Consider the following 50066-nt stretch of genomic DNA (forward strand, 5'->3'; position numbering starts at 1 on the left):
TTAGCGGTAACAGTATGTCCTTTAGAGTCAGAAACAGTATAAGTTAACTCGTACGTACCCGGTTTAGAAGCATCAACGCTGCCGTCAACCGTTACTTTATCAGTAATGTCGCCATCTTCATTATCAATAGCTTTAACACCAGCAAGTGGGTTGAATTTATCCTCTACATTGATAGTAGATTCAGCAGGTACCGTTAAAACTGGCACTTCATCTGTAGGCTCTACTTTTTGTTTTACAGTTACAGTTTGTTTAGCGGTAACAGTATGTCCTTTAGAGTCAGAAACAGTATAAGTTAACTCGTACGTACCCGGTTTAGAAGCATCAACACTGCCGTCAACGGTTACTTTATCAGTAATGTCGCCATCTTCATTATCGATAGCTTTAACTCCGGCCATTGAATCAAACTTATCCCCTACATTAATCGTTGCTCCGGTAGGTACAGTTAATTTCGGTTCCATATCTGGAGTTTCTTCATTTTCTTTCACGATTACGGATTGTGTAGCTGTTGCATTAACTCCCTTAGAATCAACAACCCAATATTCTACAATATATTTACCTGGTTTAGATGTATCCACATTACCTTTATATTTAACTTTATTAGTTAAATTACCATCTTCCTTATCAGTTGCAGATACACCAGCCATTGGATCAAATTTTTCACCAACACGAAGTGTACTAGTAAATGGCACAGTTAATTCGGGTGCTTCATTTTTTATTTCTACTTTCTGCTTCACAGTTACAGTTTGTTTAGCGGTAACAGTATGTCCTTTGGAATCTGAAATAGTATAAGTTAATTCGTACGTACCCGGTTTAGAAGCATCAACGCTGCCATCAACTGTTACTTTAGAAGTAATGTCACCGTCTTCTTTATCAGTAGCAGATACTCCCGTCATAGGGTTGAATTTATCACCTTCAGTAATTGTGGTTACAGTAGGTACTTTTAGTTCGGGCGCTTCATCTATCGGTTTAAGTTTCTCTCTTACAATTAACTTAGCCACTGTATTTGCTGTGTTTCCGAAAGAGTCTTTCACTTTATAATACACTTTATATGTACCAGGTTTATTTACAGAGCCAGTATAATACTCATATTCTACTTTAGAAGTAATATCACCATCCTCAGGGTCAGTAGCCTTAACACCAGCCATTGGATCAAATTGTTCACCTTCAGTAATTACAAATTCATCTGGAGTTGTAATTACTGGGGACTGGTCTATTACTGTTATAGTTCTAGTTTTTAGATCCATTTTTCCCTGAGAATCCATTAGGTAATACGTTATATAGTAAGTACCAGGCTTACTTGTATCTAGCCCATTATCATAAGTAATTTTATGAGTCAGATTTCCTTCTTCAGAATCTGATCCAGTTACACCTTCCATTGGATCAAATGTATCACCTATATTAAGTGTAATTTTATCGCGCAGTATTAATATTGTTGGAGCAGTATTAGTAACGTGCTTATATCTAACTGCTACACGTTGTTTTTGAACAACAGTATTACCCTCATCATCTGAAACAGTAAAAGTTAATTCATAATCTCCCATTTTAGTTAAGTCTACTTTATCATCACCTGTATAAGTTACTCTTGAAGTAATATCCTTCCCGTTTTTATCTTTAGCCCATACATCTTTCATAGGATCAAATGTATCACCTACAAAAACAACATTTTGAGGAGGAACAAACAGTGTAAGTTTCTTATCTTCTGCTCTTTCCTGTACTGGTTCACTAACTTTTAATGAATCTGTCGTTTGTGCACTTGCGTTACTTGTTCCTGCTATCATTGATGTAGCTAATGTTGCTGTTGCCACAATTCCTACTAGTTTCTTTGATTTTGCTGTTGCTGTTGCCTTCCCCATTTTAATAAGCCCTCCGTTATTGGAAAAATTAATATTTTTATAATATTCAATGATATCTTACCATAATTTATCCAATATATGTATAAAAAGATTGGCTTATATATAGATATTTACAAAGTTAAATTTATAATTGTGATTGTCCCATTTTGATTCTATTAAGATAAGTTTATATTGATGACTAGAGCCTTTATGAAGATGGTTTGAAAATTATATTTAAATAGGATATCAATATAAACTGATTTATTGAATTATATTTAAACCCTTGGAGAGAAGATAAAATTATTTCTACGGAGTTTAATATAATGAGAGTATTTAATTTAACAGAATTGAAGAAAAAATCGGAAAATATTAGGCTTGTAATGAAGACATACTCAGATGGAGGTGGCATATGGTACGGCATTGTGTAGACCGTGTTTTTGTTAAAGATTTAAGATGTGAAATAGGATCACCGGAATCACATGAACTATCCATACATAAAAGAAACTTTGAAAATTGGGAGTTAGAGTTAAGTGCCGACGAAGAAGAATTATATTATATTGAAGAAGCAAAACAAAAAAAGGAACCTATAGAATTTGCAATTTATATTCAATATAGGAATCGTTTAACAGGATAAGCGATAGTGAAAAGTATTGAAAAAAATACAGTTGTAGTAAAGGGGATTACTGTTTTATATGGTTATAGATATGTATCACTACGTTGAAAATATTTCTATACTTAACAGAATATATATAAATGTAGTGGAATAAGGGGTAACTATTACAGATTAGTTATTTAAGAGGTTTCAACAATACATAAAATGAAACAGCTCAGTAAGCTTTTGAAATGTTAGTTGAAGTAGAATTGAAAACAAATAAACAAAAACAGCAAATGAAAGAGATTAACTGTGATGCACTACAAATTGTAGGGCAGTTTATGAGTTCACAACAAATAGAACGCAATAATAACATTTTAAAATAAGAGAGGGGATAAAAATATGCCATTTTTCATAGGTAGTGCAAAAGCAGGTTTTACGAAAGTAAGCGGTACTGGAGAAGATATAGGAGTAGATGCGTGGTATAAGTATATGGGGTACAGAGAAAACAATAGAGACGTCATGCAACGTCACGAAGCATTTGTAAACATGACTCATGTAGAAGTGATAGAGAAACGCGGGAAGGTGTATTGGAACACGATTGACAACAGATTAACATCTGCAGAGAAGGAAGCGGCTAGAGATGCATTATTGAGAGCAGATAGATGTCTGAGAGGCTACGGTTACGGTTTAAAATAAACAACAAGGGGTAGATAAAATGGGGAAATATGTGAAAGACCAAAAGGTAGTTGCCTATACATTACTAGGATTAGAGCCTTGTACAGTTGTAAGAGTTGGTTGGATTTTTATTACGGTAAGGGAAGAAGAAACGGGTCATCTATATTCTGTTAGAAAAAGTAAAATGACACCAATAGAGGAAAAGGAACACTACCTTGTAGAAGAAAGTATTGATGATGAAGGGTTATTCGGTATAGGTAGATTGTTTGCTAAAATAGAAGCAGAAGACATGGAGGTTGCAAAGAAATCATTTGAAGAGAATGAAGACTTCCCTAAATACGAAGATTTCCATAAACCATCAGAAGGGAAACTGTATGGTGGAGAGTACTATACTACAATCAAAACAGGTAAAGAGTTACTAGAACAATACTTTAATCGAGAAGAACTAGAGCGTAAGGGTACTAATTAAATTTGATGTGAAAACAGTTAAAGGCCAAATCTTATTGATGTTAGGTTTTTAGACTAAAACATTTATATTTGGTTATCGGGAGGACAAAATAATGGATTTGGTAAACAAATTTTTAAGCAATTTGAAAGCAGCATTATCAACAGGTGATCTCGAAGCACTAAATAAAGCATACGGTGCCGCAAAAGAGGATATTGATATATTAAGGACGAAATATCCAAATTGTCCAGAATCTTTAATCTCTTTACTTGAAAATATCGATGGTACATATTGGCGGAAATATGGAGAAAACGAAGTCACGGTATGTATTTTGGGCTCAGATGTTGAAGAGTATCCATATTATTTGCTTTCTACACAGGAAATGATCGAAAGTTCAAAAGAAGGAGAAGACGTCTCCTATCTTTTAGAATACCAAGATGACGAGGATGCTGTTGACTCTAAAATAAATCCAGAAGGACTTCTCCCTGGCACGTATATTCACTTTTCAGATTGTATGAACAACGGTGGAACATCCAAGCTGTATATTGATTTTAATCCTTCTGATGAAGGGGTATGTGGTCAAATAATTCGTTTTTTACACGACCCTGATGAATATAAAGTGATTGCAAACAGCTTTGATGAGTATTTACAGTATCTAATTGATGGTAATTTTAATTTTATAGACGAAGAAGAATCCGCTAAGGACCTCGTAAACTTTGCTATTTTTGATGAAAAACATCAGTTAGGTAAAAAGTAATGAGATATAAAATTACTTTAGGTATTATACTTGGACTGATATTAGTATGGGCTGTAACTACAAATAGTAATGTTGATAAGATAGAAGAGGGGTATACACATCAATTAGACTTTGAAAACAAGCTAAAAGAATACTCAAACGGTATGATTGAGATTGAAGATTCAAGGATAGAACACCGTGATAAAGAAAACGATAATATTTATAGTGCAAACTGGAAGGGTTTTGAACTATACGCTAAAATGGGTAAAAGTGATTGGGTATCGAACTCCGTATCAGTTGCAACAAACAAGAAAGTATTTGAGGATAAAATTTCATATGAGCAATACCGTAAACTAATGGAATGTGTGATTCGTATTGCAGACCCTAAACTAACAATAGAAGAGATTGATAAGTTAATAGCTAAAGGGGTAGACGAGAACGAGTCACCAAACACATATGATTTCGGATATGATAGATATGTAGGGAAAGATAAGACAAATAACATTAGTTTTACTATAACGGATAGAAAATGATTCAAAGTTGTTATTGATCTTCTTCGAATAATCTTTCAAGCAACCAATTTATTTTAATAAATTGGTTGCTTAGTGCAACATTGATGTCGTGCAACTTTAATCTGAACGTGGATTTGAAATAAGGTTTAATCGTTTATAACAAAGTACAACCGCTTTGAAACAAGATTAACTGTTTATAGAAAAATAATTTGTTAAAATATTTTAAGAGCAAGTTTTGATTAAACTTTATTTCAAATTAACGACTAATTCGCATTATACCCGAATTCACGTGTACCCAACTTTTCCTTATAAATATTTTCAATATCTAGTATTTCATCATTAGTAATTGTTTTGGGTAAGGTACGTAATATCGAAAAGAGAAAATCTTCTTTACGTTCTGGATTACTTTCTAGTAGTTCCATTAATCGTTTATTACCTCCATGTCCAGTTTTAGCGTAAGATTCCCATCTTCCCCATATACCCCCTTTTCCAATTCCACCATATGCATTTCCTTTACCTATATATAATTTTCCTGTTGCTCTATCTAAAATTGTATAGATTCCTGCTACTGAGGAAAGCATTTTACACCAAGTGGAGTTAACATCAGGGTTATCATATAATTTTTTTAAATCGTTGAATGTAAGTGTAAAATCCAGAAATCCTGGAAACTTACGAATGGCTCCTTTTTGGATTATTTCTATGATATCAAATTGTTTTCTCTTTCTGGTTGCCTTTACCTTTTTTAGTGGTGCAAACCACATATGAAATGTTCGCTCGGACCAATTAATGATTATCCGACCCTCTAGTTCCCCAAAGCCTTGGACTTTTTCCATTTCGTAATAGTATTCATTACCCTTTTTGTACTCAGGTTTCATCCAATCATAAAGTTTATCAGTAATGAATTTTTTGGGGTTGGATTTGCTTAACACTTTGTAAACACCTATAAATACAGCTTTTTTACCTTCCTCAAAGTCTAGGAAACTAACCACATATTCACATTCTCCGAAAACATCATCTTTTTGATGTTTTTGGTATAACTCTAATTGTCCTTTTTCATATAAATTAACAACATCAATTCTATCCTCATCTTTATGCCGAACGATTTTTATGTTTTTAGTCAAATCTAACCCGTAATTCTCTAACATTTTCTCTACTGTAAGCATAATTCCCCTCCTTCTTATATGATAGTGTTTTTTGGGAAAAGAAACATCAAAATTTTATGGATAGAAGTCTTTTTATACAGGCGCAGTATGCGGTTATGATAGAACAACGATGGCTGCTTTATCTAAGGCAGGAATTTCTGCTAGTAGAAGTTCGTAATTTGAAAAATTACACTTGATTCATGAGTTAATTTATACTTAATCAAATTGAATTTTTTTAGGTTTATAGTTAAAATAAAAGTATCCTTTTTAATTTTATTTTTATATCGACAAATATTAGCGGTCTTTCGGACTGAGAATTAAGCTTAATGTGCTTAATGTCTTTATCCGAAGACCGCTTTTTTGTGGTATTAAAAAGTAAAAAATATTAAAGGGAGATGTAATTATGAGTAATTTGATGGACTCACAGTAAATATAAAAGCACAGCCGCGCAAACAACAAATTTAAGCCCTATAATAGTATTGTAGGGCTTGTTAGTGTCTTAGAATATAAATGGAATGGTTATTTTCCTTTGAGTTTAAAAAATATGTAGCAAATCACTCCCATATGAATTAGGATTTGGTACTTGAAAAACTTTAATTATGCTGAACGATTTATTCTTCATTAAGCGTTTTGATAGTTCTGGTGCAATAACAATGTTACTCACCATTCTTTTTATCCAGAATCATAAATTTTTTATGAGTTTAGGCAGCTTCTTAAGTGTGATAACATAAGAGCCTGTTTGCATGTGCTACCTTTTTTTATGTACAATAGTAATAAGATATGATACAGACAGGGAGAGGAAATCCATGTCCACTAAATTAGTGAATTTACGCATTGATTTTGCTTTTAAACAGTTATTTGGAACAAAAGGAAATGAAGAAATTTTAACGGGTTTCCTAAATGCAATTTTAGAGGAATCTTTAGATGCACCTATTACTTCGCTACAATTAGATGATCCACATCTCCATAAATCTTATGAAGATGATAAGTTATCGATTTTAGACCTATTAGCAACGCTAGATAATGGAACGCAAGTAAATATTGAAATTCAGCTTCGAAATACACATGATATGGTAAAGAGATCATTATATTACTGGAGTAAACTTTATACATCTCAAATGCAAGAAGGAATGCCATATCGTTCACTTCGGAAAACTATTACCATTAACTTACTAGATTTTATTTTATTTTCTCAGGATGATGCATTTCATACCATCGGACAATTATGGAATACTAAAATGCAGCAACTATTAAGTGACGACATTGAAATCCATTTTGTAGAGATACCGAAATTGGTAAAACAATGGCGTGAAGAAAAAGTCAACCCGTGGGAAAATACATTTGTTCGTTGGATGTTATTATTACCAGCACATGAAGATGAACATTTAACTCAAACATTGGAGGAGATTGCGATGAATCAAGATCCAATTTTACAAAAGGCAATAAATAAATGGGAAAATATGAGCCATGATTCTTCTTTTAGAACAGCGTACGAAGCTCGAGAGAAATTGCTTTTAGATGAACAAGCTAAGTTAGCGCATGCAGAACAAGAGGGCATGGAAAAAGGGATTGAGCAAGGTAAGATGCAGATGATCCGAGGAATGCATGAAATTGGTGTACCACTTGAAACTATTGCAAAAGCAAGTAAGTTGAGTGTGAAGGAAATAGAACGTATCTTAAATCTAAAATAAATATATGTGAGTATACAGAACTCATGAGTAGAAAAATTAGACGTTCATTATCACATAGTACGTTTAATGGGAAAGCATTGCTGAAGATTTTAGCAGTGCTTTTTCTATATTATTTAAGGCAATTGACCTTTTGTAAAAAAAATCAATTGCCTTTTTACGATTTAAAAATATTTTAACTTTATAATAAAGGAACCTAAATCATAACCTGTTTTTATTATAGCTATAGCTGAAATCACAGTTAGTGGATATTTAATAAATGGATTGTTGAGGCGTTCCATTATGTTTTTCATGTTATAAACCTCCATGGCATTATTTATATCATTATATTTATTATACTAAATATAATGATTAATAGTAAAGATAATGTAAAGAAAGATACTTAATTGAAGGAGAACTAAACAAAATAATGGATAACAAAACCTTCATTTTTATCATTCCTTCTATAAGTAATTAGGAGTCAGTATAGCATATAGAAACAGTTCTTAGGAAGAAACTATTAGGTAATTGAAATAAACCTCTACTTTCACCATATTTATTTTAAAAATTAGATTGTCCGATTCTTTTGAAACATAATTATAATAATTCAATTTTAATATCATAAGCAACCCAATTATTATATAGAAATACAAATTCAATGACTTGAATTCAATGTTTTGTTACGCTATAAATAGCTTGATTTGTTTTTTACTTAAACATATTAAGAGTACTTAATAATTTTTAGGAGGCTTTTTTGAATGAAGTTATGTAAGGCGAAAACCTGGTTACCATTATCTGCTGCAATGATTACAGTAGTATCAAGTCCAGTAGGGACTGCGGCTTCAACGGTTTATACGGTTCAAAAGAATGATACCCTAGAAGCAATAAGTAAACAATATGAGGTGTCCGTACAATTACTTAAACAAGAAAACAATAAAGAAAATGATCAAATTAATATTGGAGAACGTTTAACAATTCCGGTACCGTCAACTGCAAACAAATATGTTCAAAAAAATAATTCAACAGTTTCAACTAATACATATCAAGCAATTTACCAAGTGAAAAGTGGGGATACATTAAGTTCTATATCACAACAATATAAGGTTTCAATACAGTCAATAAAACAAAACAATAACGTAGATGAAAACCATATTTTTGTCGGTCAGCACTTAAAGGTTGATACTGGTATTTCATTACAAGAAGTGGACTTAATGGCTCGATTAGTAAATGCAGAAGCAGGGGGAGAACCGCATGCAGGAAAGGTTGCAGTTGCAAAGGTAGTATTAAATCGTGCTAACGCAAATGGTTTTCCAAATACAATTACAGACGTAATTTATGAACCCATTAAAAATGGTTATGCATTTACTCCTGTTACAGACGGTAGAATTAATCAGCCTGCTACACAGGAAGCAAAAATAGCAGTAGAAGAGGCTCTCACTTCAAAAGGAACAAATTCTGATTGGCTTTATTTCTACAATCCCAAAACCTCGACTGATAAATGGATTACAACACGTCAAACCGTTGCCCAAATTGGAAACCATCTGTTTGCTAAATAAAATAATATTACATTAATAGGTTTCCAATGAGATAAGGAGAGGTTAGTTTTTCGTTTGGTGAAATATTTTTTATCAAAAATTAAACAACTTTATTTTCATTCTAAAGTAGATACTTCCATATGAGTATACTAGCAAAAGAGACTCTATAATGGAGTCTCTTTTGCTATAAGATATTTTTGACTCAAGTTTCATTTATTATATCTTTAAAATATAGTTTCATATCCTTAGCTTCGAATTCATTTATTTCAAGGGGGGAGCGCAATCATCACATTTAACATTTATACTTAGCATGGAATTCCTTTATTTTACATCAATAATATCCATGAATTTAAGATTAATTCTGTTATAAAAAGCATCTGTACATAGTATAGAACAATTCAATGGATCAATATCAGTTACGGTCATATAGTTAGTAAGCAAATAGCCATCTTCGTAATATGTAATCAACACCTCTTCTTCAGATAGTAATGAGCATAATAACATGTTCTCGATAAGTTCTTTTTCTTCAGAAGTTAAGATTGGACGTGCTACTTTATTCTTTTCCTTAATAATCTCACGTATACCATCAAATTGTTCTGTCATTGCAGCAAATGGCGTCCATTTCACCATTCCTCTTCCCTTTGGCATATTAGCGTTGTTCATGATTTGTGTCCTCCTAACAATGTGTTTCTGTATCTTGCTGTAGCACTATTTGTATAAGAAATTCCTCTTAATATGCTGTTCTTACCAAACTTAGTGCGTATTTCATCCATTACCTTCGTTAATTTCATTTCTTTTTCTCGTTGTATTACATTGTCAAAAAGAGATATTTGTTCTTCACCTTCATTGATTAAGTTGATTAAAGAAACATTGATAGATCTAATTGGTTCCCCGGTATAAAACTTATGTAAAAAATATGTACAAATATGATAGATATCCATTGTTAAATTAGTTGGTCGGTTCATAGTGTGAGTTTTTCTGAAACCACCAGCGGAATTTTTACTGTAACCAATGGAAAAATGGATTGTTTGAGCTAGTTTGTTTTGTCTTCTCATCCGATAACAAACTTCCTCGATGTGTTCCAGAAGGATAATCGGAAATTCTTCTATTGTGTAATCACGCATGAGTATTTGGCTTTTACCAATTGAAGTTGTTGCTGGTATGTATTTTTCTGCAATGCGGCTAAAATCAATGCCGTTGCTATGTAAGTGTAATTCCTCACCAATAACCCCAAAACTTTGTTTTAAGTATTTGAGCGGGTATTGCGCTAAATCTTCGATTGAATATATTCCTTTTCGATTTAACTTTACTTCTGTTTTACTCGAAATCCCCCAAAACTTACTAAGTGGTCGTATCGGCCATAATTTTATGGGTACATCTTCGTACTTCCAATATGCGATGCAGTCTTTTGTCTTCTTCGCTTCCACATCTAAAGCAATCTTACTCATTAAAGGATTAGGCCCAATCCCAATTGTGCATTCAATTCTTGTTTTCTCATATATTTCACGTTTGAATTTCAACGCAAATTCATATGGCTCATTCGCAAACAGATGGATACTATTTGTAATATCCATAAAGAATTCATCGATGCTGTATTGGTGGAAATCCTCAATCGGAACGTATTGTAAAGCTAATTTTGTTATGTAATTTGAGCATTTTATATAAGTGCCCATGATTGGGTTTACCACAAGAATGTCTTTGCGTCGTGGTATTTCGTACAACCTTGCCATTTTATTAACACCTAATGCCTTTAGTGGTGGTGTTGCAGCTAAAACAATGGAACCACTCCTGTTTACGTCTCCTACTACAGCTAATTTGGTATGTAGTGGGTCTAATCCCATCTTGATGCAACTAACTGAAGCATAAAAGCTTCGAAGATCTACACATAAAACAATTCGATTCGGCAAAATTGAGTAGTCATACACCTTTACGCCTCCTTAATAATAAGAACGTTTGTTCTTATTATACACGAATATACGTTCTCTTATGAAGGGGTTTTTATAAAAAAAATGAATCCGTTTTGATCAAACTTTATTATAAAGCTACAATTAGGAGTGTTGGTTATGGCTCATGCAAAAGATGTTTTATCGGATCAGTTGTTGGCAAATGCTAATCACCCAAGTTGGTACCTACCATTTTCAGATTCAGTAGAAAGATTGTCTGAGGAACATGCATTTTGGACGCCAAACGAAGAAAGTAATAGTATTGATGAAATTGTGCAGCATCTACTATATTGGAATCAAACATGGCAAACAAGGTACCAAAAATCTCACGTTAATGCTGTGCCTTCAATAGGAAATAATAACAGCTTTATTATTCCTGAAAATCATACTTTTTCTGCCTTAAAAAACAACTATTAGAGGTGCTTTTACGTTGGCAAGAGTTATTATCTGAAGAAAAAGTTGAGAGAGAAGTTAATGGTTATCCTGGATACGTGAAATGGTGGGCAATACATTGGAAATGTGTCGACTCATAACGCATATCATATTGGCCAGATCATTTATATCCGGAAGTTGCAAAATAGCTGGAAAATAGATGCAGGAGTAGATGAATAAATAAAAGTTGGACTAGTACTACTTGAACTAAAGGTTGCAATAGTTTAAGATCTAGCTGTCATTATGGCAGCTTTTCTTATTGTACAACGTGAAGGATAGTGAAAATTACAAAGTTATAAGGACAGATTTAAACTTCACATAAATCGGTCCTTATAGGACAAAATATGTAAGGTATTGTGCTGGAAAGCACTTGCCTATTCTAAATAAGGAGTGAGATGAGTGGCTGATAAAAACGAACGTAACCGTGTCGATAATGATGCTGGAGAAGCGGTAGGAACTGGTGTCGGTGCTGTCGCAGGAGCTGCTTTGGGTTCTGTTCTTGGTCCACTTGGTACCGTTGCAGGAGCTGTTGCAGGAGGAGCGATGGGTAATAAAGTCGGCGAAGGTGCCGATGAGGCTAATGACAGTGTTGCGAACCGAGAAGATTAGGCTTTAACCAAAGTGACACTGAATGAATTGGATTCCCAAAAAGGGAGTCCTTTTTTTATTAAGTTAATTCAGCTTTTTTAAGTAAATTCCCAGTAAGATTGTGAATCAATTCACTTAAAGTAGCGGGTGCGTTAGTTCAACAAGCTATAAGCAGCAATCATAATCATTTTCTTAATCTTCCACAATCGGGCGCTTTAATGGAGGAAAGATCATAAAAATGATCAAACTTTTTTATGAAAGATAAATAGTCAATCTCAAAAGTGGAGCATATCACCTTTTTTCAAAATGGATTCTTTTTCTTTATCGTAAAATATGGGTTTGTGAGGTATTTTTAATCAAACTTTATTTCAAAGCTACAATTATCCTCGAGACAATCTTCATAAATTTCTATAAGTAAGATAGACCTTAAAAATTAAACTTTATTGTAAATCAGCAGTTGGAACTGCTAACTATCTACTGTTAGGAAGTTTAAAGGTGGCCGAGGACAAAGGAGGGGGGCTTGTGCCAAATAATTTGTACATTGTCAAATTATTTATACATTGTTGAATTAGTTGTGTATATTTTATACTACAGTATGGATAAAGAACGTTTCTTTATTCACTAAAATAACATTGGCATAGTTTTTGCTTGTATAAATTTAAGGAAGGAGGATTGAATGTAAGAAATGTGTATGATTAATCGTAGTAAAAAGCTACTAATTCATCACTATTCTTACTTGTATTTATAGGGAACTAGTAATAAATACAAATAGAATGTTCACTTGTAAAAATTCAGAATTTTCTTACTTGTTAAGGAGGTAACGGTATGGTTAAGTATTCGAGATTTTCTAAACTGATTATTGGTGTTGGACTCGTGACAATATCATGTAGTGGTTTACAAATTCAAGCAGAGACAAAAGAAAAAAATGTGAAGAACGTATTACAAATGGAGCCGGTAGGATTAAGGAAATCCGTTGATGAGTTAGCGCACCCTTCGAATGTACAAGAAAATGGATCATTTACTAAACGTCTAAAGTTAGCAGATTTATCGCAGCGTCCACCGATGCCAAATGAGAATGCTAAACAGCTTGTTGAAGAAAAGAAATATTCAATGGCTGAATTAAATCAATTAAGCAACAAGCAATTGACCGATCTTCTGGTTACGATTCAATGGTATCAAATTCCGGAGTTATTTCAGTTTAATAATGATAGTCTCAAATTCTATCAAGATGATAGCCGTATGCAGGCAATCATTGCTAAGCTAGCAGAACAAGGACAAGCCTATACGAAAGATGACTCAAAAGGAATTGAGACATTAGTAGAAATTTTACGCTCAGGTTTTTATTTAGGTTTTTATCATCAAGAATTAAGTAAACTAAGTGAACGTGTCTATCATGATAAATGTTTGCCAGCTTTAAAAACAATTGCGAAGAACCCGAATTTTAAACTTGGTACAACAGAACAAAATAAAGTAATTTCGTCTTATGGGATGTTAATTGGAGGGGCGTCAGCTGATGTAGAAGTTATTCAATATGCAGGTGAAATCTTTAAACAATATAACGATAATCTTTCTACGTTTATTGAAGATCGAACTAAAGGCGATGCTGTATATAATTTGATGAAAGAAGTTGATTATGAAGTTCAATCGTATATGAATGCTACAGGAAAAGAACCAAAAGATATGCTGTGGTATGGAAAAATTGATGGCTTTATTAATGAGATAAATCGTTTTGCACTAATAGGTACAGTAACAGACAAAAACGGATGGCTAATTAATAATGGTATTTACTATGCTAGTCGTTTTGGCAAGTTTTATAGTACACCAACAAAAGGGCAGCAAGTTGTTACAGAAGCAATGGGGATATATCCATATTTAGGGCAACAATATTTTGTTGCAGCAGAACAAATTGCTACTAATTACGGCGGGATAGATGCAAATGGAAAAACGGTAAATTTAGATCAAATTCGAGAAGATGGTAAGAAACATTATTTGCCAAAAACGTATACATTTGATGATGGGGCTATTGTCTTTAAAGCGGGAGATAAAGTTAGCGAAGAAAAAATTAAACGTTTATATTGGGCAGCAAAAGAAGTACGATCTCAATTTTATCGTACAGTTGGTAGTGATAAACCACTCGAAAGTGGACATGCTGATGATGTGTTAACAATGGTTATTTATAATAGTCCGGATGAATATCAATTTAACCGTCAACTATACGGCTATGAAACAAATAATGGTGGAATGTATATTGAAGGAACAGGAACCTTCTTTACATATGAACGTACACCACAGCAGAGTATTTATAGTTTGGAAGAATTGTTTCGTCACGAATTTACACACTATTTACAGGGCAGATACGAAGTTCCGGGATTATGGGGTCAAGGAGAAATGTATCAAAATGAACGCTTAACATGGTTTGAAGAAGGAAATGCGGAGTTTTTTGCAGGCTCAACGCGATTAGACAGCGTAGTACCGCGAAAAAGTATCATTGGTGGGTTGTCTAATGATCCTGCGAAACGTTACACAGCAGCGCAAACATTAAATGCAAAATACGGAACGTGGGATTTTTATAATTACTCGTTTGCATTGCAATCGTATATGTATAATAACCGTCCTGATATGTTCGATAAAGTGCATGATTTAATTCGTACAAATGATGTTCCAGGTTACGATGCGTACCGTTCTACATTAAGTAAAGATAATAAATTAAATGAAGAATATCAAACTTACATGCAAATGCTGATAGATAATCGTGATAAGTATACAATTCCGCAAGTATCAGATGATTATGTAGCACAGCACAATCCGAAACCGCTTTCAGATGTTGCGGCAGATATCACCAATGAAGCAAAGTTAAAAGATGTGAAGGTAACAAAGAATAAATCACAATTTTTTAATACCTTCACACTACAAGGAACATATACAGGAAGTACGGCAAAAGGGGAGAATGAGGATTGGAAAGTGATGAATCAAGCAACGAATGATATGCTGAAGCATCTTGCAGAAAAAGAGTGGAGCGGATACAAAACATTAACTGCTTATTTTGTAAATTACCGTGTCAATGCCGCTGGACAATTTGAATATGATGTTGTGTTTAGCGGAGTGAATACAGAAGAAGGTACAGCTGTAGAAAAAGAACCGAATAATTCATTTGATGCAGCGAATCCATTATCTTTGAACACGTTATTAAGAGGAAACTTAAGTGATCAAGATCAAGTTGACAGATTTGTTATCGATGTAAAGGACCCAAAAGATTTACAAATTACCGTTACGAACGAACAAAACCTTGGACTGAACTGGGTGTTATACTCTGAATCAGGTCTAAATAATTATGTAACTTATGCAACAAAACGTGATGGAAACAAATTGCTTGGAAATTATAATGCGAAGCCAGGGAAATATTACTTAAGTGTATATAAATATGGCGGTGGAACAGGGAGTTATACGGTAGAAGTAAAATGATTTTAAGTAGTCGATTTTAGACAAATAGATGCCCAGAGGCATCTATTTGTCTTTTTTTAATGAAATGATGACGTATATACAAAAGATAAACTCCAATACCTTCTCTTAAGAAATTAAGAATTTTGTACTAGGGTTTATTTCATATGCAAATTTTTAAATAGTTCATATCAAATCTTTAGTAAACAGAAAAAAATCTAGTTGAATGGATTCTTACTTAATCTTAGCTTGATGGCTATGGGGTTCCAGCACATCACTATCAAGCTAAGAAATGTAAAGACCCCCAAAACGAGAAAATTTACATTTTTTGTTTTGGAGTAGTTTTTAGAAAAAACAACAGCAAAAATCTCTCGATATTTGAGCGTCCCAAAATAATCGGTTTTGGGATACTAATTTACAGCAATTTATAAATGATTAAAAAGGTCTATGTATTTTTGAAGTACTGCAAAATATTATCTCGAACTTTTTGACACATTGTTTTTCATAGAAATTACACCACATTAAAAGGTGTACCTTTTGGAAATGTTTTTTTAAGATGTTCATATGTAAAAAGTAAAACTAAGTTTAGGTATTTATATAATTTGTAAAACACGCCGTTGAATATCCAAATAAAAGCCCAGTAATATCATGCATACGTACCGATATTACTGGGCTTTATGAGTTTAACATTTTGTATGTTTTGTAAAATCCATTTCCACTATAATCTTTAAAAATGTTCGAAAATCTTACCTAAACTAGGTATCCTCCAACATTATAATAATCGCATATCAACAATGTCCCACTACAAAACCCACAAACATTGTTTAACAGCGTTTGTGGGTTTTCTGTATGTCCACAAACTTTCATTTGGGAACGTTATTTTAAATGGGATATGTAAAGACTTAACCCGACTACACTAGTAACACATAGTTAGACTAAATAAAAATGATACTTTCAAAATACCAATAGCTAAAGAACATGCTTTGTTTGAAGTATATTTTATACAGATTTAGAGATTTACTAATTCAGCTAGTTTAGCAGCTATATCTCCGAGTGATTCTTCAGATGTATCTAATCCGCTTCTAGACGCTAATAAGGGACTTACTTCTCTCAAAGCATCATAAGTTGTACCATGAACGATTGGGATTAGACGATCTGTAGCAAGTAATACAGACAACTCTTTATCCGCAACACCTTCATTCGAAAGACGGTTCAGGAAAGCAGGAGTCACTAGTACAATTCCGACCTTTGAATTTACCAACCCCTTATCAATAGCTCGTAATAATGGTTGACCAAGTAAGACATCTTTTTCGCTAAACCATACTGATACACTTAAAGTCTCAAGTAAATCATGTAAGTCTTTAGCAGACTCTTTTCTATCATCCCAGGCATGACATAAAAAAACATCTCTTAAATCTGGTTTAGTAACAGTTATTTCTTCTACTTTATCACGAATTGGCGTAAGACTTCTAATTTCCGCTGAAGTATAGAGTACTGTGGAAGTAGACTTTGACCAACGTGCTTTAGAATTACGAGCCGCACTTCCATTGCTGATTGAGTTACTTCTCCCCGTATTTTCTGAAACTGAAGAATAAGACGGGAAATAAGTATTGGAACTGTAATAATTACCACGAGAACGTCCGCTACATGCTGGGCAATTTGCTGCAGCACTTGCTGAACTATGTCCTCTTACTGGAGCTGTACATCTAACCATTTTTATACCTCCTGAATATTTATGATTTAGGATTATACTCTTAGAATATATTACCTATTTTTATAATATCAGAAATAAATATTTTATGAAAAAACTTGTTTGATAAATACTAAATCAAATGCCCCTTATTTTCGTAATAAGGAGCACTTGTTCTCAAAGCCATGTTCAGTTGAATTTTTAACTTTAGTATATGAAATAGCTACACTTTTTTAGATGGACCTCAAAAAATAATTTATTGTTATAACGAGATATGAGATGTGAAAAACTCTTAAACTATAAAATTTCACTTGAGAATGAAGATTTCCGAACCGCAATGTATTTTATTTCTTTTAATACATTTTAATTACATATTTTCAGTGAAATGAAAGTGCATGGGGAATTACTGAATGTATAAAGGATGTTATTTTTTAAAACTCCTTTTCTAGAATTTGTTTCTATCATTTTTGATTTGTTGTTTGATAGTGCAAGGCATAGGAACGTTCTAGTACAAGGTAAACATGATAAGTGCGAATTTCATAGGAATGAACTGCTTATTATATTTTGACATTCAAATAATGTCCAAAAAAATATATGTGGTGATTCAGATGAAAAAGAAAAAATCTAGTAAAGCAAGTAAGAATTATAACAGAATGAGAGAAATGAAGAGAGGAAGTGAGAAGAGCAATTTAAATAAAACTAAGGTTTCAATCAAGTTTGGAAATAAGTTTTCATTTGTGCGTGAAAAATGGACAAGGATTGGTCTGAAGTCTTGGTTATTAAATGTTGGGGTACATACTACGTTGCAAGTGGTACTTACTCTAATGAAATATTTTCTATTAAGCTAGGAAAAAAGACCCTAAATAGGGTCTTTTTTGTCTTAGATTCTTGTTTGTGTGGATTTGAAATAAAGTTTAACCGTTTTGAAAAAAGATTAACTGTTTATAAAAAATATGCACCGTTTTATCCCTTTGAATTTACTTATCTATGGGGATATTTTTATTAAGAAAAGAAATAAAATATATGAATTGAATATAAAAACATTTTGATTCTTTAAAAACGTTCCATAATTTAGTATTATTTATGTATATGGAATATTTTGTTTATACGAAAGGGGTAACTTGATGTTTTTACAAAAATATAAGGGTTTGATTCTAGGAATAGTTGGTGCTGTTATAGGGGTAATATCCTGGGTTTATCTTAAAGATTTAGATTATATATATAGGGCGTGTCTTAAGTTGTTTTCTGTAACATTAATAATTATAGGATGGGTTATTGCCTGTAATTCGAACCATTTCTATAAAAAAAAGGAGAATAATAACGTATAGGTGTTACTATTCCAAAATTTTTTATACGTTTTATTAATCAGAGAATCATATAGTAAGGTTAATATGTGTAATTTTAATCAAACATTTTTATAAAAACCAATCTTAAATCTACTGAAAAAGAATCTATTTTGATTAATTTTTTTTCAAATTAGATTCTTTTTATATTCCTTAGGGTAAGGGCGGGAGTAGATATTTTTAATCAAACTTTATTTTTAAACTACATAAATCCGGTATTTATATCAACTCAAAAAATATAAGTCAAAATTAAATAAGGAGAAATTTATAATGTTTATTAATGTTTTGTTAGGTATTGGAGTTATTTGTATAGTGGTTTTTGTTATTGTATTTATGCTAGCGAGGAAGGATATGAATAAAACGGATCCACAATATATTTTGTCGTATATTAAAGAAAACGCACAGAAGAATACATGTGCATTAATTATTAAAAAAAATGGTGAAATTCTATGTTCTATTAATGAAGATAAGAGGTTACCGTTAGCAAGTATGGTTAAATTAATAATTGCTATTGAATTTGCTAAACAAAGTGCTAACGGGATCATTAATGAAAACGAATATATTTCTTTAAGCGAATTAAAGAAATATTATATCAAAAACACAGATGGTGGCGCACATCCAAAATGGGAACAGGATATGATACAAAATAATCAGATTAAAAATGATTGTGTAACTTTACAGAATATAGCAAGGGGAATGTTACAATATAGTTCGAATGCGAATACAGAATATTTAATAAATATACTCGGAATTGAAAATATTAATCAAAATATAAGGGAATTAGGCCTTAAACAACATGAAGAAGTATATCCATTTGTGTCAGCTTTATATATTCCAGGATTCTTGCAGGAGAAATTTAATTTAAGTAAGAAGGAATTAGTAAAACATCTAAATAATCTCTCTCAAGAAGAATATAAGAAGTATGCGTTCAAAATAAATGAATTAATGAAAAATGAACATCAGCTGCCGAATTTGAATATGTTTTCACTAGACTTGCAAAAGAATTGGTCAAATCGTTTGACATCAGCAGCAGCTTCTGACTATATCTCTTTGCTAGAAAAAATTAATTCCAAAAATTATTATGATGAATTAGTGCATCAAAAATTGGACAAAATTCTAGAGACTGTAATAGAAAATGAACATAATAAAAAATTGTTTTTACATGCAGGACAAAAGGGTGGTTCTACTGCATTTGTTTTAACTAATGGCTTATATGCAACAAATAAAAAAGGCGATTCATTTGAAATTGTATTTATGGCAAACGAGTTAGATAGAATTGATGCTTTTAAGTTACGTAAGAATCTAAATGAATTTAATTTAAAAACATTAAAAAATGAAGAATTTAGGGGAAAGATAAAGATGGAATTGTCATGATAAAAGAGAAATTTGCATTCTATGTGCTATAGCCGTTTAGAATAGAAAGCACCTGACTTCTCTTGTCCGAGAATCTAAAAATAATGAGCCCATATTTTAAAGTGACAATAAAGTTTCTATAGTGTTTAAAGAAAAGAATGGACTATATGCTATATGTAAACGGTTATAATAGTTATGTTCATGAGTTTTGATCAATCTTTTTTATAAAAACTAAATGCAGATTTCTAACAAAAGACTCCATTTTGATTAATCTTTTTTCAAAATGGAGTCTTCTTATTTACCATATAATATGTGTTTGTGGAGCTTTTTTGATTAAACTTTATTTCAAATCAACAATAAACATTTCATTATTGTTTCTGCTATATTTAAAAGGCTCTTTTCTAATACAATAAGAAACGCAAAAGAACTTGTAGTGATTCCTACAAGTTCTTTTTGTTTAAGGTGAATACACGGGACAAACAAACTATCTTACAGATTCATCATAGAAACTACAGGGGTAATGCTTTGACAAGCATATTATATAACAAATATTAACATCCATAGATTTTAATTTTGAAAATTATGTGAATTAAGAAAACAGAATGGTATATCATTTTCTCTTCCTAAAAAATCTATTTAGTTATTTTGTATAAATAACTTTAAATTAATAAATATATCATAATAAATTAGTAAAAATATAGATATAGGTAAATAGAGAAGAATATACGAATTATTACTTATTAATCAGCATTTAAATCGGAATATAATTTACTATTTTTCGATGAATTTATAGTTGTAGTGAAATATAATTTTCCAATCAATCTTAAACTAGAAAAGTGTACATTTCGAAACACTTTACAGACATATCCAGGATTACTTTTATCTTTAGATATATGAAAATAAAAAATATTCGTAAAGTTATACCTTTATAAACCAAATGCTTTTTACAACTAATAAATCAATTTTTTTTGATTTATTAGTTGTAAAAGTAATGAAAGACGTATATATTATAAATATCAAAAAAAATTGATGAAAGGAAATTACCATGAAAGAAATTAAATTGTACACTCAATCAACTGCCAAAACCTTTGAAACGTATGAAAAAAAGTTTAAAGCATTGGCAGATCAAAAAAGGTTACACATTTTGTACGAATTGTGTCAGCGTGGAGAAACTTGTGTATGTGATTTAACTGGTGTTCTTGAATTACCACAATCAAAACTTTCATATCATTTAAAACTTTTACTTGATGCGAACCTTATTACGAAAGAAACAAAAGGAACATGGAGTTACTATAACATTAATAAAAAAGAAGTAGACGCACTATTATCTGAGCAATTATGCTGTATATTTCGTCCTATGTCATAATTATGGTTGGGACGAAAGAGCATTTTAATATACTTTAAATCAATTTTTTTTGATTAATATAGCTTTTGAGAGATGATTAGACCTAATTATTCGTTCTGGTTTTTAAATCAACTTTTTTTGATTAAAATAATTAATTTAAAACTTTACACTTATAAATTTAGAGAAAATAAGGGGGATTTTTTATGAAACCTATTCAACTTTCATTTAAAGTACAAGATTGTTGTGGAACTGACAATCAGACACTACAAAACAATATTGATGTACAGAGATTAAAAAAGTTACCAGTTGCCATTATTGGGGGAGGTCCTGTAGGTTTAGCGGCAGCTGCACATTTAGCCAAAAATGGTGAATCATTTATCTTATTAGAAGCTGGAGGAAATATAGGATCAAACATTCTTACATGGGGCCATGTACGGCTATTCTCGCCTTGGCAATATAATATAGATAAAGCGGCTTTGGCTCTCCTTGAACAGCATGGTTGGGAATCACCAGACATAAAAGCATTACCAACAGGAAAAGAAATTGTAGAACAATACTTACAGCCGCTTGCGAACCTTCCAGAAATTAAACCATTTATCCACTTAAATACTAAAGTACTATCTATAGGTAGGAAAGATACAGATAAAATGAAAACAGCGAATCGTGAAAAAATGCCATTCATGATCTATACAGAAAAAGAAGGTGTACTTCAAATTTATGAAGCTAGAGCGGTGTTAGATGCTTCAGGTACATGGGGAAATCCGAATCCTGCAAATTCTAATGGTATTTGGTTGAAAGAAGAACAATCTCTCAAAAAACATATTTTTTATGGGATTCTAGATATTTTAGGGAAAGAGCAAACACGATATGCAAATAAGCGAGTAGCCGTTGTTGGAAGTGGTCATTCCGCAATCAATGCTTTATTGGAGTTAGCTACATTAAAAGAATCCAATCCAAAAACTAATATTGTTTGGATCATGAGGAAACAACGTGCGGAAGAAGCCTATGGTGGAGAGGAAAAAGATGCTCTTGAAGCACGTGGTACCTTAGGTAGCCGTATTCATCAATTAGTTGATGAAGGGAGTGTGGAAGTAATCACACCATATAAAATTCAACACGTAGTTAGAACAAAAGATGGAATGGACATTGTAGGTCATCAAGAAGAACAAGAAATAAAAATTAATGATGTTCATGAGATGATTGTAAATACAGGTAATCGTCCTAACTTATCTATAATAAGTGAAATCCGTACTTCTATTGATTCTGCTACTGAAAGCGTAGCAACATTAGCACCACTTATTGATCCTAATTTGCATAGCTGTGGTACAGTTCGACCTCATGGTGAAAAAGAACTTCGCCAACCGGAAAAAGACTTCTACATTGTGGGCTCAAAGAGTTATGGTAGGGCACCGACATTTCTAATGGCAACAGGTTATGAACAAGTTAGATCTATCGTCGCATATCTTACTGGAGATTATGAATCAGCAGAAAAAGTTGAACTTGATTTGCCGGAGACGGGTGTTTGTAGCGTAAATTTAAGTTCTAACAAGGTAAATGATTCATGTTGTGGAACAGATTCGTGTTCTTAAGAAAAGTACCTGTAAGGAGTAGTAATTTATATTACATCTCCTTACAGAATAATTAAGTTTGAAAGGAGAACACAATGAAATGATTATTAATCATGCAGGTAATTTGAAAAAGAGTTATTTTTTATCCTATATGCGATTAATAATGAATGCCCACCAATGTAACGTTGAAAAAGCAAAAGATTATCTTTTTCAAAGTATGTTTGGACTCCAAGTTAATAGTTTAGGAGAGGAAACTTATCAGAATTTCCTTGAAGCTTATCAGGAATTGAAGCAACCTAATTAAATACATTTTAAAAGGGCTTATGCAGTACGGACAATTGATTGACAAGTAAATGAATATTCACATGGAATTTTTTCATATATTAATGAATTTAGAGACTGTCATCGTTTTATCGTTGAGCGCATCGATATCGAATTCAATGTATGCTGTAAGTTCTCAGAGAAATAATTCCTTTTCTTTATTAGTTGCAAAATGCAAATAAAATCAAAAGGTGGAATAAAGATGAAAGAAATATTAGATTCCATTGTAATCGGAGGAGGGCAAGCTGGTCTTGCATCCGGTTATCACCTTCAAAAAAAGGGATTACAATTTTTAATATTAGAAGCGAGTGAACAGACTGCAGGATCTTGGCCTTGCTATTATGATAGTCTGAAATTGTTTTCTCCGGCACTCTTTTCATCGTTACCTGGAATGAAATTCCCCGCGCATCCCAATGAGTATCCTACGAGAAATGAAGTAATTGATTACTTGCAAAATTACGCGGAAAAATTCCAACTGCCAGTAATGACAAATCAGCGAGTTGTATCTGTAGAAAGAGAAGATGAAATATTTAAAGTTCAAACAGTCTCTGGAAAGACATTTCTGACTAGAACTATTATAAATGCAACTGGCTCTTTCCACAGTCCGTTTAATCCGATAATAAAGGATCAAGAGAAATTCAAGGGGAATATTATACATTCCGCTATGTATCGGAGTCCGAATCATTATATCAATCAAAGAGTAGTGGTGGTGGGGCGGAGAAATTCAGCTGTCCAAATTGCGCTTGAACTGGCCGATGTAAGTAGAGTATCTTTAGCTGTACGAAAGCCTGTTCAACTCATGAAACAAAAAGTGTGGGGAAAGGATTTACATTTTTGGCTTAAGGTATTAGGCATAGATACCTTTCCGTTTTGGCGATTTGGAAAAACAGCACCGAGTTCAGGTGGAGTCATCGATTTAGGTGATTACAAGGAACGATTAGCTAGGGGGAATCCAGATCAAAAGCCTATGTTTACATCTTTTTATACTGATGGTGTAGTTTGGCCGGATGGGAAGAAAGAGCCAATCGATACGGTCATTTTTGCAACGGACTATCATCCTAATCTCTCTTACTTCAATGCTATTGGAGCACCGGACTCAGAAGGAAACCCTTTACAAATAGCTGGTGTAAGTACAGAAGTCCAAGGGGTGTATTATGTTGGCTTAGAAGGTCAGCGTTCGTTTTCTTCCGCGACATTAAGGGGAGTCGGATCAGATGCTAAATTTGTTGTGGGAAAGCTAATAAGCTACTTAAAAATATGAGGTGAATAAGGGGTATAAGGGAGAGATAAGTATGGAGATTAGAAAAGCAATTGAACAAGATCTACAGGAAATTATGACTATTTATAATGAGGGTATCGAGGATCGTATTGCGACTTTAGAGACAGAAATAAAAACAGATAAATATGTGATGGAATGGCTATTTCAACGAGAAAAAAGGTATTCGGTAATTGTCATGGAAGAGAATTCTCATATTGTCGGTTGGGCTTCCATTAATCCATATAGTCATCGATGTGCTTATCGTGGTGTAGGGGAACTATCTATATACATAAAGAGAGAATATCGTGGGAAAGGTTTGGGACAGAAGTTACTTTTAGCTTTAGAAAAGACCGGACAGCAAAATGAATTCTATAAATTTGTCTTGTTTACTTTTTCTTTTAATAATCTAGGTCAAGGCTTATATCGTAAAATGGGTTATCGTGAAGTAGGAGTGTTTGAAAAGCAGGGTGTAATGGACGGAGAACATGTTGATGTGATGATTATTGAGAAATTATTATCTGTAGAATAAATAACGGTGTATCAGCAGTTTAAAAGGTAAAGGTATTTACACATTAGATGCAATGAATATGTAAATACCTTTAGTATGTAGTTTGTTACGATTTTGTATTTTAGAAATCAACTGAAAAATTTATTAGTATCTATCAATGTACTTTAGAAAAACAACTAAATGATATATGTCATATTCTTTTGCTTTATATGTGAAATAACTCTCATGGGTAATATGGCCATAAAAGATTAGACTCTTAGCGTATTTGTAAGCTGAACTACCTTTTATATAGACATATAATTATTTACTTATGATATGATTTTAAAAAGTGCTTAGGAATTATTTATTAAAAAGAATGGGGGGACAGGCTTGTTAGATCAATTGTTCATTGTAAGTATATATCTTTTGATAATTTACATGTGCACATATGTTACACTCGAATATCGGAAAAATAAAATTAGTAAGCAGCATTTTCTGATATGGTTAATATTTATCTTTTTAACAGGACCTATAGGATTTATCATTTATATCTTTTGGGATAAGAAAAAGAGTACAAATTTTAAATAAGGAAATTCAATGTAAAGATTCTGTAAAGGTGAGAGTTTTCAGTTGAACATATAAGTAAATAGTTATATACTTATTTAGAAAGTGAGAATAAAGTAAATTGAAGGAATAATACATTTTATTTTTACACAACATATAAGCATATGCTTATGTAATTATAATGAGGTAGGTGTAGATATGGAAAAAACAGTTGTAGAGGTAACAAGAGCATCCCAATTACTGAAACTATTAGGAGATAAAACAAGATTAACAATTGTATCAATCCTTAAACAACGTGAATGCTGTGTCTGTGAACTTCTTGAAGTATTTGATATGAGTCAACCTTCTATCAGTCAGCATCTTCGAAAGTTAAAGGATTTAGGTTTAGTGCAGGAGGAGCGTAGAGGTCAGTGGATTTATTATTCTTTAAATCAAGCAAGTGATTTATACACTCTTATAGAAGATATTTTAGCACATGTACCAGACCAAACAGAGAAAATTAAACAAATTGTGAAGAGCAATCCTACACTCCGGTGTGGTTGTTAATAAATAGTTAGAAAGGGAAGTGAGAAGGATGAGCAACACGGGGAAAAAACGTCTATCTTTCCTAGATCGATATCTAACCCTTTGGATTTTTCTCGCAATGGCAGTAGGGATTGGAGTTGGATATCTATCACCTGGATTCGTTGATGGAATGAATAGTCTACAGGTAGGAACAACTTCTATTCCACTTGCGATTGGCTTAATTTTAATGATGTACCCGCCACTCGCTAAAGTACGCTACGAAGAAATGGGACGCGTTTTTAAAGATGTAAAAGTATTAGTATTATCACTGGTACAAAACTGGATTATCGGTCCTGTATTGATGTTTGCTTTGGCTGTTATATTCTTACCGGATAAGCCGGAATATATGGTGGGCTTAATCATGATAGGTTTAGCTCGTTGTATTGCGATGGTTATCGTATGGAATGACTTAGCGAAAGGTGATACAGAATATGCGGCAGGATTAGTAGCATTTAACTCTGTATTTCAAATGTTATTTTTCTCAGTATATGCTTATGTGTTTGTAACAGTTATTCCAGAATGGTTAGGAATTGAAGGTGCTGTTGTAGATATTACAATGGCAGAGGTTGCAAAATCAGTGTTTATATATTTAGGAATTCCATTCATCGCAGGAATGCTAACACGCTTAATTTTTGTAAAAACGAAAGGACGAGAATGGTATGAAAAAGTATTCATTCCAAAGATTAGTCCAATTACTTTAATCGCATTACTATTTACAATCATTGTGATGTTCTCTCTAAAAGGAGAAGTGATTGTTAGCGTACCATTTGATGTTGTACGTATTGCAATTCCATTGCTCATTTATTTTGTAATCATGTTCTTTGTCTCTTTCTTTATGGGCAAAAAAATCGGTGCAAGTTACGGGGTATCAACAACATTAGCGTTTACAGCTGGAAGTAATAACTTTGAACTAGCGATTGCAGTAGCTGTAGGTGTATTTGGAATTCAGTCAGGTGCAGCGTTTGCAGCAGTTATCGGACCTTTAGTCGAGGTTCCAGTTATGATAGCACTTGTCAATGTTGCGCTTTGGTTCCAACGTAAATACTTTCAAACACAACCAAAATAACTATTCATAAAAGGTGGAATTATCATGGAAAACAAAAAAACAATTTACTTCTTATGCACAGGAAACTCTTGTCGTAGCCAAATGGCAGAAGCTTGGGGCAAAAAATATTTAGGTGACAAATGGAATGTACTTTCTGCAGGTATTGAGGCACACGGAGTAAATCCGAATGCAATTAAAGCAATGAAAGAAGTAGACATTGATATTACGGACCAAACATCTGATATCATTGACCGTGACATTTTAGACAAAGCAGATTTAGTTGTAACACTTTGTGGTCACGCAAATGATGTATGTCCGACAACACCACCTCATGTAAAACGAGTTCACTGGGGATTTGATGATCCAGCGGGTCAAGAATGGTCTGTATTCCAAAGAGTTCGTGATGAAATTGGCGCACGCATTAAAAAGTATGCTGAAACAGGAGAATAATTGAAAACAAAATAGGCCGAGAATTCTTTCTCGGCTTTTTTATAAAGAAGGGGAGAAATCAGAGATGAAAAAGATTGAAATTTTTGATCCTGCAATGTGTTGTTCTACCGGAGTTTGCGGTCCAAGTGTTGATCCAGAGTTAATTCGTATTTCAGTTGCTGTTAACAACTTGAAGAATAGAGGAATTGATGTGACTCGTTATAATTTGGCAAGTGAACCAGATGCATTTGCCAATAATGTTGTTATGAGTCAACTATTAACAGATAAAGGACCAGACGTGTTACCTGTAACTTTGGTAGATGGAAAAGTAGTAAAAGAAAAAGGTCACCTTACAAATGAAGAACTTGCCCAATTAACAGATGTAACAAAAGAAGAGTTGAGTCAAAAGCCAGTCGTACGTTTAAAGCTAAACGTGAAAAAATAGAGAAAGAAGTGAAAGGCAATGACAAACTTATATAATCCAAACACAATAGCATTCACACCATTTTTATTCTTTACTGGTAAAGGCGGAGTTGGAAAAACATCTACTGCATGTGCAACAGCTATTACGTTAGCTGATATGGGGAAACAAGTTTTATTAATAAGTACTGACCCAGCTTCTAATTTACAAGATGTGTTCGAAATAGAACTTACGAATAAACCGAAAGAAATTCCAAGTGTTCCGAATCTACAAGTAGCTAACTTGGATCCTGAAACAGCAGCCCATGAATATAAAGAACGTGTTGTTGGTCCATACCGTGGAAAGCTCCCAGATGCTGTTATTGCAACGATGGAAGAGCAATTATCCGGAGCTTGCACAGTAGAAATGGCTGCATTTGATGAATTTTCTACGTTACTTACAAATAAAGAATTAACATCGAAATTCGATCACATTATATTTGATACAGCGCCAACAGGTCATACGTTACGTCTTCTTCAACTTCCTACGGCTTGGAGTGGTTTCCTAGAAGAAAGTACTCATGGAGCTTCTTGTTTAGGACCATTGGCAGGGCTTGGTGATAAAAAAGAGTTATATAGTCAAACGGTTCAGGCGCTATCTAATCCGAACCAAACAATGTTATTGCTTGTTACACGACCAGATAGTTCTCCATTGCAAGAAGCGGAACGAGCAGCTCATGAATTAAAAGAAATTGGTGTTAGTAATCAATTTCTACTAGTAAATGGGGTCTTGAAAGACTATGTGCAAAATGATGATGTCTCAACTGCATTGTTCAAGAGACAATCACGCGCGTTAGAGAACATGGCAAAAGAATTAAAAAATCTTCCTACTTATGAAATTCCATTAGTACCATTTAATGTTACTGGTTTAGAGAATATGAGAAAACTGGTTCAACCAATGGAAAATCTCTCGATTTCGAACGAAGAAGCAAATACCGTCTCTATTCCTTCACTTCAGTCATTGATTACTAATCTTTCAGAGTCAGGCAAACGAGTAATTTTTACAATGGGGAAAGGTGGTGTCGGAAAGACTACTGTAGCTTCTACAATTGCAGTTGGTCTGGCTGAAAAAGGACACCATGTACACTTAACTACAACTGATCCCGCAGCACATATTGATTATGTCATGCATGGAGAACAAGGGAATATTACAATAAGTCGAATTGATCCAAAAGTAGAAGTTGAAAACTATCGTAAGGAAGTCATAGAGCAAGCAAAAGATACGGTTGACGAAGAAGGTTTAGCGTATTTAGAAGAAGATTTACGTTCTCCTTGTACAGAAGAAATCGCAGTTTTCCGTGCTTTAGCGGATATTGTTGAAAGAGCAAATGATGAAATTGTAGTTATTGATACAGCGCCAACAGGTCATACGTTATTGTTGTTAGATGCGGCACAAACGTATCATAAGGAAATTGCACGTTCTTCCGGTGAAGTACCACAGTCCGTGAAGAACTTATTACCACGTTTGCGTAATCCGGAAGAAACAAGTGTTGTAATTGTAACGCTTGCAGAAGCGACACCAGTTCATGAAGCAAGCCGTCTACAAGAAGACTTAAAACGTGCGGATATTACTCCAAAATGGTGGGTTATCAATCAAAGTTTTTACGCAACACATACAAGCGTTTTAGTGTTAAGAGGAAGAGCGCAGTCTGAAATACAGTGGATTCAAGCGGTACAAAAGGAATCACAAAATAACTGTGTTATCATTCCTTGGCAATCGGAAGATATTGTAGGGTATGACAAGCTTAAAGATTTAGTAAAATAAAACATTTTTAATTAGTTACTATGAAGGGGAGAAATGAAAATGAATATTACAGATAAAGCAAAAGCGTTTATTGAAACTGCTATGAAAGAAAATGGTGTTTCAACATTACGTTTTACATTTGATGGTGCTGGATGCTGTGGTCCTAGCTACGGTATTAATTTAGGCGAAGCACAAGAAAATGATGTCAAAGAAACAGTAAACGGTATTCAAGTTGCTATGGATCCAAAGGTTGTTGAACTTGTAAATACATTGACACTAGACTATGTAGAAGATCAACAAGGTGCAGGCCTTGTAATAAGTGGCGGATCGAATTGCTGCTAAATTCTAAATAAGAGGAGACTAACAAACATGACGAACTATCACGAACTTGTAAAAGGAAAAGTATATATTGGTGGAGTAGACGCTATACAAGATGCAGTAAAAAAGCACGGGATTACAGAGGTTTTTGACTTGCGTGCTGGAGGAGAAGAACCAGAAGGGTTTCCAGCTGAAGCTAAGCGACATGCTTATCCAATTGTAGAAGGTGTAGAGGGACAAGATGAATCAGTGAGAAATGCCATTGGGGCAGTTAAAGAAGCTGTAGAAAAAGGGGGAAAAGTATTCTTCCATTGTTCCGGTGGACGAAATCGTACAGGTACAGTTGCAACTGGGTTATTAGTAGAATTAGGGCATGCATCTAACGTAGAAGAAGCTGAACAAAAAGCTAAAGAAATCCGTTCAAGTATTAATATCAAACCAGAAATGATACAAGTATTGAAACGTCTATACTAAACAGTTATCCGAGCCTCAAAAAACAAAGTTTTTTGAGGCCTTTTATATAGTTAGGATGGATATATAAGAGAAGGGGAGATTGAAAACAAGAGAATTACTGACTACTGTTGGTTTGAAACAAAGTTGAACTGTTTATAAAAAAGTCGCACCGTTTTGAAAAAAGTTTAACCGTTTATAAAAATGATGAACCGAAATCTATCTGTGATTTCGATTTTTTTCTTTTTGAGCTAACAGAGAAGATTAATTATCAAATTAAGGTAAATGTAGTATTGTTGTGATATTAGTTTAAAAACAAGGAGCTGTTAAAATGACATATCAGTTCGTTTTAACATTTATTGTTACTTTTGTATTTATAGGAGTTATCGGCTTCATAGTTAATACCTACTTGTTTAAAGAAAAAAGAAACAAGGGAAAAGGATTTGTCATCTACCTTTTTCAAAGTTTTATAATTGCAGTTCTTCTTACTTGGTTTCTCTAGAGGTTAATCAATAACAGGTGCTGTAGTTGAACCATCAACACAAAAAACGATTAAACTTTTTTATAAAAAAGTAATTGGTTAGAATATTTTAAGAACCTGTTTTTATTAATCTTTTTTCAAAACAGGCTCTTTCTTTTTGTTCGTTTATCAAGGCCATTTGTATTAATTTGAACAAACTTTATTTTAAAACAACAACTACATCACAAAGGGGGGCATATCACATTAACGGGAGATTATGTATAGAACTTAAAGAAAAAAATAAACCTTACTAATCTACTTCCATTACGAGATAAGGATTCAATGAAAAATTAACCGGTTCTTTACGTATAGTGAACCGGTTAATTTTCATCTAAATTCCACATGAAATTTAGTGTCAATTATTCCAAAAGTAACTTTACAGGGGAATGGATTTTTCCCTGTTGAAGCAGTACGCATACAAGAAAGTACCCAATATTCCAGTTCTAAAGGTAAGCGGTAAAATTGAATGCTACCATTATTATTTTTTACTGATACGATTGGTGTATTTACCCTGGTTGTAGCGAAACCGTCTGTTGTTATCATTGCTGCGGCATCATTATTATGAAAACCAGCACTTAAAACCTCGTAAATCATTCCATCTTTTTTATTGATAATCATAGGTATACTTAAATAGGGATAGTTATTTATATCGTTATGAATAACTGCTCTTGCTGTATTCCTTCTTAGCTGATTCCCTTGCATTTTATACACTCCTTTATAACAATTCAAATCTGATCACTTAAATCTATTCTATTTTACGTCTATTATATTAGAAAATCGTAGTGTCATCTTATTACGAAAAGCATCGGTACATATGACAGCACTATTTTGCTGGTCAATACCAACAACAGTCATATAGCTAGAGAGTAAATAACCATCTTCATAATATGTAATTAGTATTTCTTCTTCAGATAATAAGGAACATAACAACATGTTCTCGATCAGTTCTTTTTCTTTAGCGGTTAAGATCGGCCGAGTTACTTTGTTTTTCTCCTTAATGATTTCACGAATACCAGCAAACTGTTCAGGCATTGCTGCAAACGGAGTCCATTTGACCATTTTTCTTCCTTTTGGCATATTAGCATTGTTCAAGATTTATGTCCCCCTAAAAGTGTGTTTCTGTATCTAGCTGTAGCGCTATGCGTGTAGGAAATCCCTCGTAAAATACTGTTCTTCCCAAACTTTGTGCGTATTTCATCCATTACTTTTGTTAACTTCATTTCTTGTTCTCGCTGCGTGACATCATCAAAAAGAGAAATTTGTTCTTCTCCTTCCCGAAGTAGGTTTGTTAAGGATATGTTTATGCTGCGGAGGGGTTCACCAGTATATTGTTGATGCAAAAAGTATGTACAAATCTTATAAATATCCATTGTTAGGTTAGTTGGACGACTTAAAGTATGTGTTTTTCTAATACCACCGTTATAACTCTTACTATAACCAACTGAAAAATGAACGGTTTGAGCAAGTTTGTTTTGTCTTCTAAGCCGATAACAAACTTCTTCAATATGTTCCAGTAGAATAATCGGAAATTCTTCTATTGTGTAGTCACGCATTAGGATTTGGCTTTTTCCAATAGAAGTTGTGGCAGGAACATATTTTTCTGAAATGCGACTAAAGTCAATTCCGTGGCTATGTAAGTGTAATTCTTCTCCAATCTTGCCGAAGCTCTGTTTTAAGTATTTAAGGGGGTAATTGGCTAAATCTCCAATAGAGTGTATTCCCTTTCGATTTAACTTTTCTTCTGTTTTATATGATATGCCCCAAAATTTATTAAGTGGTCGTATGCTCCATAGTTTTGCAGGTACATCCTCGTACTTCCAAAAAGCAATCCCGTCTTTGTTCTTCTTAGCTTCAATGTCTAAAGCAACCTTACTGATTAATGGGTTAGGAGCAATTCCAATGGTACATTCAACTCGTGTATGATCGTATATTTCACGTTTGAATTTCATAGCGAATTCGTATGGATCTTGGGCGAATAAATGGACGCTATCTGTAATGTCCATGAAAAATTCGTCAATGCTGTATTGGTGAAAATCCTCAATCGGAACGTATTGTAAAGCTAATTTTGTTATGTAATTTGAGCATTTTATATAAGTGCCCATGATTGGGTTTACCACAAGAATGTCTTTGCGTCGTGGTATTTCGTACAACCTTGCCATTTTCTTAACACCTAATGCCTTTAGTGGTGGTGTTGCAGCTAAAACAATGGAACCACTCCTGTTTACGTCTCCTACTACAGCTAATTTGGTATGTAGTGGGTCTAATCCCATCTTGATACAGGACACGCTTGCATAAAAGCTACGAAGATCTACACATAAAACAATTCGATTTGGCAAGATTGAGTAATCATACACCGTTATGCCTCTTTTGGTGAGAACGCATGTTCTTATTATACACGAATGTACGTTCTTTTATGAAGTGGTTTTTGTAAAAAAATAAAACTGACTCTAGTTAGCCAGTTTTTACATATCCCAAAAGTCGGTGGATTTAACATTGGGTTTTATTTGCCTAATAACTTTTAAAATCTTTTTCATTACAGTTGGACTAGGTATGTATTCTTTATCATTGCACGCCTTTGAAACTGTAGGACGACTTAATTTTGCGGTCTTTTCTAAATCATTTTGGGTGAAGCCATTCCGATCTAAAAAATCACCTAATTTCGTTCGGTTTTTCCCTCCGAATTTCCAAAACACTTAAATCCCTCCTGAACCTATTTTCAACATTGTGGACATAAATGTAAAAAACTATTCGCATAGACGGAAAAAGTTTTTTACATAATGTACAAGCTGTCCACAATATGATGTATCAAAGCAGCTACCACGGTATTTATTAAGATAGAAGAATACGAGGTTACCAAAGTAAGTTGCGAATGATTACCACAGTATTTATCAAGATTTCTACCAAGGTAAAACTACCACGGTATTAAGTAGATGAAGCTATGTAATATCTACATTCTAAATTCTGTTTATAAAGGGGGTATTTAAATGCGTGCTAGGAAAGAAACAATTCCTTTTCGCGAGTTTATGGATCGGTCATACAAAGATACAGAAAAGAAAATTCGTAAATACAATTCATTAAGTCCTTTCGCATTCCTTCATATGTCGGATCAGGTATTACATACTTACATTGCATTAGGAGTTATGGGAACGACTTTAATCGGAGCAGTCATGTTAGAAAAATACTTGGTGCGACATGACTATATATCAGCAGCTAAATTTGTAAGCGAAGGTATTTATCACGGCACGCGAATTGGTGGAGTTTGCTTGATTGGATATGTATTTGTTCGTATCGTAATCATGTTTTAAGGAGGGAAGGGAGTAATGGGGATTATAAAGGAGTGGCTTCGTACGCAAAGGTTAAAGAATCAGCTTATGGAGGTGTTCGGAAAAGCAGGTTTATATACGGAACATCAAACGCGTGGGGGCAAAGTGCCTATTTATCCAAAGGTACATAATGTTTCTTCTTCAGCAGAAAGCGTGAGGTATGTTTTTACCATACCAAACGGATTAGATCCACAGAAGATTGAAAAGAAGTGGTTTTGTTTTCAGCAAATATTAGGACGGAATATTATGATTGAAGGGGATGTGAAAAAGTTTGTACTACATGTATTCCGTTCAGATGCTGGACTAAAATCATACAATTACTGTTATAAAGAATGGCAGCCATTATTAAAAGAATACCGTCTTCCTGTTGTGGTTGGCCGGGATCAATTTGGAAAAACGATTACGTACGATATGGTTGATTCCAATACACCACACTTATTAATAGCAGGGGAAACGGGAAGCGGGAAAAGTAGTATGGTACGTGTTGTACTATCCACACTCATTCAATATATGTCTCCTGATACGTTGCATTTGTATCTTGGTGATTTAAAAAACTCTGAATTTCATTTCTTGCGAAGAGTGAAGCATGTAAAAGAAGTTTGTATGGAAGAAATTGAAATGAAAATAATGCTTCAAAAGGTGTGGAAGGAAATTAGAGAACGAAGAAAACTTATGGAAGAATATGAGGTTGATCATATTGATGCGTACAACAAATTAAATCCAGATCATCAAAAACCATATATTCTACTTGCTATCGATGAAGTGGCCATGCTAAAAGATGAAAAAGAGTGTATGACTACAATTGAAAAGATTTCAGCAGTCGGTCGATCACTTGGAGTTTTTCTTATGCTTAGTATGCAGCGGCCAGATGCGAAAGTGTTAGATGGTAAGTTAAAGCTCAATATGACCGTAAGAATCGGCTTTAAATGTGATAGTGCAATTAATAGTAATATCATGGGTACTCCTGGTTCAGAGCATTTAGAGCTATCAGGCCAAATGATTTTAAAACGAAATGGATTAAAGAAAGTGCAAGCTCCTTATTTGGAATTAAGTAAGGCGAAACAAATTGTTGAACCATATCGCATGCCTAAAGAGGAGAAAATACTCCAGAATTCATCGCAAGAAGAAATTTCGTTATTTGGGGTGTTAGATGATGAAGAGTAGAGATAAAGGAATTTTGAATGATTTGAATCGATTTAGATGCATGTCCCGTGACGATATTATTGACTTGCATTTTCAAGAATTAAAGAATGCGGTAACTTGCTGTAATACGGTTATGAAACGATTAAGAAGAGATGGCCATGTTGATGCTAATGTTTCGCAGCACCCATACATTTATTTTCCGCAACCGAGTTCTATCAGAAAGACAAGTCAAAAAATCCCTCATTTCCTTGGTATTGTGGACGTATACAAACAACTCGTTCATTATGAAAATCCTAAACTATTCAAAGTTGAACCAAAGTATGGGAAAGAATATATGGAGCCGGATGCTTTTACTATATGGCGTAGATCACCATTCTTTATTGAAGTTCAAAAGTCAGTGTACAGTAAAAAAATAATGCAAGATAAGATAAATAGATATGAGTTATACTTCCATAGCCAAGAATGGCATAATGAATATTGGCAGCCGAAAGCTTCTAAATTTTTTCCTTCAATCCTTATCATTACTGACAAACATTACGATGTTCAATCTCCTTATTTCCGTATATTCCAGGCAAATTCTATAGAACGTTTTATAAATAATTTAGCGGTAAAATCATAAAGAAAGCCTGCATAGTGCAGAGCTTTTTTCTTTTCAGTAATGTATTAAGCCATGTGTGATGCTGATTGTTAGAAGGCGGTAAATGAGGGAAGTTAATTTGAAACAAGTCATGAAATAGTAAAGAACATGAAGAAGAAAGTAATCCTTCAAATGATTTTCAATGGTTAAGCAAATATTTCATTGTATAGCGTCTAGGGGGATAATATCTCATTTGTAAGTATTTCTGTAGTTAATTTTGTTATCTTACGAAAATGTAATGTTGACGTTGTATCTTTTGAATAAAGTTTGATTAAATTAACTTAATAAATCTTGATAAAAGAGCGAATAGAAAAAGCGTGTTTTGAAAAAAAGATTGATCAAAATACGCTTTTTCTATATTTAATTGAATCATCCTTTTATAAAAAAGTTTGATAATTTTTGTGAACCTTACTCAATTAAAGCGCCCGATTATTGAAGTTCGGTTTTAGACTAATCCACTTCACATATATACATTATGAAGCTTCAGGATGAAGACTGCTGCCACGATAAGAAGGGACACCGTCAGAAAAGTAACTGCGAACGCGCTTTGCCCACTTGCGTACAAAGCTGCGGAAGCAACAATGAACACAACCAGCTTAAGCGTAGTTCGTATGGGGAAGGAGAAGATGGGGAGCGACGCCTTCGGAGAGAGAAACATACCCCATAGAGTTGCTATGACTAGTGGCGTGGCAACCGCGAGTATAATTTTGACCGCTGCCCCTGTCTTGATATGATAACCCCAGTAACTGAACGCAGCCATTGCACCAAGCTCCAGTAGAAAGAATCCGGTGAGGACGCTAACACCTATCCATTTTATTTCCATCCGACTCTTCCTCCCAATAAAAAGAATTAAGAAACTAATGTTAATTTTTTATATACAATATGCTTCGGCCATATTCTAAATTCCTGCCCATTAACTTAATAAAAATTATTTCAAAATTCCGTGATTTGAGTAATCTCTTTATTCCAGAAAATGGCCCAATAAAAGAAGACGGCTTCTTACTTAAGAATGGCGCCCTTTTGTTGAACATTATTTAAAAATATCTTCTAATTTTTCTTTTAATATTAATTTGGTCTTACCCAGATTGAATTGAGAATTATCAAGCCAAATTTTCTTCATATCAAGATTGTCGTAGATTTTTTTTTCGAGCAACTTCATCGCTTCTAACACCTCAATAGTTCCATCCACTCCATAAAATTTGTGGTTTTCTCCATAACCCTGTTTAGTATAATATTCGATAAATCCCTCCGACCATGCTTTTGGTCGTTCATCTAAAGCTCTTTTAAAGGAAGTTTCAAGGTTGTTTTGATTTACATATATTAATAATGGATTTAAACTTTTTATGGTCTCGGCTAACCCTAAAACGTAGTCCGAAACCTCTTCCATCGATCTATTATATTTGACCAATCCGATAGTCAATGGGTTTTGCATAAAACAACATTCAAATACATAAGGTGAATTTTCACGAAGTGCCTTTTTACCAAAACCATTCCATCTTTCCGTTATAAGTTCTACATTTTTTTCAAATGAAAGTTCATAAATATCACGAGTACAAATCTCATTGAATAGCTGATGAGATATTTGTTTTCCGTATTTTTCTTTCATTTTAACATACGGAATAAAACACCCGTTTTCTTTCATCACCACATTATTTTTCAGCATTTGTTGGTACTCAGGGTATTCCTCTAGAAGTCTCCCATATTCGTTTTTATCAAAAAAAGCGACACTTTCATAATCAGCAGGGTGATCCAAATTGCCTTCTAAAAAGAGTTGGGCATTCAACCCTTGTTTTTTCATAAGCTCATGTACAAGTTTTGCAATAGTTGTTTTTCCAGATCCAGGTAAACCTTCGATCAAAATTAATTTTGTATTCATATTGGCTCCTTTGTTTAATTCTTTTTCAGTTAAATGGCCCTTATAGGGCATAAAGGGCACAATGCTGCAATCGCGCCCGATTCTGGAAGATTTCAAAAACGTTTATTTTTCTTTTAACATTGAATACTTTCGATAAACTTTATAGAAAATGCTAGCCAAAAAAACAAACAGAAGTGTGGGAGACAACTTCACAAGGACAAATGGAGTTTCAAATAAAAATGCCTTCCAAAATAATGAATCTTTCATACTCCAAAGACCTTCATGATATAATCCCGAATCCTTGTAAAACATATAAGAATAAGCTAAACACAGCGTACCAAACCAAAATGAATAACCCATTAATCTTTTATAATAATTATCCTTTGATTGGCGATCCGAGAAGATTTCATTTTGATCATCATCTTCTTTTTGCCAATACCGTATTCCACTAAGCCGGGGCCCCTTTATATAGTTCCAACCGAAATCCTTATATATCCCTTTGTATTCAACCAACTTTTTCTTAGGTAAATAATCTTGATAATCAAGTCTCATAACATATCTCTTGTCAGTTTTTTCGAAAGTGTATATTCCTAATCCACTAATATTTGTACAACGATAGCCCTTTTGTAATTGCTCGTTCAGCCATTGCTCCTCTTTTTCAATATCAAAAAACATCTTAAATTTTTTCATTGGATTCACTTCTTTCGTACAGAGATAAAATATGTAATAACCTGTTTTGTTCCATTTTCAAAATGGCGCTTCCTTCTGCAGTTATCATATAAACTTTTCTTCGACCTAACTCTCCAACAGGTTCAATCCAACCATGCTTATTCAAGTTTTCAATCGCACCGTATAATGTACCAGCTGCTAAAATAACAGTACCTTTACTTATCTTTTCTATCTTCTGCATTACGGCATAGCCATGGAGTGGCTCACGCATAGCTAATAAAATATAATGCATTGTTTCAGACAACGGTAATAATTTATGTTTCATATCCTCACCCTTTATTCAGTTCGACTATATAGTTCAACTTAATAACAACTTAATACAGTTCAACTGAATAGTCAACAACATTTCCGGAATTTGTCAAAGGATCTTAAAGTAAATAGCTTGATAACAAGGGGGAAATCTATCTAAAAAGACACTTTCCTTACGTAAGGGAAAGCGACTTTTTGTGTAGTCTTATTCAATTAAATGGCCCGATTGTTGAACAAAGAAATACTCTACAAAACAGGTCTTTTTATCAATCTTTTTTAAAAATCATTGAACTTTATTACAAATTATCAAACTTTATTCTAAACCTACAGACGTTATGTTTTTGAATTTCTCTTCAAACGAAAACAGATTAAGAATACAGTATAATAGAAAATTAAAGAGGTGAACAACATGAAAAGATATATTGCACTTTTTAGTATTTTGGTTGTATTTGCAAGTCTTTTAGTTGGTTGTGATATCAACCGTATGGATAAAGATGAATATTACGTTCAAATTACAATGGATGGAAAAGAGGGAGTTTCAAAATCTATGGATGGTGAAGTGATGGGAAAGGAGTATGAATATATATTATCGGGCTTTGATAAGGAAGGTAAAGAAAAGGAGTTAGAATTTACTGCGCAAAAGAATCTTCGTAAAGAAGCATTCCTACGTGTATATCATTCAGATGAAAAGGTGTAACAGCTTGGGAAGAAGTGCAGAAAGACGAGCTTCCTACGAAAGTGAAAGCAAAATTGGGTTTGAAATAATCAGTTATTTGTGATGGTGGATTCTCCTATGTGGAGGGCTCACCGTTTTTTCTTATATTTTATCTTGTAGTTTTCTATATAAAGCATATCAAAAAGATAGGGTAAATCTTCTTCTAGAATGATATCTCCATAATTAATAACTTGTATGATAACCTCTCGATTATCACTATATCCATTCATATCTACAACTTGTCCCACATATTCGTTTGTACCAATATCTTTTTAAAGTGCTCTAAAAATGCACTTTATCTTTTCTTTATTTTATCTTTATCTTATCTTTAAATTTTTATATTAAACTTTAAACCTAAAAGAAATAAATTTGAGTCTGAAAGGGGCAGAGAAATAGATGATGATTATTATATATTTTGTAAATAACCAACCGCCATTGAAAAATTGAATTTCTTATACGAGGAGAAATATATGAAGGATATGAGTAAAAAACAAATGATTATATTATTCCTTATTAGTATTTTAGGTTTAGGAACAATGCTTGGAATACTATATATTAATCATAAAACTAATGTTCAACAAAATAAAGCGCTCGCTACCGAAAAGCGTGTATTGCAATATGAGTCTACTTTGAAAAAAGAATTAGAAAAATATAATTTAGGAGGGAAAACAGCAGTTTTATTAGGAATTATGTACCAAGAGAGTAGAGGTGAGGGAAACGACCCTATGCAGTCATCTGAATCACTTGGATTAAAGCCAAATGAAATTCAAGAGACAAGCTTGAGCATTGAACAAGGGGTAAAACACTTTGCTAAAATGTACAAATATGGAACGGAAAAAGATGTTAGCATGGATGCAATTATTCAAAGCTATAATATGGGACCAGGGTATATTGATTTTATTGCCAGTCAAGAAGTTAAACAACACTCGGAAGATTCGGCTAAAAAGTTTTCTAAGATGAAAGTTGATCAAAATCCAGCGATGTACACTTGTGGTGGAAATAAAAATAATTTTAGGTATCCATATTGTTATGGTGATTTCACATATGCCACAAAGGTGAATGAAAAAACAAAACTTATTGAAGAACTTCTTCGAAATGTACATAACTCTTCTAAATAAGCTGCAGAATGAAATATATATCAACAATAAAATATTAGGATATAACTTATATTTTAGGTAATTATATTTATCAATGTGACGGTATCCTATATGAAAAATCTCGATCTTATTTCTATAGGATGAAGTAAGATCGAGACTCTTTTGTTGTTTACTTGATGGATAATGGAATGGTAACCAAAAATTGTACGCCTTGTTTGGTATTATTCATAGAATACGTGATAGAAAGGGATTCAAAAATTTGTTTTACAATATATAATCCTAAGCCACTCCCTCCAGTATTTCGATTTCTCGATTTCTCCACTCGATAAAATGGTTTGAAAATATGTTGTATATCTTCTTCTTTAATTTTGACACCTGTATTGATGACTTGCATTTGGATGTTGTTTTGTTTAGAATCCTTGGTTAACTTTATATAGACTTTTTCGTTATGAGGTGAATACATAATCGCATTATGAATGATGTTTTTACAGGCTTTTTCTAAAAGAACACAATCTGTATAAACAAAAATGTCAGAATCGACTTCTTTTATTATTTGAATTTCTTTTTGAGAAGCAAAAAATTCGAGGTCTTTTGTGATTGTACCTATTAACTTCGAAAGATTTATTTCTTCTACTTGTGGTTTAAAGGTATGTTGTTCTAGTTTTGACGTGCTTAAAATTTCGCGAACCAGTTGTTCCATATTTCCAATTATTTGATGATTTTTCTTTAAATATTGGTCACGATTTTGATAAGGGCCGATATTATATATCATCCCTTCTAAGTAACCTTTCATAACAGTAAGAGGAGTTTTTAATTCATGTGCTACAATAGCAAAGAATTCCCTTCGCTTTGCCTCTATTTCTCTTTCTTTTTCAATATCGCTTTTCAATTGATGATTCGCTTTTTGTAAATCAAAAATTGCCTGTTGTAAATTTATGGACATATCATTCAAGCTATTGGACAATTCCCCTAATTCATCCATAGAACGAACCTCAATTTTTTCGGAGAAATCCAAGTTTGCCATCTTTTGTGCACCTTCATTAATATAAATAAGTGGTTTAGTAATAAATTTTGAATAGAGATAAGCACTTCCTAAACCAATAACCAGTACAATGATACTAATATAGGGTAGAAAACGTACCAAGACCTGTGAAGCTTCATCAATCGGTTGAAATGTTGCGAACACCACAAGCGTTAAGTTAACATCTTGGAATTGTATTGGCTTGGTAGCCTCATATGAATTACGAGATTGAGCCAAACCCTTTATTGGTACTGTTGTAACAAAACCTTTTGCTGGAGTACCCCCCTGAACAGTACCCCTTTGAATAGTACTCCCTTGAATAGTACTTTGAAGAAAAGTAAAAGAAGGAGTATAAATAATTGTTCCCTCATTATCTTGAAGGTAGATCACTGCATTATTTTTTTGTGCGTATTCATCAACAAGTGGTGTTGCATTTTGAAGCGTAAGATCTTTAGATTTATCAATTATTTCTTCGATTCCCGTTTGAAGCTGATCTGTTTTGTATTTCTCATAAAATTTAGGGAGAAAGAAGTATAAAGTTACATAAATCAGGGTTGCAAAGGCTAACAAAATGAGGGATGTAGTCATAAAGAGTTTATAGGTAATTCTCTTCATCTTCATGATTTTTACAATCCTATTCATCGATTTTATAACCAATGCCCTTTACTGTTTTAATATAGGGTATATCTAATTTTTTTCGTATGTTTTTCATATGCGTATCAATCATTCGTGTGTCTCCTGCATACTCATATCCCCAAATTTTTTCTACGATATTTTCTCTTGTGAGTACCTTTTTTTCATTTTGAAGTAGTAGTTGTAAAATTTCGAATTCTTTTGTCGTTAGGGGAACCTCAACTTTATTTACATATACTTTATATGCATCGCCATCGACATGTAGTTCTCTAAATACAAAATGATTATCCGTACTTTGATTATTACTTCTTCTCAGTACTGCTTCGACTCGTCTCATCAAAACATGAAAAGAAAAAGGTTTCGTGATATAATCATCGATTCCAAGATCAAATCCTTTCATTTGATCTTGTTCTTCTTCTAGCGCAGTTAGCATAATAATTGGTATATTTGACTGACTTCGAATCATTTTGGCAACTTCAAATCCATTCAGGTTTGGCATCATCACATCTAGAAGAATTAAATCGAAGGACTGCTTATTAAATTGTTTCATGCCCTCTAATCCATCTGATGCAACTATAACCTTATACTGTTGTGTCATTAAAAATTGTTTGATTAATTCTTGTATTTCTTGATCATCTTCTACCACCAAAATGTGATAGTTCTTCATAATATCACCTCTTGTAGTCATTATAACCTTCCAGTCTGGAGTTGATGTGGAGACGTATTAGAAACACGATAAAAACTTCACAAGAAAACTACATGTATTTCAAATCAGCTCCAGATGAATGAGATAGGTTATATACATAACAAGACAGAGGGAGGTAATCAAGATGTCACTGGAAGCAAACATCATTCTTTCTTTATTAGATGTACAACTGTGGATGGCCACTCATTCGAATAATGGTCGCATAAAAGAGAAAAAACAAAAATTGAAATTAGCGCCGTGCTTAAATAAATATACAAGTGTAAATAAAAGAAAACTATATAAGTCTAGTGAACAAAAATAGAGAGGATCAAATTGATTCTTTTTTTTTGCATTCAATAACTAGGTACTGAAAATCTTTACTATAACTCTAGATTAGCTCCATGTAGAATACAGATTAAGTTTGTATGCTACATGTATTAAATAGAAAGGAATGATACATGATGTTGACGACTTACACAATCTATCAATTTTTATCCCTTCCTTCTTATTTACACGCAAACCTATTACCATCCATTCTCACGAGAACGTTCGGCTCTAAGTTTATTACAGATTTTCCGAACGTTAAAGCCCACTACGGTGCGATAGCAACCCCCTTTAGGGGTGGGATGATAGTGAGGTTGGATGCGGAGTACCACTGAAAACCGTTAGGTTCGTGGTACTTTAAGTATACAAAAGTGTTTTCTCATTTTTGTATACTTTCCTGTTGCAGTTCGTTATAAAAACTGATACATTTGATATATGAATGAATATAGAAGAACAAATACAACCGTATCCTTAGTTAACTATCATTTTGTGTTTTGTCCTCGATATAGGAGGAAAATATTCCTTAGTACAGATGTAGAAGAGCGCTTTAAAGAGTTGGTACAAGAAATATGCGACGAATTAGAAATTGTCATTGTCGCTTTAGAGTGTGACAAAGACCATACACATATGTTTTTAAACACACTGCCAACATTTAGTCCTGCTGATATTATGGCAAAAATCAAAGGAGTGACTTCAAAAAAATTGAGAGAGGAATTTCCTCACCTTAAACATTTGCCGAGTTTATGGACACGTAGCTATTTTGTATCTACCGCAGGAAATGTATCGAGTGCGACTATTAAACGATATGTGGAACAACAAAAGACAAGGGGCTGAGAAAGGTGCAAATTAAATGTAGTAATTGCGGATTTGAACAATTTATGAAAGACCATAAATTTAACAGAGAATATAAAGATGACTACAATAAAGCCTTGTTTGTTCTGTGTGAGAGAAATACTTGTGATACTTCCCAAATTAAAATTCCGAATGGTTATATCAGAGAAATGATGTGGCTTGGTTCGTGGTCAATTGTGAGAGATATAACTTTAGACGAATACAAAAGTCTTAAAAGAGCCAGATTTCTTAAGGATTTAGGTGAAGAAAAATGTACCAAGCTGTAACAGTAAAAATCAAGCTACTTCCTACAAAAGAACAGGCTTCCATCTTAAATGCTATGGGAAAAGAATATATCTCTACAATCAACGCACTTGTATCTGAAATGGTTGCCGAAAAGAAAACAACTAAAAAGACTACAAAAGATGTTCCTGTAAACCTTCCAAGTGCAGTAAAAAATCAAACTATCAAAGACGCTAAGAGTGTGTTTCAAAAAGTAAAGAAGGCAAAATATAAAATAATACCAGTATTAAAGAAACCCATTTGTGTGTGGAACAATCAAAACTATTCGTTTGATTTCACCTATATCCGTCTACCTTTAATGATAGATGGCAAAACAAAGAAAGTGTCTGTTCGTGCCTTATTGATTGATAAACACAACCGTAATTTTGATTTGTTAAAACACAAATTGGGCACGCTTCGCATCACGAAAAAATCAAACAAATGGATTGCCCAAATTTCTGTCACCATTCCTACCGCTGAAAAAATAGGAACAAAAATTATGGGTGTAGACTTAGGGTTGAAAGTTCCTGCTGTGGCAGTGACGGATGATGAAAAAACTCGATTCTTTGGTAGTGGCAGACAAAACAAATATGTCAGACGTATGTTTAAATCAAAACGTAAGAAATTGGGTGAATCGAAGAAATTGAATGCGATTCGTAATTTTGATGATAAAGAACAGCGATATATGAAAGACCAAGACCATAAAATAAGTCGTGCAATTGTAAATTTTGCTAAAGAAAATAAGATTTTTGTCATTCGCTTAGAACAATTGGCGAACATTAGACAGACGACAAGAACAAGTCGTAAAAACGAAAAGAATTTGCATACTTGGTCATTTTATCGTCTATCTCAATTCATTGAATACAAAGCGAATTTAGAAGGTATTAAAGTTGAGTATGTAAATCCTGCATACACAAGTCAAACATGTCCAAACTGTTCTAAAAAGAACAAGGCACAAGACAGAAAATACAAGTGTAAGTGCGGATTTGAAAAGCATCGTGATTTAGTCGGTGCTATGAATATTCGATATGCACCTGTGATTGATGGTAATAGTCAATCAGCCTAAGATGCTATATGCACTGTCTTAGGAGGGGCAATGAGATGCCCTCATCTAGAAGGCTGTTCAAAACAGAAATGGACTGCGAACGTTTAGTCATTCAAGAATCCCACCCGTCACACCGTTAGGTGTAGGGCTTGCGGCTTTAGCCGTGGGAGTCTCAAAAAAGAGTAAAGAACCTAATTGAGGTTATGATTCCTTCTTGCTGCTTTGTGCAAACACCCGTATAACATGCTATGTACATTGAATAATTGATTTGATGAGAGCCGAATAGGCTCTTTTTTTAGAGATTTGTTCAAAATTATTTTAAAAAACTTATATGCAGTTATATGAAAATTAAATTATACAATTCCCTCTATGAGAAAAACAGTTAATTTATGTCTAAACCATGCCTAAAGATACCGTTTTATTTTTGGGAAATGGTGAGTCCTAAATATCACATCCATACATCGTAATTCAAATATGAAAATTAAAATATTCAAGTGAAATAAAAGGTGAAAGGAATGTTCACAATGGGACACGCTGGTACAAATCAAACAGAAAACAATAGGAATGAATCCTATAAAAAAACAGGTTATTTTTTTACAACAGTATGATGTTGTGATTGCATTGGATGAACAAAAAATAGAAAATGTCGTTCAATTCCGTAAATATTTATATGAAAAGAAAAAATTTGGGGATACAATTAAAGTAACCGTTTATCGAAATGGTGAAAAACTAACAAAAACCGTGAAATTAATGGATCAAACACGTGCAGCGTAACAGCCACCTTTCGGTGGTTTTTTCTATTTTACTAGTTTTTATATGTACGATCATTCCATTCGTCCTCACTCCACATTAATGGACTGGCTCTCTACCAATATTCAAAATCGATTGCGTATTCTAATTTGTGTTCCAGTTTTTCTTGCTAAGGTCAATGAATAAGTACACATAAACTCCATATATCTCTAGATAAACTACTGAGTAACTCCATACAAACTCTAGATAGCGTATATAGAATAATAGCTATCAAGGAGGTTAGGAAAAATGAATTTTATAAAACGCGCAATTCTCAGTATGAAAAAAAGAATAGGAACATCATTAATTTTGATGGCAGTCTTCCTGATTGTTACAAATTTGGTGCTGGCAGGATTCACAATCCAAAATGCATCAAAAAAAGCTGCTGATGCAGCAAGAAAAAAACTAGGTGCAGATGTCACTTTAGGTCTTGATTTTGACAAATTAGGTCAACAAGCTAGGGAAACTGGCGAGATGCCTAAGCCGCCGAAGCTCAGCACAAAAGAAGCAGACAAATTAGCGAAGTCCAAGCATGTAAAAGACTATAATTATATAACCAATAATTTCGGAATTGCGGATGGGTTTAAGTTAGTAGGAGCTTCAGAAGGAGAAGGAAAAGGAAAAGGTAACGTTGCAATGGTGGGAGGATCAGGTTCAGGTTCAGAAATAGATATGAATTCTTCTCTTATAATAGAAGGAGTTCGCAAGACTTTATTACAAGAAAGTTTTAAAAATGGAAAAAGTAAAATCGTTGATGGAAAACCAATTACAGAACAGATGCAAAATCAGAATGTAGCTTTAATGGAAAAACGATTAGCGGAACAAAACAATTTGAAAGTAGGAGATAAAGTTAAAGTTCAATCAGGGGATAAGAAGGAAACTCTTGAAGTTGAAATTATCGGTATTTACGAAACGAATGAGCAACCAATGGGTCAAAATCCCCCTCCTATGATGAATCCAGCTAATAAACTATATATGCCTTACTCTACTTTGAAAAAATTAGAAACAGATGAAGGTATGAGTAGTAGTATTCAAGTTGTGTACTTATTGAACGATCCACAAGACATTGATGCATTTAAAGAAGAAGCAAAAAAATCTGATATTGATTTTAATTATTTTAAGCTAGATGCACAAGATTCATTGTACAAACAAATGATTGGCCCTATCGAAAATATCGCTTCTACGTCTCAAATGATTATCTATATGGTATCTATTGCAGGTGCGATTATCTTAGGATTAATCATTATGTTATCGATTAAAGCACGTCGTAAGGAAATGGGGATTTTATTGTCCATTGGAGAGAAAAAATGGAAACTGATGGCGCAGTTCGTAGTAGAAGTAGTATGTATTGCTATTTTAGCGTTAGGATTATCCCTAACAACAGGAGCTAAAGTTTCTCAATTCGTAGGGAATAACTTACTTTCGAGTGAAATTGCTACAGCAAGCGAAGAAAAAGACAATTCACAAAATGGTAGTGTAATGATGGTTGGAGCTGGTGGTACTCCACAAAACCAAAACGAAGATCCAATTGATAAAATTGATGTAAGTGTAACGGGAGAAGATGTAGGAAAAATGGGGGGAATTGGACTAGCTATTGCTATATTAGCAACGCTTCTTCCAGCATTATCTATTCTACGCTTAAATCCAAAACAAATTCTTTTAAAAGATGAATAAGGAGGCTCGATATGGAGACGATTTTACAATTTAAAAACCTAGATTATTATTATGAAAGTAACGGGAAAAAAGTAACGATACTAGATAATGTTAATTTTTCTTTTCAAAAAGGGCATTTTTACACGATTTTAGGGCCCTCTGGATCTGGCAAAACCACAACTCTTAGCTTAGGTTGTGGGCTGGACATACCTAAAAACGGTTATGTACTATATAATGGCAAGGATATTCGAAAAATTGGTTTGGATCGATACCGTAATCAAAATGTATCCGTAATTTTCCAATCTTATAATTTGATTACCTATATGACCGCTCTTCAGAATGTACTAACGGCAATGGAAATTACAGGTGTGAAGGTACAAAATAAAAAAGCAAGAGCATTAGAATTATTAGAGAAGGTAGGACTCACAGAAGTAGAAGCGAAACGAAATGTCTTGCAACTAAGTGGTGGACAACAACAACGTGTAGCAATTGCTCGAGCACTATCTTGCAATGTCGATTTATTGATTGCTGATGAACCAACAGGAAACCTTGATGGAGAAACAGCAAATGAAATTATTGAGTTGTTTCAGGAGCTAGCTCATCAAGAGGATAAATGTGTAATTGTAGTTACGCATTCACAAGAAGTTGCAAAAAAATCGGATCGAGCAGTTTATTTAAGGAAAAAGAAGTTAGTAGTAAACGAAATTAATAATAGTTAAGAAAAAAGCTAATTCCGTTCTTAATTCACATAATTTTCAAAATTTAAATTTATGACTGTTAATATTTGTTATATAATATATTTGTCAAAGCATTACCCCTGTAGTTTCTATGATGAATCTGTAAGATAGTTTGTCTCGTATATTCACCTGAAACTAAAAAGAACTTGTAGAGATTCCTACAAGTTCTTTTTGTTTTAAGGGTTAAAAAGTATTTCATTTTAAATAGAGGTAATGAGGTTTTGGTATTTGAATTATACAGCTAACGGAATAATTTTTTGCATATTTTACTGGAAGTAGAGCATGATATTACCATAAATCATGGAGGTGTGTAAGAAATGCAAATTCGCGAAAATAATAATTCAAACGAAATTTTGATAGCAGCCGCAGCAAGCGCTATTGAGCAAATGAAATATGAAATTGCTCAGGAGTTTGGCGTTACACTTGGGCCAGATTCGACAGCACGAGCAAATGGTTCAGTAGGTGGAGAAATTACAAAGCGCTTAGTTCGTATGGCGCAAGAACAAATATCTGGTCAATATAAAATTCACTAAGTGAAAATAAGTATATATGTACCAAAAACAATAGAACAGGAGTATGAATGTATAATTCATACTCCTGTTCTATTGTTTTTTGATAAGAATGAATGGCTGACGTAATTCATTTGATTATAGTTAATTAAGGAAAGGTCTAAGGCTGTTTGTTCATTAGATTGTGTAAAGGGAGGATATCCACTAGGAAAGAAACTCTAAGTACAGTTGAATTAGCATCATAAGCTAAATCTCATGAGAGAAATAAAATACAATTCTGTCAGGGATATATGTACTTTATTCTCTTTTATTTTATTTTTGCACCAGAACCACTCAAAAAATTCTCTTTTGTAGTTGAAGTTTTCCAAATAATAAGTTACATTTTTAAGGTTCAAGCAACTTTATGGCAGTACAAAAAGGGGAGAAATATTGTTATTATGCAAAAAATGAAATGGAAGAACTATGTATGTTATTTTGTAATTCTTATGTTTCTTGTAACAGCAGTAACAGTCAAACCAGGTATCTCTAAAGCTGAGGAATCTGATGTTAATATTACATTATTGGGTACTGCAGATATTCATGGTAGATTTATGCCTTGGGATTATGCACTTGATGGTGCAAATATGAGTGGAAGTTTAACGCAGCTTTATACGGTTATAAAGAAAGTACGTCAAGAAAATCCGAATACCATATTATTAGATGCCGGGGACACAATTCAAGGAAACTCAGTAGAATTATTCAATGATAAGCCACAATCTCCAATGATGGTAGCGATGAATACAATGGGATATGATGCTTGGGCATTTGGAAA

General features: G+C 33.4%; 52 protein-coding genes and 5 pseudogenes. 40 read left to right on the plus strand and 17 right to left on the minus strand.

Annotated elements, in window-relative coordinates:
• Positions 1-1853, minus strand: a 1853-nt coding sequence (locus JDS82_RS26605) for an immunoglobulin-like domain-containing protein (protein WP_199714188.1), incomplete at its 3' end; no start/stop codon positions are given.
• Between the two features lie 388 nt (positions 1854-2241).
• Between JDS82_RS26605 and JDS82_RS26610 the strand changes: the two are divergent.
• From JDS82_RS26610 to JDS82_RS26635, 6 genes and pseudogenes are all read left to right on the plus strand, one after another.
• Positions 2242-2553, plus strand: a pseudogene (locus tag JDS82_RS26610) (transposase).
• Positions 2554-2675: 122 nt separating this feature from the next.
• Positions 2676-2810, plus strand: coding sequence for a hypothetical protein (locus JDS82_RS30105; protein ID WP_257132059.1), 135 nt, complete (start codon positions 2676-2678; stop codon positions 2808-2810).
• A 16-nt stretch (positions 2811-2826) separates the two neighbouring features.
• The gene (locus JDS82_RS26620; protein ID WP_098068552.1) at positions 2827-3123 is read left to right on the plus strand and encodes a hypothetical protein; all 297 of its coding nucleotides are present in this window, start codon (positions 2827-2829) and stop codon (positions 3121-3123) included.
• A gap of 19 nt (positions 3124-3142) precedes the next feature.
• Positions 3143-3571 carry a hypothetical protein gene (locus tag JDS82_RS26625; protein WP_199714189.1) on the plus strand — a complete coding sequence of 143 codons (429 nt, stop codon included), beginning with the start codon at positions 3143-3145 and terminating at the stop codon, positions 3569-3571.
• A gap of 91 nt (positions 3572-3662) precedes the next feature.
• The gene (locus JDS82_RS26630; RefSeq protein WP_199714190.1) at positions 3663-4304 is read left to right on the plus strand and encodes an SMI1/KNR4 family protein; all 642 of its coding nucleotides are present in this window, start codon (positions 3663-3665) and stop codon (positions 4302-4304) included.
• Positions 4304-4816, plus strand: a complete 513-nt coding sequence (locus tag JDS82_RS26635) for a hypothetical protein (protein WP_098069262.1) — start codon at positions 4304-4306, stop codon at positions 4814-4816. Before JDS82_RS26630 ends, JDS82_RS26635 begins: the two co-directional genes overlap by 1 nt.
• A 242-nt stretch (positions 4817-5058) precedes the next feature.
• Here the strand turns inward: JDS82_RS26635 and JDS82_RS26640 are convergent, their stop codons facing one another.
• Positions 5059-5958 (minus strand): GIY-YIG nuclease family protein, encoded by a 900-nt coding sequence (locus JDS82_RS26640; protein ID WP_098069263.1) that lies wholly within the window; start codon positions 5956-5958, stop codon positions 5059-5061.
• Between the two features lie 785 nt (positions 5959-6743).
• Between JDS82_RS26640 and JDS82_RS26645 the strand changes: the two genes are divergently transcribed.
• Positions 6744-7628, plus strand: a complete 885-nt coding sequence (locus tag JDS82_RS26645; protein WP_000104999.1) for an Rpn family recombination-promoting nuclease/putative transposase — start codon at positions 6744-6746, stop codon at positions 7626-7628.
• A gap of 161 nt (positions 7629-7789) precedes the next feature.
• On the opposite strand, the gene JDS82_RS30110 is transcribed toward JDS82_RS26645, so the two are convergent.
• A complete protein-coding gene (locus tag JDS82_RS30110; protein WP_255299632.1) occupies positions 7790-7918 on the minus strand; it encodes a hypothetical protein in 129 nt (42 codons plus the stop codon).
• A gap of 444 nt (positions 7919-8362) precedes the next feature.
• On the opposite strand from JDS82_RS30110, the gene JDS82_RS26650 reads away from it, so the two are divergent.
• Entirely contained in the window at positions 8363-9160 is a 798-nt protein-coding gene (locus JDS82_RS26650) for a LysM peptidoglycan-binding domain-containing protein (protein ID WP_064472537.1), read from the plus strand.
• A gap of 300 nt (positions 9161-9460) precedes the next feature.
• On the opposite strand, the gene JDS82_RS26655 is transcribed toward JDS82_RS26650, so the two are convergent.
• Together JDS82_RS26655 and JDS82_RS26660 are read right to left on the minus strand one after the other, a co-directional pair.
• Complete coding sequence (locus JDS82_RS26655; RefSeq protein WP_064472538.1) at positions 9461-9802, minus strand: YolD-like family protein; 342 nt, start codon at positions 9800-9802, stop codon at positions 9461-9463.
• Positions 9799-11064, minus strand: a complete 1266-nt coding sequence (locus JDS82_RS26660; RefSeq protein ID WP_199714191.1) for a Y-family DNA polymerase — start codon at positions 11062-11064, stop codon at positions 9799-9801. The genes JDS82_RS26655 and JDS82_RS26660 overlap by 4 nt, the downstream gene beginning before the upstream one ends.
• Before the next feature lie 138 nt (positions 11065-11202).
• Between JDS82_RS26660 and JDS82_RS26665 the strand changes: the two are divergent.
• The 3 genes and pseudogenes from JDS82_RS26665 to JDS82_RS26675 all read left to right on the plus strand — a co-directional run bounded on the left by JDS82_RS26665 (position 11203) and on the right by JDS82_RS26675 (position 15564).
• A pseudogene (locus JDS82_RS26665) lies at positions 11203-11694 on the plus strand (DinB family protein).
• 219 nt (positions 11695-11913) lie between these two features.
• Entirely contained in the window at positions 11914-12123 is a 210-nt protein-coding gene (locus tag JDS82_RS26670) for a glycine zipper domain-containing protein (RefSeq protein WP_000764044.1), read from the plus strand.
• An 804-nt stretch (positions 12124-12927) separates the two neighbouring features.
• The gene (locus JDS82_RS26675) at positions 12928-15564 is read left to right on the plus strand and encodes a collagenase (RefSeq protein WP_199714192.1); all 2637 of its coding nucleotides are present in this window, start codon (positions 12928-12930) and stop codon (positions 15562-15564) included.
• Positions 15565-16549: 985 nt separating this feature from the next.
• On the opposite strand, the gene JDS82_RS26680 is transcribed toward JDS82_RS26675, so the two are convergent.
• Positions 16550-17254: a toll/interleukin-1 receptor domain-containing protein gene (locus JDS82_RS26680; RefSeq protein WP_000251105.1), complete on the minus strand. Its 705-nt coding sequence runs from the start codon at positions 17252-17254 to the stop codon at positions 16550-16552.
• Positions 17255-17838: 584 nt separating this feature from the next.
• Between JDS82_RS26680 and JDS82_RS26685 the strand changes: the two genes are divergently transcribed.
• The 15 genes from JDS82_RS26685 (at position 17839) to JDS82_RS26750 (ending at position 30502) form a co-directional block, all read left to right on the plus strand.
• Entirely contained in the window at positions 17839-18078 is a 240-nt protein-coding gene (locus tag JDS82_RS26685) for a hypothetical protein (RefSeq protein WP_199714193.1), read from the plus strand.
• Positions 18079-18354: 276 nt separating this feature from the next.
• Positions 18355-18558: a hypothetical protein gene (locus JDS82_RS29925; RefSeq protein ID WP_000479691.1), complete on the plus strand. Its 204-nt coding sequence runs from the start codon at positions 18355-18357 to the stop codon at positions 18556-18558.
• Positions 18559-18843: 285 nt separating this feature from the next.
• A complete protein-coding gene (locus JDS82_RS26690; RefSeq protein WP_199714194.1) occupies positions 18844-19947 on the plus strand; it encodes a serine hydrolase in 1104 nt (367 codons plus the stop codon).
• Positions 19948-20971: 1024 nt separating this feature from the next.
• Entirely contained in the window at positions 20972-21292 is a 321-nt protein-coding gene (locus JDS82_RS26695) for an ArsR/SmtB family transcription factor (protein ID WP_199714195.1), read from the plus strand.
• A gap of 182 nt (positions 21293-21474) precedes the next feature.
• Positions 21475-22860: an FAD-dependent oxidoreductase gene (locus tag JDS82_RS26700; RefSeq protein WP_199714196.1), complete on the plus strand. Its 1386-nt coding sequence runs from the start codon at positions 21475-21477 to the stop codon at positions 22858-22860.
• 79 nt (positions 22861-22939) lie between these two features.
• The gene (locus JDS82_RS26705) at positions 22940-23143 is read left to right on the plus strand and encodes a hypothetical protein (RefSeq protein WP_199709693.1); all 204 of its coding nucleotides are present in this window, start codon (positions 22940-22942) and stop codon (positions 23141-23143) included.
• Between the two features lie 219 nt (positions 23144-23362).
• Positions 23363-24421 (plus strand): flavin-containing monooxygenase, encoded by a 1059-nt coding sequence (locus tag JDS82_RS26710; protein ID WP_199714197.1) that lies wholly within the window; start codon positions 23363-23365, stop codon positions 24419-24421.
• A 31-nt stretch (positions 24422-24452) separates the two neighbouring features.
• Complete coding sequence (locus JDS82_RS26715; protein WP_199714198.1) at positions 24453-24947, plus strand: arsinothricin resistance N-acetyltransferase ArsN1 family A; 495 nt, start codon at positions 24453-24455, stop codon at positions 24945-24947.
• A 720-nt stretch (positions 24948-25667) separates the two neighbouring features.
• Positions 25668-26015 (plus strand): ArsR/SmtB family transcription factor, encoded by a 348-nt coding sequence (locus JDS82_RS26720; RefSeq protein ID WP_199714199.1) that lies wholly within the window; start codon positions 25668-25670, stop codon positions 26013-26015.
• 28 nt (positions 26016-26043) lie between these two features.
• Positions 26044-27099 carry an ACR3 family arsenite efflux transporter gene (gene arsB / locus JDS82_RS26725; protein ID WP_088038733.1) on the plus strand — a complete coding sequence of 352 codons (1056 nt, stop codon included), beginning with the start codon at positions 26044-26046 and terminating at the stop codon, positions 27097-27099.
• A gap of 24 nt (positions 27100-27123) precedes the next feature.
• Positions 27124-27528, plus strand: a complete 405-nt coding sequence (gene arsC / locus JDS82_RS26730; protein WP_000428327.1) for an arsenate reductase (thioredoxin) — start codon at positions 27124-27126, stop codon at positions 27526-27528.
• A gap of 64 nt (positions 27529-27592) precedes the next feature.
• Positions 27593-27952, plus strand: a complete 360-nt coding sequence (arsD, locus tag JDS82_RS26735) for an arsenite efflux transporter metallochaperone ArsD (RefSeq protein WP_199714200.1) — start codon at positions 27593-27595, stop codon at positions 27950-27952.
• An 18-nt stretch (positions 27953-27970) separates the two neighbouring features.
• The gene (arsA, locus tag JDS82_RS26740) at positions 27971-29731 is read left to right on the plus strand and encodes an arsenical pump-driving ATPase (RefSeq protein ID WP_199714201.1); all 1761 of its coding nucleotides are present in this window, start codon (positions 27971-27973) and stop codon (positions 29729-29731) included.
• A 39-nt stretch (positions 29732-29770) separates the two neighbouring features.
• A complete protein-coding gene (locus JDS82_RS26745) occupies positions 29771-30052 on the plus strand; it encodes a HesB/IscA family protein (RefSeq protein WP_199714202.1) in 282 nt (93 codons plus the stop codon).
• 27 nt (positions 30053-30079) lie between these two features.
• Positions 30080-30502 carry a protein-tyrosine phosphatase family protein gene (locus tag JDS82_RS26750; protein ID WP_199714203.1) on the plus strand — a complete coding sequence of 141 codons (423 nt, stop codon included), beginning with the start codon at positions 30080-30082 and terminating at the stop codon, positions 30500-30502.
• A gap of 823 nt (positions 30503-31325) precedes the next feature.
• Here JDS82_RS26750 and JDS82_RS26755 read toward each other — a convergent pair.
• The 4 genes from JDS82_RS26755 to JDS82_RS26770 form a co-directional block, all read right to left on the minus strand.
• Positions 31326-31700, minus strand: coding sequence for a hypothetical protein (locus tag JDS82_RS26755; protein ID WP_199714204.1), 375 nt, complete (start codon positions 31698-31700; stop codon positions 31326-31328).
• Between the two features lie 48 nt (positions 31701-31748).
• Positions 31749-32090, minus strand: coding sequence for a YolD-like family protein (locus JDS82_RS26760; RefSeq protein ID WP_199714205.1), 342 nt, complete (start codon positions 32088-32090; stop codon positions 31749-31751).
• Positions 32087-33352: a Y-family DNA polymerase gene (locus JDS82_RS26765; protein WP_199714206.1), complete on the minus strand. Its 1266-nt coding sequence runs from the start codon at positions 33350-33352 to the stop codon at positions 32087-32089. The genes JDS82_RS26760 and JDS82_RS26765 overlap by 4 nt, the downstream gene beginning before the upstream one ends.
• Positions 33353-33460: 108 nt before the next feature.
• Positions 33461-33691 (minus strand): helix-turn-helix domain-containing protein, encoded by a 231-nt coding sequence (locus JDS82_RS26770; protein ID WP_002150963.1) that lies wholly within the window; start codon positions 33689-33691, stop codon positions 33461-33463.
• Positions 33692-33982: 291 nt separating this feature from the next.
• Here JDS82_RS26770 and JDS82_RS26775 point away from each other — a divergent pair, with 291 nt between their 5' ends.
• The 3 genes from JDS82_RS26775 to JDS82_RS26785 are packed head-to-tail and all read left to right on the plus strand — an operon-like array spanning position 33983 to position 36083.
• Positions 33983-34303, plus strand: coding sequence for a hypothetical protein (locus tag JDS82_RS26775; RefSeq protein WP_199714207.1), 321 nt, complete (start codon positions 33983-33985; stop codon positions 34301-34303).
• A gap of 15 nt (positions 34304-34318) precedes the next feature.
• Complete coding sequence (locus tag JDS82_RS26780) at positions 34319-35485, plus strand: FtsK/SpoIIIE domain-containing protein (RefSeq protein ID WP_199714208.1); 1167 nt, start codon at positions 34319-34321, stop codon at positions 35483-35485.
• A gap of 22 nt (positions 35486-35507) precedes the next feature.
• Positions 35508-36083, plus strand: a complete 576-nt coding sequence (locus tag JDS82_RS26785; RefSeq protein WP_199714217.1) for a replication-relaxation family protein — start codon at positions 35508-35510, stop codon at positions 36081-36083.
• A gap of 478 nt (positions 36084-36561) precedes the next feature.
• Here the strand turns inward: JDS82_RS26785 and JDS82_RS26790 are convergent, their stop codons facing one another.
• The 4 genes from JDS82_RS26790 to JDS82_RS26805 form a co-directional block, all read right to left on the minus strand.
• Positions 36562-36924 carry a YrdB family protein gene (locus tag JDS82_RS26790; protein WP_002162367.1) on the minus strand — a complete coding sequence of 121 codons (363 nt, stop codon included), beginning with the start codon at positions 36922-36924 and terminating at the stop codon, positions 36562-36564.
• A 207-nt stretch (positions 36925-37131) separates the two neighbouring features.
• Positions 37132-37977, minus strand: coding sequence for a P-loop NTPase family protein (locus tag JDS82_RS26795; RefSeq protein ID WP_199714209.1), 846 nt, complete (start codon positions 37975-37977; stop codon positions 37132-37134).
• 102 nt (positions 37978-38079) lie between these two features.
• The gene (locus JDS82_RS26800) at positions 38080-38646 is read right to left on the minus strand and encodes a DUF2812 domain-containing protein (protein ID WP_199714210.1); all 567 of its coding nucleotides are present in this window, start codon (positions 38644-38646) and stop codon (positions 38080-38082) included.
• On the minus strand, positions 38633-38950 hold the full coding sequence (locus JDS82_RS26805; RefSeq protein ID WP_002069545.1) for a PadR family transcriptional regulator: 318 nt from the start codon (positions 38948-38950) through the stop codon (positions 38633-38635). Before JDS82_RS26805 ends, JDS82_RS26800 begins: the two co-directional genes overlap by 14 nt.
• A gap of 393 nt (positions 38951-39343) precedes the next feature.
• Here JDS82_RS26805 and JDS82_RS26810 point away from each other — a divergent pair.
• Positions 39344-39699 (plus strand): annotated as a pseudogene (locus tag JDS82_RS26810) (YxeA family protein).
• Positions 39700-39777: 78 nt separating this feature from the next.
• On the opposite strand, the pseudogene JDS82_RS26815 reads toward JDS82_RS26810, so the two are convergent.
• A pseudogene (locus JDS82_RS26815) lies at positions 39778-39900 on the minus strand (vancomycin resistance histidine kinase VanS); the annotation flags it as partial.
• Positions 39901-40119: 219 nt separating this feature from the next.
• Between JDS82_RS26815 and JDS82_RS26820 the strand changes: the two are divergent.
• Positions 40120-40767: a lysozyme family protein gene (locus tag JDS82_RS26820; protein ID WP_199714211.1), complete on the plus strand. Its 648-nt coding sequence runs from the start codon at positions 40120-40122 to the stop codon at positions 40765-40767.
• A 148-nt stretch (positions 40768-40915) separates the two neighbouring features.
• Here JDS82_RS26820 and JDS82_RS26825 read toward each other — a convergent pair whose 3' ends face one another.
• Both JDS82_RS26825 and JDS82_RS26830 read right to left on the minus strand, forming a co-directional pair.
• Positions 40916-42388, minus strand: a complete 1473-nt coding sequence (locus tag JDS82_RS26825; RefSeq protein ID WP_199714212.1) for a sensor histidine kinase — start codon at positions 42386-42388, stop codon at positions 40916-40918.
• A 13-nt stretch (positions 42389-42401) separates the two neighbouring features.
• Entirely contained in the window at positions 42402-43067 is a 666-nt protein-coding gene (locus JDS82_RS26830) for a response regulator transcription factor (RefSeq protein WP_002150943.1), read from the minus strand.
• Positions 43068-43230: 163 nt separating this feature from the next.
• Between JDS82_RS26830 and JDS82_RS26835 the strand changes: the two genes are divergently transcribed.
• The 9 genes and pseudogenes from JDS82_RS26835 to JDS82_RS26875 form a co-directional block, all read left to right on the plus strand.
• Positions 43231-43407: a hypothetical protein gene (locus JDS82_RS26835; protein WP_002150942.1), complete on the plus strand. Its 177-nt coding sequence runs from the start codon at positions 43231-43233 to the stop codon at positions 43405-43407.
• Positions 43408-43844: 437 nt separating this feature from the next.
• Positions 43845-44243 (plus strand): IS200/IS605 family transposase, encoded by a 399-nt coding sequence (gene tnpA, locus JDS82_RS26840; RefSeq protein ID WP_199714213.1) that lies wholly within the window; start codon positions 43845-43847, stop codon positions 44241-44243.
• 5 nt (positions 44244-44248) lie between these two features.
• Positions 44249-44527, plus strand: coding sequence for a hypothetical protein (locus JDS82_RS26845; protein WP_240522905.1), 279 nt, complete (start codon positions 44249-44251; stop codon positions 44525-44527).
• Positions 44512-45588, plus strand: coding sequence for an RNA-guided endonuclease TnpB family protein (locus tag JDS82_RS26850; RefSeq protein WP_199714214.1), 1077 nt, complete (start codon positions 44512-44514; stop codon positions 45586-45588). The genes JDS82_RS26845 and JDS82_RS26850 overlap by 16 nt, the downstream gene beginning before the upstream one ends.
• Positions 45589-46140: 552 nt before the next feature.
• Complete coding sequence (locus JDS82_RS26855) at positions 46141-46341, plus strand: PDZ domain-containing protein (protein WP_472926246.1); 201 nt, start codon at positions 46141-46143, stop codon at positions 46339-46341.
• A gap of 264 nt (positions 46342-46605) precedes the next feature.
• Complete coding sequence (locus tag JDS82_RS26860; protein WP_199714215.1) at positions 46606-48030, plus strand: ABC transporter permease; 1425 nt, start codon at positions 46606-46608, stop codon at positions 48028-48030.
• An 11-nt stretch (positions 48031-48041) separates the two neighbouring features.
• A complete protein-coding gene (locus JDS82_RS26865) occupies positions 48042-48728 on the plus strand; it encodes an ABC transporter ATP-binding protein (RefSeq protein ID WP_002150937.1) in 687 nt (228 codons plus the stop codon).
• Positions 48729-49063: 335 nt separating this feature from the next.
• Positions 49064-49279 (plus strand): alpha/beta-type small acid-soluble spore protein, encoded by a 216-nt coding sequence (locus JDS82_RS26870; RefSeq protein ID WP_085313259.1) that lies wholly within the window; start codon positions 49064-49066, stop codon positions 49277-49279.
• Positions 49280-49692: 413 nt separating this feature from the next.
• Positions 49693-50066, plus strand: a pseudogene (locus tag JDS82_RS26875) (bifunctional metallophosphatase/5'-nucleotidase); the annotation flags it as partial.

Origin of the sequence: Bacillus cereus group sp. N14, from assembly GCF_016483555.1 — a bacterium.
Lineage (GTDB): Bacteria > Bacillota > Bacilli > Bacillales > Bacillaceae_G > Bacillus_A > Bacillus_A wiedmannii.

Excerpts from the sequence above, each read along its gene's own strand:
- JDS82_RS26780 (WP_199714208.1), top strand. The coding sequence starts at position 34,319 with ATGGGGATTATAAAGGAGTGGCTTCGTACGCAAAGGTTAAAGAATCAG.
- arsA (WP_199714201.1), top strand. The coding sequence starts at position 27,971 with ATGACAAACTTATATAATCCAAACACAATAGCATTCACACCATTTTTA.
- JDS82_RS26820 (WP_199714211.1), top strand. The coding sequence starts at position 40,120 with ATGAAGGATATGAGTAAAAAACAAATGATTATATTATTCCTTATTAGT.
- JDS82_RS26645 (WP_000104999.1), top strand. The coding sequence starts at position 6,744 with ATGTCCACTAAATTAGTGAATTTACGCATTGATTTTGCTTTTAAACAG.
- JDS82_RS26640 (WP_098069263.1), bottom strand. The coding sequence starts at position 5,958 with ATGCTTACAGTAGAGAAAATGTTAGAGAATTACGGGTTAGATTTGACT.
- JDS82_RS26655 (WP_064472538.1), bottom strand. The coding sequence starts at position 9,802 with ATGAACAACGCTAATATGCCAAAGGGAAGAGGAATGGTGAAATGGACG.
- JDS82_RS26620 (WP_098068552.1), top strand. The coding sequence starts at position 2,827 with ATGCCATTTTTCATAGGTAGTGCAAAAGCAGGTTTTACGAAAGTAAGC.
- JDS82_RS26715 (WP_199714198.1), top strand. The coding sequence starts at position 24,453 with ATGGAGATTAGAAAAGCAATTGAACAAGATCTACAGGAAATTATGACT.
- JDS82_RS26865 (WP_002150937.1), top strand. The coding sequence starts at position 48,042 with ATGGAGACGATTTTACAATTTAAAAACCTAGATTATTATTATGAAAGT.
- JDS82_RS26650 (WP_064472537.1), top strand. The coding sequence starts at position 8,363 with ATGAAGTTATGTAAGGCGAAAACCTGGTTACCATTATCTGCTGCAATG.
- JDS82_RS26750 (WP_199714203.1), top strand. The coding sequence starts at position 30,080 with ATGACGAACTATCACGAACTTGTAAAAGGAAAAGTATATATTGGTGGA.
- JDS82_RS26700 (WP_199714196.1), top strand. The coding sequence starts at position 21,475 with ATGAAACCTATTCAACTTTCATTTAAAGTACAAGATTGTTGTGGAACT.
- JDS82_RS26745 (WP_199714202.1), top strand. The coding sequence starts at position 29,771 with ATGAATATTACAGATAAAGCAAAAGCGTTTATTGAAACTGCTATGAAA.
- JDS82_RS26870 (WP_085313259.1), top strand. The coding sequence starts at position 49,064 with ATGCAAATTCGCGAAAATAATAATTCAAACGAAATTTTGATAGCAGCC.
- JDS82_RS26835 (WP_002150942.1), top strand. The coding sequence starts at position 43,231 with ATGTCACTGGAAGCAAACATCATTCTTTCTTTATTAGATGTACAACTG.
- JDS82_RS26630 (WP_199714190.1), top strand. The coding sequence starts at position 3,663 with ATGGATTTGGTAAACAAATTTTTAAGCAATTTGAAAGCAGCATTATCA.
- JDS82_RS30110 (WP_255299632.1), bottom strand. The coding sequence starts at position 7,918 with ATGAAAAACATAATGGAACGCCTCAACAATCCATTTATTAAATATCCA.
- JDS82_RS26825 (WP_199714212.1), bottom strand. The coding sequence starts at position 42,388 with ATGAAGATGAAGAGAATTACCTATAAACTCTTTATGACTACATCCCTC.
- JDS82_RS30105 (WP_257132059.1), top strand. The coding sequence starts at position 2,676 with ATGTTAGTTGAAGTAGAATTGAAAACAAATAAACAAAAACAGCAAATG.
- arsC (WP_000428327.1), top strand. The coding sequence starts at position 27,124 with ATGGAAAACAAAAAAACAATTTACTTCTTATGCACAGGAAACTCTTGT.
- JDS82_RS26695 (WP_199714195.1), top strand. The coding sequence starts at position 20,972 with ATGAAAGAAATTAAATTGTACACTCAATCAACTGCCAAAACCTTTGAA.
- JDS82_RS26625 (WP_199714189.1), top strand. The coding sequence starts at position 3,143 with ATGGGGAAATATGTGAAAGACCAAAAGGTAGTTGCCTATACATTACTA.
- JDS82_RS26685 (WP_199714193.1), top strand. The coding sequence starts at position 17,839 with ATGAAAAAGAAAAAATCTAGTAAAGCAAGTAAGAATTATAACAGAATG.
- arsB (WP_088038733.1), top strand. The coding sequence starts at position 26,044 with ATGAGCAACACGGGGAAAAAACGTCTATCTTTCCTAGATCGATATCTA.
- arsD (WP_199714200.1), top strand. The coding sequence starts at position 27,593 with ATGAAAAAGATTGAAATTTTTGATCCTGCAATGTGTTGTTCTACCGGA.
- JDS82_RS26690 (WP_199714194.1), top strand. The coding sequence starts at position 18,844 with ATGTTTATTAATGTTTTGTTAGGTATTGGAGTTATTTGTATAGTGGTT.
- JDS82_RS26830 (WP_002150943.1), bottom strand. The coding sequence starts at position 43,067 with ATGAAGAACTATCACATTTTGGTGGTAGAAGATGATCAAGAAATACAA.
- JDS82_RS26805 (WP_002069545.1), bottom strand. The coding sequence starts at position 38,950 with ATGAAACATAAATTATTACCGTTGTCTGAAACAATGCATTATATTTTA.
- JDS82_RS29925 (WP_000479691.1), top strand. The coding sequence starts at position 18,355 with ATGTTTTTACAAAAATATAAGGGTTTGATTCTAGGAATAGTTGGTGCT.
- JDS82_RS26795 (WP_199714209.1), bottom strand. The coding sequence starts at position 37,977 with ATGAATACAAAATTAATTTTGATCGAAGGTTTACCTGGATCTGGAAAA.
- JDS82_RS26710 (WP_199714197.1), top strand. The coding sequence starts at position 23,363 with ATGAAAGAAATATTAGATTCCATTGTAATCGGAGGAGGGCAAGCTGGT.
- JDS82_RS26720 (WP_199714199.1), top strand. The coding sequence starts at position 25,668 with ATGGAAAAAACAGTTGTAGAGGTAACAAGAGCATCCCAATTACTGAAA.
- JDS82_RS26790 (WP_002162367.1), bottom strand. The coding sequence starts at position 36,924 with ATGGAAATAAAATGGATAGGTGTTAGCGTCCTCACCGGATTCTTTCTA.
- JDS82_RS26775 (WP_199714207.1), top strand. The coding sequence starts at position 33,983 with ATGCGTGCTAGGAAAGAAACAATTCCTTTTCGCGAGTTTATGGATCGG.
- JDS82_RS26850 (WP_199714214.1), top strand. The coding sequence starts at position 44,512 with ATGTACCAAGCTGTAACAGTAAAAATCAAGCTACTTCCTACAAAAGAA.
- JDS82_RS26705 (WP_199709693.1), top strand. The coding sequence starts at position 22,940 with ATGATTATTAATCATGCAGGTAATTTGAAAAAGAGTTATTTTTTATCC.
- JDS82_RS26800 (WP_199714210.1), bottom strand. The coding sequence starts at position 38,646 with ATGAAAAAATTTAAGATGTTTTTTGATATTGAAAAAGAGGAGCAATGG.
- JDS82_RS26860 (WP_199714215.1), top strand. The coding sequence starts at position 46,606 with ATGAATTTTATAAAACGCGCAATTCTCAGTATGAAAAAAAGAATAGGA.
- JDS82_RS26635 (WP_098069262.1), top strand. The coding sequence starts at position 4,304 with ATGAGATATAAAATTACTTTAGGTATTATACTTGGACTGATATTAGTA.
- JDS82_RS26680 (WP_000251105.1), bottom strand. The coding sequence starts at position 17,254 with ATGGTTAGATGTACAGCTCCAGTAAGAGGACATAGTTCAGCAAGTGCT.
- tnpA (WP_199714213.1), top strand. The coding sequence starts at position 43,845 with ATGAATGAATATAGAAGAACAAATACAACCGTATCCTTAGTTAACTAT.
- JDS82_RS26675 (WP_199714192.1), top strand. The coding sequence starts at position 12,928 with ATGGTTAAGTATTCGAGATTTTCTAAACTGATTATTGGTGTTGGACTC.
- JDS82_RS26755 (WP_199714204.1), bottom strand. The coding sequence starts at position 31,700 with ATGCAAGGGAATCAGCTAAGAAGGAATACAGCAAGAGCAGTTATTCAT.